The 45,718-nt window shown below is 67.0% G+C and carries 45 protein-coding genes and 1 pseudogene; 17 read left to right on the forward strand and 29 right to left on the reverse strand.

Annotation, left to right across the window (positions count from 1 at the left end):
- Positions 1–226: 226 nt before the first annotated feature.
- From A5707_RS04995 to A5707_RS05005, 3 genes are read right to left on the reverse strand one after another with little or no spacing between them, the layout of a single operon-like run.
- Positions 227–1,606, reverse strand: coding sequence for a glutamate decarboxylase (locus A5707_RS04995; RefSeq protein WP_065013415.1), 1,380 nt, complete (start codon positions 1,604–1,606; stop codon positions 227–229).
- A gap of 24 nt (positions 1,607–1,630) precedes the next feature.
- Positions 1,631–3,046 (reverse strand): bifunctional ADP-dependent NAD(P)H-hydrate dehydratase/NAD(P)H-hydrate epimerase, encoded by a 1,416-nt coding sequence (locus A5707_RS05000; protein WP_065013446.1) that lies wholly within the window; start codon positions 3,044–3,046, stop codon positions 1,631–1,633.
- 50 nt (positions 3,047–3,096) lie between these two features.
- Complete coding sequence (locus A5707_RS05005; RefSeq protein WP_065013416.1) at positions 3,097–3,945, reverse strand: DUF4436 domain-containing protein; 849 nt, start codon at positions 3,943–3,945, stop codon at positions 3,097–3,099.
- A 247-nt stretch (positions 3,946–4,192) separates the two neighbouring features.
- Here A5707_RS05005 and A5707_RS05010 point away from each other — a divergent pair, with 247 nt between their 5' ends.
- Together A5707_RS05010 and A5707_RS05015 are read left to right on the forward strand one after the other, a co-directional pair.
- Positions 4,193–6,142 (forward strand): flavin-containing monooxygenase, encoded by a 1,950-nt coding sequence (locus A5707_RS05010; protein ID WP_065013417.1) that lies wholly within the window; start codon positions 4,193–4,195, stop codon positions 6,140–6,142.
- A complete protein-coding gene (locus A5707_RS05015; protein ID WP_065013418.1) occupies positions 6,139–6,876 on the forward strand; it encodes an SDR family NAD(P)-dependent oxidoreductase in 738 nt (245 codons plus the stop codon). Before A5707_RS05010 ends, A5707_RS05015 begins: the two co-directional genes overlap by 4 nt.
- A gap of 80 nt (positions 6,877–6,956) precedes the next feature.
- Here A5707_RS05015 and glmS read toward each other — a convergent pair whose 3' ends face one another.
- Entirely contained in the window at positions 6,957–8,825 is a 1,869-nt protein-coding gene (gene glmS / locus A5707_RS05020; protein WP_065013419.1) for a glutamine--fructose-6-phosphate transaminase (isomerizing), read from the reverse strand.
- Between the two features lie 161 nt (positions 8,826–8,986).
- Between glmS and A5707_RS05025 the strand changes: the two genes are divergently transcribed.
- Positions 8,987–9,364, forward strand: coding sequence for a LytR/AlgR family response regulator transcription factor (locus A5707_RS05025; protein WP_232000631.1), 378 nt, complete (start codon positions 8,987–8,989; stop codon positions 9,362–9,364).
- A 9-nt stretch (positions 9,365–9,373) separates the two neighbouring features.
- Here the strand turns inward: A5707_RS05025 and A5707_RS05030 are convergent, their stop codons facing one another.
- The 3 genes from A5707_RS05030 to A5707_RS05040 all read right to left on the reverse strand — a co-directional run bounded on the left by A5707_RS05030 (position 9,374) and on the right by A5707_RS05040 (position 12,631).
- Positions 9,374–10,006, reverse strand: a complete 633-nt coding sequence (locus A5707_RS05030; protein WP_232000632.1) for a response regulator — start codon at positions 10,004–10,006, stop codon at positions 9,374–9,376.
- A 202-nt stretch (positions 10,007–10,208) separates the two neighbouring features.
- A complete protein-coding gene (locus tag A5707_RS05035; protein ID WP_065013421.1) occupies positions 10,209–10,922 on the reverse strand; it encodes a hypothetical protein in 714 nt (237 codons plus the stop codon).
- A 194-nt stretch (positions 10,923–11,116) separates the two neighbouring features.
- On the reverse strand, positions 11,117–12,631 hold the full coding sequence (locus tag A5707_RS05040; RefSeq protein WP_065013422.1) for a PAS domain S-box protein: 1,515 nt from the start codon (positions 12,629–12,631) through the stop codon (positions 11,117–11,119).
- A 153-nt stretch (positions 12,632–12,784) separates the two neighbouring features.
- Between A5707_RS05040 and A5707_RS05045 the strand changes: the two genes are divergently transcribed.
- Positions 12,785–13,627 carry a dienelactone hydrolase family protein gene (locus A5707_RS05045; protein ID WP_065013448.1) on the forward strand — a complete coding sequence of 281 codons (843 nt, stop codon included), beginning with the start codon at positions 12,785–12,787 and terminating at the stop codon, positions 13,625–13,627.
- A 42-nt stretch (positions 13,628–13,669) separates the two neighbouring features.
- The gene (locus A5707_RS05050; RefSeq protein ID WP_065013423.1) at positions 13,670–14,710 is read left to right on the forward strand and encodes an LLM class F420-dependent oxidoreductase; all 1,041 of its coding nucleotides are present in this window, start codon (positions 13,670–13,672) and stop codon (positions 14,708–14,710) included.
- Here A5707_RS05050 and A5707_RS05055 read toward each other — a convergent pair whose 3' ends face one another.
- From A5707_RS05055 to eccCa, 9 genes are all read right to left on the reverse strand, one after another.
- A complete protein-coding gene (locus tag A5707_RS05055) occupies positions 14,711–16,066 on the reverse strand; it encodes a hypothetical protein (RefSeq protein ID WP_065013424.1) in 1,356 nt (451 codons plus the stop codon).
- A 5-nt stretch (positions 16,067–16,071) separates the two neighbouring features.
- On the reverse strand, positions 16,072–16,368 hold the full coding sequence (locus A5707_RS05060) for a type VII secretion target (protein ID WP_065013425.1): 297 nt from the start codon (positions 16,366–16,368) through the stop codon (positions 16,072–16,074).
- A 37-nt stretch (positions 16,369–16,405) separates the two neighbouring features.
- Positions 16,406–17,743, reverse strand: a complete 1,338-nt coding sequence (glmM, locus tag A5707_RS05065) for a phosphoglucosamine mutase (protein WP_065013426.1) — start codon at positions 17,741–17,743, stop codon at positions 16,406–16,408.
- A gap of 99 nt (positions 17,744–17,842) precedes the next feature.
- Positions 17,843–18,319 (reverse strand): 30S ribosomal protein S9, encoded by a 477-nt coding sequence (rpsI, locus tag A5707_RS05070; protein WP_065013427.1) that lies wholly within the window; start codon positions 18,317–18,319, stop codon positions 17,843–17,845.
- A complete protein-coding gene (rplM, locus tag A5707_RS05075) occupies positions 18,316–18,759 on the reverse strand; it encodes a 50S ribosomal protein L13 (RefSeq protein WP_065013428.1) in 444 nt (147 codons plus the stop codon). Before rplM ends, rpsI begins: the two co-directional genes overlap by 4 nt.
- 221 nt (positions 18,760–18,980) lie before the next feature.
- Positions 18,981–19,283, reverse strand: a complete 303-nt coding sequence (locus A5707_RS05080) for a WXG100 family type VII secretion target (protein ID WP_156657574.1) — start codon at positions 19,281–19,283, stop codon at positions 18,981–18,983.
- Complete coding sequence (locus A5707_RS05085; RefSeq protein ID WP_197495256.1) at positions 19,280–19,579, reverse strand: WXG100 family type VII secretion target; 300 nt, start codon at positions 19,577–19,579, stop codon at positions 19,280–19,282. The genes A5707_RS05080 and A5707_RS05085 overlap by 4 nt, the downstream gene beginning before the upstream one ends.
- Before the next feature lie 53 nt (positions 19,580–19,632).
- Entirely contained in the window at positions 19,633–20,844 is a 1,212-nt protein-coding gene (locus A5707_RS05090) for a type VII secretion-associated protein (RefSeq protein ID WP_065013430.1), read from the reverse strand.
- On the reverse strand, positions 20,841–24,599 hold the full coding sequence (gene eccCa, locus A5707_RS05095; protein ID WP_065013450.1) for a type VII secretion protein EccCa: 3,759 nt from the start codon (positions 24,597–24,599) through the stop codon (positions 20,841–20,843). The genes A5707_RS05090 and eccCa overlap by 4 nt, the downstream gene beginning before the upstream one ends.
- A 203-nt stretch (positions 24,600–24,802) precedes the next feature.
- On the opposite strand from eccCa, the gene eccD reads away from it, so the two are divergent.
- On the forward strand, positions 24,803–26,182 hold the full coding sequence (gene eccD / locus A5707_RS05100) for a type VII secretion integral membrane protein EccD (RefSeq protein WP_197495252.1): 1,380 nt from the start codon (positions 24,803–24,805) through the stop codon (positions 26,180–26,182).
- Complete coding sequence (mycP, locus tag A5707_RS05105) at positions 26,134–27,549, forward strand: type VII secretion-associated serine protease mycosin (RefSeq protein ID WP_082969256.1); 1,416 nt, start codon at positions 26,134–26,136, stop codon at positions 27,547–27,549. The genes eccD and mycP overlap by 49 nt, the downstream gene beginning before the upstream one ends.
- On the opposite strand, the gene eccB is transcribed toward mycP, so the two are convergent.
- The gene (eccB, locus tag A5707_RS05110) at positions 27,502–28,893 is read right to left on the reverse strand and encodes a type VII secretion protein EccB (RefSeq protein ID WP_065013452.1); all 1,392 of its coding nucleotides are present in this window, start codon (positions 28,891–28,893) and stop codon (positions 27,502–27,504) included. The genes mycP and eccB overlap by 48 nt on opposite strands.
- Positions 28,894–29,011: 118 nt before the next feature.
- Between eccB and A5707_RS05115 the strand changes: the two genes are divergently transcribed.
- Both A5707_RS05115 and A5707_RS05120 read left to right on the forward strand, forming a co-directional pair.
- Positions 29,012–29,731, forward strand: a complete 720-nt coding sequence (locus tag A5707_RS05115; protein ID WP_065013454.1) for a cutinase family protein — start codon at positions 29,012–29,014, stop codon at positions 29,729–29,731.
- An 18-nt stretch (positions 29,732–29,749) separates the two neighbouring features.
- The gene (locus tag A5707_RS05120) at positions 29,750–30,415 is read left to right on the forward strand and encodes a cutinase family protein (protein WP_065013431.1); all 666 of its coding nucleotides are present in this window, start codon (positions 29,750–29,752) and stop codon (positions 30,413–30,415) included.
- 9 nt (positions 30,416–30,424) lie between these two features.
- On the opposite strand, the gene truA is transcribed toward A5707_RS05120, so the two are convergent.
- From truA to infA, 8 genes are all read right to left on the reverse strand, one after another.
- Positions 30,425–31,294 carry a tRNA pseudouridine(38-40) synthase TruA gene (gene truA / locus A5707_RS05125; RefSeq protein ID WP_065013432.1) on the reverse strand — a complete coding sequence of 290 codons (870 nt, stop codon included), beginning with the start codon at positions 31,292–31,294 and terminating at the stop codon, positions 30,425–30,427.
- A 7-nt stretch (positions 31,295–31,301) separates the two neighbouring features.
- Positions 31,302–31,886 (reverse strand): 50S ribosomal protein L17, encoded by a 585-nt coding sequence (gene rplQ, locus A5707_RS05130; RefSeq protein WP_065013433.1) that lies wholly within the window; start codon positions 31,884–31,886, stop codon positions 31,302–31,304.
- Between the two features lie 27 nt (positions 31,887–31,913).
- Positions 31,914–32,957 carry a DNA-directed RNA polymerase subunit alpha gene (locus tag A5707_RS05135; protein WP_065013434.1) on the reverse strand — a complete coding sequence of 348 codons (1,044 nt, stop codon included), beginning with the start codon at positions 32,955–32,957 and terminating at the stop codon, positions 31,914–31,916.
- Between the two features lie 126 nt (positions 32,958–33,083).
- Positions 33,084–33,689, reverse strand: coding sequence for a 30S ribosomal protein S4 (gene rpsD / locus A5707_RS05140; protein WP_065013435.1), 606 nt, complete (start codon positions 33,687–33,689; stop codon positions 33,084–33,086).
- Positions 33,690–33,704: 15 nt separating this feature from the next.
- The gene (gene rpsK / locus A5707_RS05145) at positions 33,705–34,121 is read right to left on the reverse strand and encodes a 30S ribosomal protein S11 (RefSeq protein WP_008260256.1); all 417 of its coding nucleotides are present in this window, start codon (positions 34,119–34,121) and stop codon (positions 33,705–33,707) included.
- Positions 34,122–34,127: 6 nt separating this feature from the next.
- A complete protein-coding gene (gene rpsM / locus A5707_RS05150) occupies positions 34,128–34,502 on the reverse strand; it encodes a 30S ribosomal protein S13 (RefSeq protein ID WP_065013436.1) in 375 nt (124 codons plus the stop codon).
- 181 nt (positions 34,503–34,683) lie between these two features.
- Entirely contained in the window at positions 34,684–34,797 is a 114-nt protein-coding gene (gene rpmJ / locus A5707_RS05155; protein ID WP_003879483.1) for a 50S ribosomal protein L36, read from the reverse strand.
- Positions 34,798–34,846: 49 nt separating this feature from the next.
- Entirely contained in the window at positions 34,847–35,068 is a 222-nt protein-coding gene (gene infA, locus A5707_RS05160; protein WP_003418601.1) for a translation initiation factor IF-1, read from the reverse strand.
- Between the two features lie 282 nt (positions 35,069–35,350).
- On the opposite strand from infA, the gene A5707_RS05165 reads away from it, so the two are divergent.
- Genes A5707_RS05165 through rfbC form a run of 4 tightly spaced genes read left to right on the forward strand, consistent with a single transcriptional unit; the run spans position 35,351 to position 38,750 of the window.
- Positions 35,351–36,199, forward strand: a complete 849-nt coding sequence (locus A5707_RS05165) for an LLM class F420-dependent oxidoreductase (protein WP_065013437.1) — start codon at positions 35,351–35,353, stop codon at positions 36,197–36,199.
- A 31-nt stretch (positions 36,200–36,230) separates the two neighbouring features.
- A complete protein-coding gene (locus A5707_RS05170) occupies positions 36,231–37,091 on the forward strand; it encodes an LLM class F420-dependent oxidoreductase (protein WP_065013438.1) in 861 nt (286 codons plus the stop codon).
- A gap of 56 nt (positions 37,092–37,147) precedes the next feature.
- Entirely contained in the window at positions 37,148–38,143 is a 996-nt protein-coding gene (rfbB, locus tag A5707_RS05175; RefSeq protein WP_065013439.1) for a dTDP-glucose 4,6-dehydratase, read from the forward strand.
- Position 38,144: 1 nt separating this feature from the next.
- A complete protein-coding gene (rfbC, locus tag A5707_RS05180) occupies positions 38,145–38,750 on the forward strand; it encodes a dTDP-4-dehydrorhamnose 3,5-epimerase (RefSeq protein WP_065013440.1) in 606 nt (201 codons plus the stop codon).
- Between the two features lie 206 nt (positions 38,751–38,956).
- Here rfbC and A5707_RS05185 read toward each other — a convergent pair whose 3' ends face one another.
- From A5707_RS05185 to A5707_RS24075, 3 genes are read right to left on the reverse strand one after another with little or no spacing between them, the layout of a single operon-like run.
- Positions 38,957–40,639 (reverse strand): sulfatase-like hydrolase/transferase, encoded by a 1,683-nt coding sequence (locus tag A5707_RS05185; protein WP_065013441.1) that lies wholly within the window; start codon positions 40,637–40,639, stop codon positions 38,957–38,959.
- A gap of 4 nt (positions 40,640–40,643) precedes the next feature.
- Positions 40,644–40,832, reverse strand: coding sequence for a hypothetical protein (locus A5707_RS24070; RefSeq protein ID WP_197495253.1), 189 nt, complete (start codon positions 40,830–40,832; stop codon positions 40,644–40,646).
- The gene (locus A5707_RS24075) at positions 40,832–41,245 is read right to left on the reverse strand and encodes a class I SAM-dependent methyltransferase (protein ID WP_197495254.1); all 414 of its coding nucleotides are present in this window, start codon (positions 41,243–41,245) and stop codon (positions 40,832–40,834) included. The genes A5707_RS24070 and A5707_RS24075 overlap by 1 nt, the downstream gene beginning before the upstream one ends.
- A gap of 108 nt (positions 41,246–41,353) precedes the next feature.
- Here A5707_RS24075 and A5707_RS05195 point away from each other — a divergent pair, with 108 nt between their 5' ends.
- The 3 genes from A5707_RS05195 to mmsB are packed head-to-tail and all read left to right on the forward strand — an operon-like array spanning position 41,354 to position 44,948.
- Entirely contained in the window at positions 41,354–42,886 is a 1,533-nt protein-coding gene (locus A5707_RS05195; protein WP_065013442.1) for a CoA-acylating methylmalonate-semialdehyde dehydrogenase, read from the forward strand.
- Positions 42,887–42,893: 7 nt separating this feature from the next.
- Complete coding sequence (locus A5707_RS05200) at positions 42,894–44,060, forward strand: acyl-CoA dehydrogenase family protein (protein ID WP_065013443.1); 1,167 nt, start codon at positions 42,894–42,896, stop codon at positions 44,058–44,060.
- A gap of 12 nt (positions 44,061–44,072) precedes the next feature.
- Positions 44,073–44,948 carry a 3-hydroxyisobutyrate dehydrogenase gene (gene mmsB / locus A5707_RS05205; protein WP_082969257.1) on the forward strand — a complete coding sequence of 292 codons (876 nt, stop codon included), beginning with the start codon at positions 44,073–44,075 and terminating at the stop codon, positions 44,946–44,948.
- On the opposite strand, the gene A5707_RS05210 is transcribed toward mmsB, so the two are convergent.
- Entirely contained in the window at positions 44,926–45,462 is a 537-nt protein-coding gene (locus tag A5707_RS05210; protein WP_065013445.1) for an HAD family hydrolase, read from the reverse strand. The genes mmsB and A5707_RS05210 overlap by 23 nt on opposite strands.
- A gap of 47 nt (positions 45,463–45,509) precedes the next feature.
- Between A5707_RS05210 and A5707_RS05215 the strand changes: the two are divergent.
- Positions 45,510–45,718, forward strand: a pseudogene (locus A5707_RS05215) (haloacid dehalogenase); the annotation flags it as partial.

Consider the following 45,718-nt stretch of genomic DNA (forward strand, 5'->3'; position numbering starts at 1 on the left):
GAACCTGGACAAGGTCAAGCCCGGCGGGCACTTCGACGAGCAGCACTTCGCCCACTGAGCTTGGCGATCGGCCGCTCCTCCGCGCCGAGTGTGCGGTTTCATACGCAACACGCCGGGAAGAGCGTATGAAACCGCACAATCGGGGTGTAGCGGCCTCCACGCCCGCTTCTGGGACAATAGCGGGGAGATGACTGCGATTTCCCAGACGAGCGGCCGATCGCCAAGCTCAGTGGGCGAAGTGCTGCTCGTCGAAGTGCCCGCCGGGCTTGACCTTGTCCAGGTTCTTCAGCGCGGTCGCCGTGTCGTCATGCAATGCCCGCGCCAGGTCGGCGGAGAGCCCTTCGCGCACCACGATGCGCAGCACCGAGACGTCGGTGGCGTTGTCGGGCATGGTGTAGGCCGGCACCTGCCAGCCGAAGGTGCGCAGTTCGTGGGAGACGTCGAACTCCGTGTAGCCGCGGTCGCCGCGCAGCCGGGCGGCCACCACCGGGATCGCCGACCCGTCGGAGATCAAGTCGAAATGCTCGCCCGCTTTGAGCTGCTGGCCCAGCCAGCGCGCCGTCTGCGACAGCGACTGCATCACCTGGGTATAGCCTTCCCGGCCCAGCCGCAGAAAGTTGTAGTACTGGCCCACGACCTGATTCCCCGGCCGGGAGAAATTCAGCGTGAAGGTCGGCATGTCGCCGCCCAGGTAGTTGACCCGGAAGACAAGGTCTTCGGGCAGGTGTTCGCGGCTGCGCCACACCACAAACCCGATGCCGGGATAGGTCAGGCCGTATTTGTGGCCGCTGACGTTGATCGACACCACCCGCGGCAGCCGGAAGTCCCACTTCAGGCCGGGATGTAGGAACGGCACCACGAAGCCGCCGCTGGCCGCGTCGACGTGTACCGGAACGTCGACTCCGCCGCCGCCGGCCAGCTTGTCCAGGGCCGCGCAGATCTCCGCGACCGGTTCGAGCTCACCGGTGTAGGTGGTGCCCAGGATGGCCACCACGCCGATGGTGTCCTCGTCGACGGCCTCCACCACTTGCTCGGGGGTGATGACGTAGCGGCCCTCTTCCATCGGCAGGTAGCGGGGTTCGACGTCGAAGTAGCGGCAGAACTTCTCCCAGACCACCTGCACGTTGGAGCCCATCACCAGGTTGGGGGTGCGGCCTTTCCAGTCCTTGCCGACCTTCGCCCGCCAGCGCCACTTCAGCGCCAGCCCGCCCAGCATCACCGCCTCAGACGAGCCGATCGTCGACACCCCGATGGCGCTGGACGGGTCGTCGTCGCGCAGCCCCTCGGCGTGGAACAAATCGGCGACCATGCACACGCAGCGCTGCTCGATGGCCGCGGTCGCCGGGTATTCGTCCTTGTCGATCATGTTCTTGTCGAACGTTTCGGCCATCAGCTTGCCGGCCTCGGGGTCCATCCAGGTGGTGACGAACGTGGCCAGGTTCAGTCGTGAGCTGCCGTCGAGCATCAACTCGTCGTGGATGAAGCGGTAGGCGGCTTCGGGATCCATCGATTCGTCGGGCATCCGCAACGCGGGCACCGGTGCGGTGAACAGCCGGCCGGTGTAGGCGGGGCTGACTGAATGCGCGGGGACTGAGGGGTGGGGCACGGCGAATCCTTTCGTTGGTGCGGGCTACAGGCCGGCCAGCGCGGTGCGGATGTGGCCGAGGATGCGCGACGCCGACGTGGGCGCGTCGCCGGGTCCGGGATCGCCGGCCGACAGCGCCGCCGCGCGGGCATGCACGAAGGCCGCCGCCGCGGCCGCCTCGCCCGTCGGCAGGCCGGCTGCCAGCAGCGCGCCGATCATGCCGGACAGCACATCACCGGATCCGGCGGTGGCCGCCCAGGATTGGCCGGCCGGACTCAGGTAGACCGGGCCGTCGGGTTCGGCGATGACGGTGACGTTGCCTTTGAGCAGCACGGTCGCGCCGAACGCGTCGGCGAGCTTGCGGGTGGCGCTGATGCGGTCCTCGCCCGGCGGGGCGCCGGCCAGTCGGGCGAATTCGCCGGCGTGCGGGGTGAGGACGGTCGGCGCGCGGCGGGCGCTGACCAGTTCGGGGTGCGCGGCCAGGATGGTCAGCGCATCGGCGTCGACGATCACCGGCAGGTCGGTGTCCAATGCGAACCACAGCGCGGCGGCGCCGGTGTCCTCGGTGCCCAGCCCCGGCCCGACCACCCAGGACTGCACCCGCCCGGCCGTCGCGGGAGTGGGCGAGGCGATGACTTCGGGCCAGTGCGCCAGCACCTCAGCGTGCGCGCGGCCCGCATAGCGGACCATGCCGGAGGTGGCGGCCACCGCCGCGCCGGTGCACAGCACGGCCGCGCCGGGATAGGTCGACGAACCCGCCAGGATGCCGGTCACGCCCTGGGTGTACTTGTCGTCGTCGGGTCCGGGCACCGGCCAGCGCGCCACCACGTCGGGAGTCTCGAAACCACGTACATCGGTGTCGGGGAGGCCCAGACCGATGTCGACCAGCCGAACGCGGCCGCAGTCGGCCAGCGCGTGCACGGGTTTGAGCCCACCGAAGGTGACGGTCAACGCGGCGTGTACTGCGGGGCCGGTGATGGCGCCGGTGGCCACGTCGATGCCGCTGGGGATGTCGACGGCAACCACCGGAATCGCACCGACGCCGGCGAAGAGTTCGGCGGCCGCCGGTCGCAGCGGCCCAGACCCGGAAATACCCACCACGCCGTCGATGACCAGGTCGGTGGTGCTGGCGATGGAGTCGACGATGCGCCCGCCCGACTTTCGGAACGCCGCGAGGGCCTGGCGGTGGGCCCGTTCGGGGTTGAGCAAGACGGCGTCGGCGGCTGCACCCCGGCGACGCAGAAACGTCGCCGCCCACAGCGCGTCGCCGCCGTTGTCGCCGGAGCCGACCACTGCGCACACCCGCCGCCCCGCCACTCCGCCGGTGCGGGCGGTCAACTCGCGGAGGATTTCGGTGGCCAGCCCGTAGGCCGCCCGGCGCATCAGCGCGCCGTCGGGCAGGGTTGCCAGTAGCGGCGCTTCGGCTTCGCGAATCGCGTCAACGGAGTAGTAGTGCCGCATCATCCCCAGGATTGCATGCCGCGCCGCGATGCGCCGCGCTCCCCGACGGCTCAGCCGCCAAAGTCGCCCGCGACGTGTGGCCTCAGATGGTGCCACCAGCAAGCGATGTAGAGCAGCATCGCGACCACCAACAACACGATGACCCAGAGCACGACGGTGACGTCGATCCAACTCCCGAACGGCGGCGACCCCGGCAGCGCGTTTCTCAGCGGCACCACCGCGAACAGCATCGCGGCGTACCACGTCGTCATGGGCGGCTGGAACGGGCGGCGGTTGCGCAACGTTTGAACCGCGACGAACAGCGCTTGGGCGGCAATCACCACCAGAACGGTGACAATGACGATGGCGAACGCTGCCGTACTTGTTGATCGCCGCAACTCCACCCGATGCGGGGCGAAAATCTCGCTCTGGGCAGCGGGGCCCGTATCGACTCGCCAGCCGGGCAGGCGATTGGTGAAGGTCACCATCGCGGGCTCCGGGACCTTCGCCGCGCCGCGAAACAATTCGACCGTGATCGGGCCGGAATGGTAGCTGTCGAAGGGCCAGTCTTCCGCCTGGCCGCTAAGCGTCAACGGAACGGGAAAAACACCGGGAAGTACGTCTTTTGACCATGTCCGCATGGTCGGTTGGGCCACTGATGTAACTGCGACGCTGAGCTCGTCGGCCAGTCGGTGGGTGTGCGGGTCGAGCAGTGCCGACCCCGGCGAAATGGTCAGGTTGGCAACCAGCACCGTGTTGTTCGATTGAATGTCTTCGACATTGAAGTTCGCGACGGTCACGTCGGCCGGGGGTGCGCCATCGGTCTGGCGGTGCCCCATGCCGCCGTTGGCGTAGAGCACGACCGACGCGACGTAAGCGCCGAGGACCGCCACGATGAGTCCCGCTATAGCGAATTTCACGAAGACCCAAACCCGGTGCCCGTTAAGCCGACTTCCGGCCACTCGACCGACTCGTTTTGCACAATGAGATCTCCTCGCCGACACAATGACTCGGATTTGAGCATGAAGCTAACGCCGACGAAACCAATTTCGGTGAATTAGTCCGCCACGGCGGGACAGCACTCTTGATCCGTCACAGCCGTCCGCGTAGGGTATCCAGCGATTACGCAACTATGCGTAGCGTAATAGGCGGACGAAAGGACTCGACTTGACGTGCAGCCGCTATGCCGGCCGGCCGTTCACCACGTCCACAGCCGAGATCGCGGCCGCGCTGGAGCAGGTGAGCATCCCGACGCTGCTGCTCTCGCTGGTGCACATCACCGGTGAGCCGCGCTTCATCCGCGAGTTCAAACCCGCCGGGATCTTTCTCAACGAGGTCCAGGGGTTCATGTCCGAGGACGACAAAGCCCGGGCCCGCGCGGCGGCGCTGCCGGTGATCGTCGACTACCGCGATCGCGGCTGCCCCGAGCCCGCGCCCCTGCCCCGCGACCTCGTCAAAGAGATGATGGACTGGGCGGCCTGCGAAATCGTGCCCGACGGCTACGTCGAGCTGCTGCTGGAGGAGATGGACCTCGACGGCATCGACCCGCGCCGCCCGGCGCCGCTGGATCCCGACCGCACGCAGGAGCTGCCCGTCGTGGTGATCGGCTGCGGCGAATCCGGCGTCCTGGCCGGAATCCGGCTGCGCCAGGCCAATATTCCGTTCACGATCGTGGAGAAGAATGCCGGCCCGGGTGGAACCTGGTGGGAGAACACCTATCCGGGCGCCCGTGTCGACGTCGCCAACCACTTCTACTGTTACAGCTTCGAACCCAGCAACGACTGGACGCACTTCTTTGCCGAACAACCCGAGTTGCAGGCGTATTTCACCAAGCTGATCGACAAGCACGGCCTGGGTGAGCAGATACGTTGGCAGACCGAGATCACCGCGGCCGCATGGAACGACGACCACGGGACGTGGACGCTGACCGCGCGGTCTCACGACGGCCAGATCACCACGTTGCGGGCCCGCGCCGTCATCACCGCGGTCGGACAGCTCAACCGGCCCCATGTCCCAGCCTTCGACGGGGCGGACACCTTCAGTGGGCCGTCGTTTCACTCGGCGGCCTGGGACCATTCCGTCGACCTGGCCAGTAAGCGGGTGGCGCTGATCGGCGCGGGCGCCAGCGGATTTCAGATCGCTCCGGCCATCATCGAGGACGTCGAGCATCTGACGGTCTTCCAACGCAGCGCACAGTGGATGTTTCCCAACCCGATGTATCACGAGTGCGTCGGCGACGGAGTGCGCTGGGCGATGGACCACCTGCCGTTCTACGGTCGCTGGTATCGCTTCCTGGTGTTGTGGCCCGGCGCCGACAAAGGACTCGACGCTGCACGCGTGGACCCTGATTACTCCGATCAGGAGTATGCGGTCAGCGAGATCAACGCGGCCGCGCGGTTGATGTTTACCGACTGGATCACCAATCAGATTGGGGCAGACCAAGATCTGTTGGCCAAGGTGCTGCCGGATTACCCGGCGACCGGCAAACGGACGCTGCAGGACAACGGCACCTGGCTGGCCACGCTGCGCCGCGACGACGTCGAGTTGGTACGCACCCCGATCCAGCGGATCACCCCCAGCGGCGTCGTCACCGACGACGGCGTCCACCACGAGGTCGATGTCATCGTCTACGCCACCGGCTTTCGGCACACCGACGTGCTGTGGCCGATGACGATCACCGGCCGCGACGGCGCCGACCTGCATACGCTGTGGGGTCAACGGCCCTACGCGTATCTGGGGATCACCGTTCCGGGCTTTCCCAACTTCTTTCTGCTCTACGGCCCGGGCGCACATCTGGCCCACGGCGGCAGCCTGATCTTCAACTCCGAACTGCAGATGCGTTACATCAACACGTGCCTGGAGGAATTGGCCAGGGGCGGCGTGCATTCCGTCGAACCGACCGCCGAGGCGGCCCTCGCATGGCATCAACGCACCCAGGCCGAGATCAAACAGATGGTGTGGTCACACCCCGCGGTCAAGCACTCTTACTTCAAGAACACCGACGGCGAGATCCACACCGTCAGCCCGTGGCGACTCAACGAGTACTGGACGGCGGTCCGCGAACCCGACTGGTCGCAGTTCGTCGTACGGAAAATCGGCGCGAAAGGAGCGCAGTGAGCGGAGTAATCGTCACCGGTGGCGCGTCGGGCATCGGGCGGGCCAGTGCAGAGGCGCTGATCGCCGACGGCCGGCGGGTCGCGCTGTGGGACATCGCCCCGGCGGTGCAGCAGGTCGCCGCGGAGTTGAGCATGCCGGGCTCCGTGGTCGACGTCAGTGACGACGCCGCGCTGCCCGACGCGGTCGCCGCCGCCGCCGAGGCGCTCGACGGCGTCGACGGCCTGGTGCACGCCGCTGGGCGGGTGCTCGCCGAGCCGGTCGGCGCCTACACCGGCGACTCCTGGGACGCCATCCTCGACGTGAATCTGCGCGCCCAGGCGATGCTGGTGCAGTTACTGCTGCCGCAACTGGAACAGTCGGCGCGCCAAGGCCGTTCGCCGGCGGTGGTGGGAATTTCGAGTATCGAAGGTTTGGCCGCCAACCCGTTCATCCCGGCCTACTGCGCCTCCAAGGCCGGCCTGCTGGGTTTGACCCGGTCGATGGCCGCCCAACTGGGGCCGGCCGGTATCCGGGTCAACGCGGTGTGCCCCGGCTTCATTCACACCCCGATGCTGCAGATCGCCCTCGACGTCGAGGAGGTCCGCGCCGGCTTTGTGCAAGCCGCACCGCTGGGCCGGATCGGCGAGCCCGCCGAGGTGGCGCAAGCTGTGGCGTTCTTGATGTCGCCGCGGGCGTCGTTCATCACCGGCACTCACGTCGTCGTCGACGGCGGCGTCACGGCCCGGCACCCGTGAGCACGATCGCACGCCAGTCAGAAGCTAGGGCTGTGATCGGGCCCGGATCACGACCGTGGCGTCCGTTTCGCGAAAAGCTGCTACTCGACGGTGACCGACTTGGCCAGGTTGCGCGGCTTGTCCACGTCATAACCCCGCGCGCGGGCCACTGACGCGGCGAACACCTGCAGCGGGATCGTCGACAGCAGCGGCTGGTAAAGCCTTGATACCGCGGGGATTTCGATCAAGTGATCGGCATAGGGGCGGACGGTGTCGTCGCCCTCCTCGGCGATCACGATGGTCACCGCGCCGCGGGTCTGGATCTCGCGGATGTTGGACAGCAGCTTGGCGTGCAGCGTCGACGAGTTCTTCGGTGACGGCATCACCACGATCACCGGCAGGTCGTCCTCGATCAGCGCGATCGGGCCGTGCTTGAGCTCGCCGGCGGCAAAGCCCTCGGCATGCATGTACGCCAATTCTTTGAGTTTCAGCGCGCCTTCCAGCGCCACCGGGTAGCCGACGTGGCGACCGAGGAACAACACGGTCGACGACTGGGCGAACCGGTAGGCCAAGTCGGCAACCGGCCTGATGCCGGTGAGCACGCGGGCCACGAGATCCGGCATCGCTTCCAGCTCCCGGTATTCGCGCTCGACCTCGTCGGAGTATTTGGTGCCGCGGGCCTGCGCCAGCGCCAGGCCGACGAGGTAGTTCGCCGCGATCTGCGCCAAAAACGTCTTGGTCGACGCCACGCCGATCTCCGGCCCGGCGCGGGTATAGAGCACCGCGTCACATTCCCGCGGAATCTGGCTGCCGTTGGTGTTGCAGATCGCCAGCACCTTGGCCTTCTGCTCCTTGGCGTGCCGGACCGCTTCGAGGGTGTCGGCGGTCTCGCCGGACTGCGAGATCGCCACCACCAGCGTGCTGCGGTCCAGCACCGGGTCGCGATAGCGGAACTCACTGGCCAACTCCACCTCGACGGGTAGCCGAGTCCAGTGCTCGATCGCGTATTTGGCCAGCAGCCCGGAGTGGTAGGCGGTCCCGCAGGCGACCACGAACACCTTGTCGACCTCGCGAAGCTCCTGGTCGGAGAGCCGCTGCTCGTCGAGCACGATCCGGCCGTCGACGAAGTGCCCGAGCAGCGTGTCGGCCACCGCGGTCGGCTGCTCGGCGATCTCCTTGAGCATGAAGTACTCGTAGCCGCCCTTCTCGGCGGCGTCCAGATCCCAGTCGATATGGAAGGGACGGGCGTTGGCGGCGTCGTCGTTGCCGTCGAAATCGGTGATCCGGTAGCCATCGGCGGTGATCACCACCGCCTGGTCCTGGCCCAGCTCGACCGCGTCGCGGGTATGCGGGATGAACGCGGCCACGTCGGAGCCCAGAAACATCTCGCCGTCGCCGATGCCGACCACCAGCGGCGTGGAGCGACGGGCGGCGACGATGGTGCCGGGTTCGTCGGCGTTGGCGAACACCAGGGTGAAGTGCCCTTCCAGTCGGCGCACGACCGCCAGCACCGACGCAGTGAAATCACCGGCAGTCGGCCCGTGTCGGTACGCCTGCGCCACCAGGTGCACGGCCACCTCGCTGTCGGTGTCGCTGGCGAACTCCACACCGGCGGCCTCCAACTCGTGGCGCAAGGTGGCGAAGTTCTCGATGATGCCGTTGTGGACGACGGCGATCTTGCCGGCCGCGTCACTGTGTGGGTGTGCATTGCGGTCGGTGGGGCGGCCGTGGGTGGCCCAGCGGGTATGTCCCAGACCGGTGGTGCCGCTCAGCGCTGCGGAATCGGTATCGCGCAGCGACTCCTCGAGGTTGGCCAGCCGGCCGGCTCGCCGCCGGACGGTGAGTTCGCCGGCCCCGTCGATCAGCGCGATGCCGGCCGAGTCGTAGCCGCGGTACTCCATCCGGCGCAGCGCTTCGACGACGACCTCGCAGGCAGACTGCTGCCCGACGTAGCCGACGATTCCGCACATAGCCCATCAGGGTAGTGCAGTAGGGGCCACCACCGTCGAATTCAGCAGGTCAGGGGGTGCTCCTGCTCCGGATGCGGCACAACGCGTACCGCTCGCGGGGCGCAAATAGTTTCCAGCTAGCAGGTATGCGCCCGGCCGTCCCGCCCGCGACACTGGACGGTGTGGCAACGGGTGGGGTATTGCGCTGCGTGATCGTGGACAACAACCGCGACTTCCTTAATGCTGCGGCTCGACTGCTCGAGCGGCAGAACATCGACGTCGTGGGGGTGGCGCACTCGTCGTCGGCCGGGGTGCAATGCGTCCAAGACCTGCGCCCCGACGTCACCCTGGTCGATATCGAGCTGGACGGGGAAAGCGGATTCGACCTGGCTGAACAACTGCATCGGGGCGCCGACGCTGCCCCACGAGTGATTTTGATCTCTACCCATGCCGAGGAGGACTTTGCGGAGTTGATCTCGACGAGCCCGGCGGTGGCTTTCTTGCCGAAGTCCGTCGTGTCGGGTGCCGCGATCCGCGAAATTCTGGACAACGCCAGCTAATCGAGGGGTTTATCTGGCTTCCAGGAACGTGATCACCGCGCGTACCCGGCGGTGGTCGTCGTCTGTTTCGGTCAGATCCAGTTTGGTCAGGATGCTGCGGACGTGCTTTTCGACGGTGCCCTCAGCCACCCACAGCCGCCGCGCGATGCCCGCATTGGAGCGGCCTTCGGCCATCAACTCCAGCACCTCGAGTTCGCGCGGCGACAGCACCGACAGCGGGTCGTCGCGGCGCCGGCCCGATACCAGTTCCTGCACCAGCGCCGGGTCGACCACCGAGGCGCCGTTGGCGATCCGGCGCAGGGTGTCCACGAAATCGGCGACGTCGGTGACCCGGCTTTTGAGCAGATAGCCGATCCCGCCGCCGCCGGCCAACAACTCCATTGCATGCTCGACGTCGACATGAGCAGACAGCACCATGATCCCGGTGTCGGGCAGCTCTTCGCGGATCGTTCGGGCGGCGTCCAACCCCTCGGTGGTATGAGTCGGCGGCATCCGGATATCGACGACGACCACATCGGGGGCGTGGCTGCGCGCTTGCGCGAGCAGTTCGGCGGCGTCGCCCGCCTGACCCACCACCGTGAACCCCGACCGGTCCAGCAAGCTGGTCAGGCCTTCGCGCAGCAGTGTTTCGTCGTCGGCCACTACCGCACGCAGCGGCGACGGCGTCTCGGTAGTAGTCGTGTCGGCGCTCAGCGGGTGCCCTTCGGAAAACGGTGACCGTTGCGTTCGGACACATCTTGCACCAAAGCGAGACGTCGGCGAGGGCGGGCTGCCGGAATCCGTCTGCCGCTAGACCAATGGCGGCGACCCGCCGTGCCCGGACACGCCGCGCTTGCGATCGCCGCTACGCCGACAGCCGCACGCGGTAGCGGACGTCGCCGGCCAGCCCGGCCAGCGCGCGCCAGGACCGGATCGCGCAGCGGGCGAGGTCGACGGCGTGGCTGCAATCCGTGCTACCGACGACCACCGAGTGGGCGCGCAACGCATTGCCGGTCACGGCGTCCAAGGTCTTCAGGTGCTCGGCGTCGATAGGTGCCGTCGATTGGTAGGCCGCCCGCAGGGCATAGAGTTCGGCCGCGTTGAGCATCCGCTTGGTCGCGCGGGACGCCGCATAGGCGGCGCGATGCGCCGCGCCCCAGGCGGCCACCGGTGGTGTGTCACCGGATGCGACTTGGCGGTGCAACTTGGCGATGTCCGAAATCGCTTGGGCAGCATCGTCTTCCGCGTAGCGAATGACTCCCCAGACGGGGTTGTCCAGCAGTTCGGCGACCCACGCGTGGATCACGGTGTCGGCCACTTCGGCGGTCCCCACCGTCTGCCAGCCGAGGTCGAGCGCAACGGCACCGTCTTCGCGGGACAGGAAACCACCGGGGCCGGCGAGCAGGTCGTTGCACCACTGGACGAAAGCAGCCAGCGGCCGGGCCGAGCAGTCCGGAAAGTCGGTGATCTCGGTGTCGCCGTTGATGTAGGAGATCGCGTTCATCGCGCACCCTTTGCCTGAACCGGCCGGATACGATCCGGCGACCAAGCGCAGTTGGATGAGATCGTCGTGGTTCATTTCGGTTGAGTCCCTTCGTGATGCCGACGTGGTGACTCCGTCAAGACTCAGGCTTGGGCCGGGAAAAGTCGTCTAGGCTGGCAACCATTACTGCCTGCGGCGACCTGCAATATCGGCCTACCTGCTAGCAGGAATACCGCACCGCCCGTGGCGGCGATCGTCGTCAATCCGCCTGAGCTGTATCCGCTGTAGCGTTATGCGCCGTCGACGGGAATCGTGACGTCCAGCGACGTCCCGCTGCCCGGCCGGGATTCGACCTTGAACTGTCCGCTGACCGCCTCGACGCGGTCTTTCAGCCCAATCAGCCCTGATCCGCTGGCGGCATCGGCGCCGCCGACGCCGTCGTCGCCAATCGACACATACAAATTCGCGTCGTCGACGTGCGCGGCGATCGTGACTTCACTCGCTTGAGCGTGCTTGTCGGCGTTGGTCAGCGCTTCGGCCACCACGTAATAGGCGGCAACCTCGGCAGGCTCCGGCAACCGGCGGTCGATGTCCAGGTCGAGAGTGACCGGAACGGCGGATCGCCGTGCCAGGTTGCGCAGCGCGGCGGCGAGTCCCCCTTTGGCGAGGATGCCCGGATGGATGCCGCGGGAGAGCTGCTGCAGGTCGGTGAAGACTTCGTTCAAACCGGCGACCGCCTCGGACAGCTCGTTTCTGACCTCGGTCAGATCGGCCGGCACCAATTCCTCTGCCATCCGCAGCCGCAGGCCCAGCGAGACCAGCCGTTGTTGGGCACCGTCGTGCAGGTCGCGTTCGATGCGGCGCCGCGCATCGTCGGCGGCGGCGACGATCCGGGCCCGGGACGCCACCAGCTCGGCGCGGGTGGTGGCCGCGGCGATTGCGGTGGCGATCAGCTCGGCGAATTCGGCGATGCGCTGCTCACTGTTGACCGGCAGCGACTCCGGCCCGGACGAACCGACCAACGCCAGGCCCCACACCCGTTCGTCGACGATGATCGGTGCGCCCACCCGGGAATGCATGCCCAATTCCCGCATGCGCGCGACGAGCGGCCCGGCGGCGTTGTCGAGACTTTCCATGCGGTAGGCGCGGCCGGTGCGGAACACCTCTCCGGCCACGTTTTGGCCCTCCAAAGGCAGCCGCTCCCCGATGGCAAGGCCATGCGCCCCGGCTTCGGCATAGCAGGCGACGACAACGATCGCGGTGCCGTCGTCCTCGTAACGGAGCACCTCGGCGTAGGGCACCTCCAGGCATCGGCCCATCTCCTCGGCCACCGCGCCGAACACCTCTTGCGGGCTGACCCCGCTCGCCACGAGTGTCGCCACCCGCCGCAACGCGGCTTGCTGCGTTGCCAGATGACGCAACTGCTCCTGTTCGCGGCGCCGCTCGGTGACGTCGCGGCCCAGGCAACAAATCAGCCCGTGTTGGGGTACCACGCTCCATTCGAACCAGCGTCGGCTGCCGTCGGGACAGACCACCCGGCTTTCGAAGCCCATCGGCACGCCGGCGCGGAAAAGCTCTTTGATGGCCGCGTCGACGTCCTCTTGGTCCTCGGGCGCGGCAAAATCGGTCGCCTTCACCGCGGTGCCGGGCGCGTACCCGAAGATTCGGCTGAAGGCCGGGTTGACCCGGATCAACCGGTGCCGGTCGGCAATCACCAACAGGTCCGTGGACAGATCGAAAAACCGTTCCAGCTCCCGATGGCTGTCGCGCAGTGCGTCGTCGACGCTGTGGTCGGTTGCCGCCATCTTGGGAGTATCGCTCCGCGGCGGCGGCCTGCGCCCGGGAATCATGACGCTGATAGTCAGACTTGCGCACCGCGTCTAATTGCCTGGCTCCTCCTCATCGCGCTACGCGCTCTGCAGCGTCGCCAGGCTGCCGTGGTGCGCTACCGTCAACGCGTGGCCAGCATGAGGAAGCTTTTCGCCGCTTTGACCCGGCGTGGACCGCACCGTGTGTTGCGCGGCGACCTGGCTTTCGCCGGTCTGCCCGGCGTGGTCTACACGCCGGAGGCCGGATTGAACCTGCCCGCGATCGCCTTCGGCCACGACTGGCTTGCCGGCGTCGAGCGCTACTCGAAACTGCTGGAGCACCTGGCATCCTGGGGCATCGTCGCAGCCGCCCCCGACACCGAACGCGGACTGGCCCCCTCGGTGCTGAACCTGGCGTTCGACCTGGGTACCGCCCTCGACATCGCGGCAGGCGTCCGCCTGGGGCCGGGCAAGATCAGCGTGCATCCGACCAAACTGGGCCTGGTCGGTCACGGCTTCGGCGGGTCGGCCGCGGTGTTCGCGGCGGCCGGGATGCCGACCAAGCCCAAAGCCGTTGCGGCGATCTTCCCGTCGGTCACCGCACCACCTGCCGAGCAACCCGCCGCGACGCTGCAAGGCCCCGGTGTAGTCTTCAGCGCTCCCGGGGACGCGAAAACGTTGCGCTCCAACGCACTTGCGATTGCGCAGGCGTGGGATGCCGCGACACTGCGGATTGTCGGCAAGGCCCAGCCCGGCGGGCTGGCCGAAGGACGTCGGCTGTCGGCGGTGGTCGGACTGCCCGGCGCGCACCGCAAAACACAGCAGGCAGTCCGTGGGCTGCTGACCGGGTACCTACGCTATGAGCTCGCAGGCGACAAGACCTATCGCGACTTCGCCGACCCCGAAGTGCAGTTGCCCAGGACCGTGCCGGCGGAGGAGGCGTTGACGCCGGTGAGCCCCGAAGAAAAGTTCGTCGCGCTGCTCAAGCACTGAGCGCCTCACCGCGGCGCCCGGCCGGCGTGGTATGTGTCGTAAATGCGAATCGGCGTCATGCTCGACTATTCCGGCGGCTTTCACGAAGCCGCCGACCGTGTCGTAGCACTCGAGACGGCCGGTATCGACGTCGCCGTGGTGGCCGAGGCATATTCGTACGACGCGGTCAGCCAGTTGGGGTATCTGGCTGCCAAGACCTCGGCCGTCGAATTGGCGTCGGGGGTGTTTCCGATCTATACCCGCACCCCGTCGCTGCTGGCGATGACCGCCGCGGGCCTGGACTTCGTCTCCGATGGCCGGTTCCGGCTGGGCATCGGCACCTCAGGGCCGCAAGTCGTCGAGGGCTTTCACGGGGTGGCCTTCGACGCCCCGCTGGGCCGCACCCGAGAGGTGGTCGACATCTGCCGCCAGGTGTGGCGACGCGACCGGGTCACCTACCACGGCAAGCACTATCAGGTTCCGCTGCCGCCCGAACGGGGAACCGGTCTGGGCAAGGCCCTGCATATCATCAATCACCCGGTGCGCGAACGGATTCCGATCTCGATCGCGGCGTTGGGACCTAAAAACGTCGAGTTGACCGCCGAGATCGCCGAAGGCTGGCAGCCGGTGTTCTTCTACCCGGAGAAGGCGCAGTCGGTGTGGGGCGAGGCGCTGGACGCCGGTCGGGCCAAACGTGATCCGTCGCTGGGACCGCTGGACGTGATGGTGGGCACGTCGCTGGCCATAGGCGACGACGTCGAGGACCGGCTGGCGTGGGTCAAGCCGCAGCTTGGTCTGTACATCGGGGGCATGGGCGCCAAGGGGCGCAATTTCTACCACAACCTGGCAACCCGGTATGGCTTCGGTGAGGTGGCCAACCGGATCCAGGAGTTGTATCTGTCCGGCCGCAAGACCGAGGCCATCGCTGCGGTGCCCGACGAATTGGTGCGCCAGATTTCGCTGATCGGGCCGCGCGGGTTCGTCGCCGAGCGGGTGGCGGCGTTTGCCGAGGCGGGGGTGACGACGCTGTTGGCCACGCCGGTGACTACGGACCGGTTCGAAGCGGTGCGGTATGTGGAGGACCTGAAGGCGGTGCTGCCCTAGCTATTGCCCTGCCTGGGGCAGTTCGTCGGCGGCGATCTGGCACGGGGTGGGATCGGCGGGCGCAGGCCCCTCCGGCGGCGGGGCCGGTGGTGTCGGCGCGACGGGCGCTGGCGCAATTGTCGGCGGTGGCGCGCTGTCGTGCTGCGCAACCGGTTGGCCGCCGACTTGCTCTGTCGTTTCTGGGTTTTCACTAGACGTGTCGGCAGCGGCGCCGTCTTCGACGGTGTCGGCCGGTGGCGGTTCATGCTCGCGGTCGGGCCGCTCATCGGCCGCTTCGTCGACTGGATCGTCGCCGTCCAGCTCATCGTCGAACGGCGCGTCATCGGGCACCGACGGATCGCCGAGGCCGTCGGTCAGCGAGCCCACCAGACCAGCAATACCGTCGATGATCTGGCCGACTACTCCGCCGATACTGCCGCCAAGGCCGCCGAGCCCACCCAAAGTACCTGCACCGGTGGGCATTCCGGCGCCATCTCCCAATGCAGCCTCAGGCAGCGGCTCATCGGCCGGCAACGCGTCGAGTATGTCCGTCGGAAGCGGGGACGCTGGAGCCGGCGGGGGCAACGGGGTCGATACAGCCGCAGGCGTGGTGGCGACCGGCGGCGGCGCTTCCGGTATTGGCCCGACTCCGCCGATCGGACCCGGCACCTCCTCGAGCTGCGGTCGCGGGCCGAGGTCGCTCGGGAGCTCGAACCGCACCTCCGGTCCCGCCGCTAACGCGTCGAGAACGGCGTCATACGCGGCCGCCACCGACTCGGTGGCCGAGCGCATGGCAGTAAGCCACTCGACGCGAATATCGTTGTCCACGTACGGGATTACCTGCTCGCGAATGACATTCTCGGCGGCCGACCGGTCCCCCGCACCGGTCGCGACGGTGTGCGCGGCGGCCAGCCAGGCGGTCTGCTGCGTGCGGTCGTCGACGGCGATGGCCGTCGCGACTTTGCCGTCGATCAGCTGCCACACGTTGTCGCGCAGCGCCCCGCACTCCTGCGACGCCGTGCGCACCGCGGCGACCACCGCGGCGGCGGTTTCGCAGTGCCGATGCAGGAACTGCGTCGCCGAGTCGGCTCCGGGCCCGCGCCATGCCGCGTCGAGCTCGCCGACCTGGGCCCGTTGTAGTGCCAGCGCTTCGTCGGCCGCATTAAGTGCGGCCCACAGTGCGGCGCAATCATTGTCGAGCGTCCGAAGCTGCATGCCAGCTTCGGCCTCGTACCAGTCGCGGATTTGCGAGTCGCGCGCGGTCAGGTCGGGATGTTGGTAACCCACTGCGCGGCAGGCGTTTACATAGGTTTGGGTGTGCTCGACGGCCGGTGCGCCCTCGGCCAGTCGCGCCGCCACATCCAACCGTTCGGCCATCTGCGCTACCCGATCCGTGCCGCGCCGCGCCGGTCGGCGTCGGCGTACCGCTCGGCGCCGACTCGCAGCGCCGCAGCGATTTCCGCCGATGCCCTGGCCCACTGCGACAGCGCAGCGGTCAGCCGGTACACCGCGGTGTGGAGGGCATCACCGCTGGCGATATGTGCCCGCCCGGCGGTGGCGCCGTCGAAACCCAGCCGCGACAACCGGTCACGTGCTGCGCCGTCGATGAGGTCCGCGGTGGTATCAAACCGGTTGGCGACCGCGCGCACGGCGCTGACGTCGACGAAGGTGTGGCGCATACCCGTTAGGACGCGCGGCGCCGGGTCCGGGTTCCCTTCAGCTCTGAGCGCGCACCGAATCGGCAACGGCGGCGGCGATCCGGCGCGCGGTGTCCTCGTCGTCAGCTTCCACCATGACACGAATCAGTTGCTCGGTGCCCGAGGGGCGCAACAGGATTCGCCCGGTGTCACCGAGCTCGGCCTCGGCTTGTTGGACCGCGGTCTGCACGGCGGGCGCTGCAGCGGCGGTGGCCTTGTCGGCAACCTCGACGTTGATCAGCACCTGTGGCAAGGTGCGCATCGCCGCTGCCAGCTCGGCCAGCGGTGACCCAGTTTGCGCCATCCGCGACATCAGCCGCAGCCCGGTCAGGATGCCGTCGCCGGTGGTGGCCAGCGCCGGGAGCACGATGTGGCCGGATTGCTCGCCGCCGAGCCGGTAGTCGCCGGCCCGCAACTCTTCCAGCACGTAACGGTCGCCCACCCCGGTGGTGCGCACGGTGATTCCGGCTGCGCGCATCGCCAGGTGCAGACCGAGGTTGCTCATCACCGTGGCCACCAGTGTGCTGCTGGCCAGCTCGCCGGCTTCGTGCATCGCCAACGCCAGCACCACCATGATGTGGTCGCCATCGATGACCTGGCCGGCGGCATCCACCGCCAGGCACCGGTCAGCATCGCCGTCGTGGGCCAGGCCCAGGTCGGCGCCATGGGCGAGCACCGCCGACCGCAGCACATCCAGGTGGGTGGACCCGCAGCCGTCGTTGATGTTGAGCCCGTCGGGTTCGGCGTTGATCGCGATAACCCGGGCGCCGGCCGCGCGGTAGGCGCGCGGCGCCGCCACCGACGCCGCCCCGTGTGCGCAGTCGACGACGACGGTCAGCCCGTCGAGCCGGGCGGTGTTGGCCTTGCTCAGCTGGCGCAAATAACGGTCCAGCGCGTCTTCGGCGTCGACGACGCGGCCGATCTCCGCGCCGACCACACGCAGCCCCGGTCCGGCGGCCACCGCCTCCTCGATCCGATCCTCGGTGGCGTCGTCGAGTTTGTGCCCACCCGGCCCGAAGATCTTGATCCCGTTGTCAGGCATCGGGTTGTGCGACGCCGAGATCATCACACCGAAATCGGCGTCGTAGGCGCCGGTCAGGCAGGCCACCGCCGGTGTCGGCAGCACGCCGACCCGCAGCGCGTCGACGCCCTCGCTGGTCAGACCGGCAATCACCGCGGCTTCCAGCATCTCGCCGCTGGCCCGCGGGTCGCGGCCCACGACGGCAAGCCGCCGCCGCTGCCCGCCCGGTCCGGCCAGTTGCCGCGCCGCGCCGGCGCTCAGTGCCAACGCGAGCTCGGCGGTCAACTCACGGTTGGCGACCCCGCGGACACCATCCGTGCCGAACAGACGACCCATAGCCATCCTTTATCCGCCGCGAGCGTGCGTGTCCCCGGCCCGACACGCCAACAACGGGCCGTTTTTGCGCACGCTCGCGGCCCAGAAAGTGATCGCCGATCAGCGCTTGCTGTACTGCGGCGCCTTGCGGGCCTTCTTCAGCCCGTACTTCTTGCGCTCGGTGGCCCGGGGGTCGCGGGTGAGGAAGCCGGCCTTCTTCAGCGCGGGCCGGTCCTCGGGCGTAACCAGGATCAAAGCCCGGGCGATCGCCAACCGCAGCGCGCCGGCCTGCCCGGACGGGCCGCCACCGTCGAGGTGGGCATAGATGTCGAAGCTTTCCAGCCGGTCGACGGTGACCAGCGGAGCCTTGATCAGCTGCTGATGGACCTTGTTGGGGAAGTAAGCCTCCAGGCTGCGGCCATCGAGGTCGAACTTGCCGGTGCCGGGCACCAGTCGCACCCGCACCACAGCTTCCTTGCGGCGGCCGACGGTCTGGATCGGGCGCTCGATCACGAACGAATCCGAGGTCGGGGCCGAGGCGTCCGCGGTCTCGGCAGCCGGGGCTTCGGTTGTTTCGGTCTCTACCGCTTCAGTCATTGCGTCACCTGCTTGATCTCGAACGGAACCGGCTGCTGGGCGGTGTGCGGGTGCTCCGGGCCGGCGTAGACGCGCAGCTTGCGCTTGATCTGACGGCCGAGCTTGTTCTTGGGGAGCATCCCGACGATCGCCTTCTCCACGACCCGGTCGGGGTGGCGTTGCATCAGCTCGCCGATGGTGCGCTTGCGCAGACCGCCGGGATAACCCGAGTGGCGGTAGGCCAGCTTGTTCTGCAGTTTGTCGCCGCTGATGGCGACCTTGTCGGCGTTGACGATGATCACGAAGTCACCACCGTCGACATTGGGGGTGAACGTCGGCTTGTGCTTGCCGCGCAGCAGAGTCGCTGCCGCGACGGCAAGGCGGCCGAGCACCACGTCCGTGGCGTCGATGACGTACCACGCCCGCGTGGTGTCACCCGCCTTAGGCGCGTATGTAGGCACAGCGCTTAACCTCTCTCGGGTTGGATCCCGGTGTTCCGGGTGCCGGTCAGGCGTCGACGGTAGGGGAGGTTCTCGGCGACCGACATTGACCCGAGCCCCGGCGTACCGTACGCCAACGGTGCAGCTTACCGGCGAGCATCCGCGCAGGTCAAAACGCCGGTCCATGACTGCGGGGTCCCGACGTCTCTCCCTCGCCGGGACCCCAGCAGAGCCTCAAGGCGCTATCGCGCCCAAACGCCGGCCGCCCGGCGATCGGCACCGGCGACGTCGTCGGCGCCGTCACGCACCGCATTTCCCAAATCGACCAGGATTTCGTTGAGCGCAGTGGCCGCCTGATGCCATTTGAGTTGCTCAACCCGATAGGCCGCAGCGGCCTCGCGAGTCCACAGTTCCTGCAACGGCGCAACCTGAGACCGCAATTCCTCGAGGGCGGCATTGAAACGGGCGGAGACGGCATGGATTTCCTGCCGGACCGAGCACTCGATTTCGCCGAAGTCATACGACAGCACTGGGTCCATGGTCAGAGCTTCCCGCCGGCGGCAGCGATGTGGTGCGCATGCTGGTCGGCCGCTTCGCGCAGTGCGGCCTCGTTATAGCGGATGCTCTCCGCGATGCCACCCAACGCGTGATGCAGTTTGATCGACTCGGCATTCCAGCGATCCACCACTTCTCTGAACCGGCTGGCCGCAGCTCCGCCCCACACCGACGGCGGCACGCTGTTCATGCGGGAGATGAACGTGTGCAGCATCGCCCGGATCTCCTCGTTGCGGGCATCGGTGGTCGTCGCAACGGAACGCATCAAATCGAAGTCGGTGCGCAGGGTGTTGGTCACACAGTTAGGACTCCGGCGAGCCGCGTCGGGTTCCGCCGAGTTCAGCTCAGCGCGCGGGCCGACCCGACCGCCAGCTCACACGCGTCGCGCACCGCCTCCTCGTCGGCCGGCCGGCTTTGGCATCCGATGCTGATCCGCACGTTCCTATCCAGCAGGACCGTCCAGCGGATGTCGTGTCCGACGCGCACCTCGCGGTAGGTCACCGCAGCCCGGCCGGCGGTGGACCCCGACGGGTTGAAGTCGACGAAGACGCCCGGCGGCTCGGCATCGATCCCGCGCTTCAGGATTTCGGCAGCGTCACCCAGCGTCTCGGCGGCGACGGGAGATTGAGTGATGTGCAACGCCACGTTCGGATCCGACGGGGAGGTGATCTGCACCCGCGCCGATCCAGGCCCAGCCAGGATCCGCTGCGTCGTCCAGGCCGCCGGCACCTCCACCGCCACCCGGCCTTCCACCAGAAACGTCGTCGCCATCGCGACGGGCGACGACGTTTCGCGACGGTCGACTGCGAAGAAGCCGAGCGTCGTCGCGATCACGAGGACGACCAGCATGACCCATCGGTGCCGACGTCGGCCGCCATCTGCCGGGCCGGGCGGCGTCGCCGCGGTTGCCTGGTTGGCGACGACGGCCTCGGCGAGTCGCTGAAACTCGGCATCGTCGACGTGAAAGACCGTCATCCCGCTGCGCTGGCGGGCTCGGTCGGCGATCATCCTCGCGAGCACACCCGCTCCGCCCACCGCGTCCGGTGCGTCGATCACCAGCGTCGCAACATCATTCGCGGTCATCCCCGCGATGAGGCGCGCAACGGCGTCGGCCACCCGCTGCGGCTCTCCGCGGCGAGGTTGTGCCCGCATCACCGGTCCGGTGATGACCACCATGTGTTCCGCGATCTCCACAATCACCGGGGCAGGCGATGAACCCGCCGGCGACTTCCGCGCCAGCAACCACGACCGCGGTCGCAACACGACGTCGTCGGCCACCGTGTGGGCGGCGGCGCTGACCACCGCGATCCGTGCCGGCGACCACCACGACGGATGAACGACGACCACGCCCTGCCGCCCTGCGCAGCCCAGTGACTGCAGCGCCGTACGCCACAATGACTCCACCGACGTCGGACAGTCCCCGACCAGAGCCACCGGGTCATCGATGCCGTCCAGCGCACCCCTCGCGATCTCGTCGTCAGCGTCATCCTTTGGGCCGCAACACAAGTGCCGGATAGCTGTCGGACCCGCCGCGACGATGTGCGTGCTCACGGCGGCGGGCTCCAGGCCACCTGCACCAGATCTCTGCCGGCGCGGGTGATCAGGGTGCCGCGTCCGGGCGGCAATAGCATCGGCCGAAGTGAGCCGATCAGCGGGCCCTCATCGGGCTGTGCGCTCATCATCAGCGTGGTGCAACCGAAGTCACGTAGCCCGACCAACAACGGATCGAACATGGCCCGCGCAGCCCCGCCGCTGCGCCGGGCCACTACCACGCGCAGACCCACATCCCCGGCGTGCGGTAAATATTCGAGGATCGGTGTCAACGGATTGCCGGCGTCGGTAGCGACCAGCTCGTAATCGTCGACGACGACATAGGTGTTCGGTCCGGACCACCAGGACCTGGCGCGCAGCTGCGCCTGGGTAACGTGCGGCGGGGGCAGTCGGCTCTGCAACAGGCCGAGCAGTTCCGGCAGCAGCGCGTCAAGCGCCGCTCGCGACATCGCGTAGCCACCAAGGTGTTCGGACTCGATCACACCGAGCAGCGTGCGGCGGAAGTCGACGATGAACAGCTGTGCGTGGGCGGCGGTCGCGGTCCGCGCGATTTCGCGGCACAGGGTACGCAATGTGGCCGTCTTCCCGCAGCCACCGTCACCCAGGATCAGCAGATGCGGGTACCGATCGAAATCGATTACTGCCGGGAGCAATCGCCGTTCTTCGAGACCAAGCAGGATGGCTGCTTGCAGTTCATCGCCAGCCGACGAGACGACATCGTGGCGGTCGACGCACGCGGGCAATAGCGGTATCGGCGGTGCGAATTCTCCGGGGTAGCGACGCCGCACCAGCTCCGCCGCCTGCACGCTCGCCTCCGCCAGCCCGTCGGCGGAGGTGACGCCATCTAGGCGGGGTAGCGCGATCACCATATGCAGGCCGTCACGGGACAGCCCCCGCCCGGGCTTACCCTCAGGCACCTGCTGAGCGCGTCGACGGTCCAGTTCGGAATCGGTCGGATCACTGAGCCGCAACTCGATGCGAGTGCCGATCTGATCCCGCAATGCCGGCCGCAGCTCCGCCCATCGCGACGCAGCCACCACCACGTGCACACCGAACGAAAGCCCCTGAGCCGCAAGGGTGCTGATCGACAGCTCGAGCGTTTCGAAATCGTGGCGCAGCGCTGTCCAGCCGTCGATGACCAGAAACACGTCGCCGAATCGATCACACACCGGGTCACGCCGAGCTTTGAGCCTGCGATACTGCGAGATCGACTCGATCCCGTGGCCGCGAAACAAGGCCTCCCGGGACCGGACGAGTGACTCCATTTCGACGACCATGCGAGCCCCAAGCTCGGGTTCCGCCCGGCCGGCCACAGATCCTACGTGCGGCAGCGACCGCACCGACGTCAGCGCACCACCGCCGAAATCCAGACAATAGAACTGCACCATACTCGGGTCGTGAGTGGCGGCTAGTGCGGTGATCAAGGTGCGCAGCACGGTCGACTTCCCGGATTGTGGTGATCCGATCACGGCGACATTGCCTGCAGCACCTGATAACTCGACGGTCAGCGGAGTACGGCGCTGCTCGAATGGCCGATCGACGATGCCGATCGGAACGAACAGGTCGCGCGCGGCCACGTCGTGGAGCAGGGCGTCCAGTGCCGGAGCCTCGCCTAACGGTGGCAGCCACACCTCATGCGCCGGTGGTCCATGCCCGGACACTCGATCCGCCAACGTCTGCAATACCGTGCGCTCGTCGGTGACGACGTTTGCAGCGCGACAGACTGTGATCGGTCCCGTCGGCGCGGCGGTGAACCGTCGAACGGCGCGCCGCGTGGCGTGCGGGGCGGTGAAGGCGGGCGCAGCGGGCTGAAATTTGCGTGGGCAGGGCCCGGAGACGTATGCGCTCTGGAAACGGGTCAGCTCACCCGGGGCCGTGCGCAGATAACCTGCCCCCGGTGTACCCGCCAGGTCATAGGCGTCCGAAGTTCCCAGTACGATTCGTGATTCGTTGGCCGACAGCGTCTTCAGGCAAATCCGGTAGGACAGGTGTGAGTCCAGTCCGCGTAGTCTGCCTTCGTCAAGCCGCTGGCTTGCCAGCAACAAATGCATGCCCAACGAGCGGCCGAGTCGACCGATCGACACAAAGACGTCGGCGAAGTCCGGCTGTTGGCTCAGCAGCTCGGAGAACTCGTCGACGACGATGAACAGCGCGGGCAGCGGCGGCAACTCCGCGTTGGCCCGCCGTGCACGCCTGTATGCGTCGATACTCTCCACATTGCCTGCGGTCCTGAGTAATTCCTGGCGGCGGGTCACCTCCCCGGTCAGGGCGTCGCGCATGCGCGCAACCAGTGGCGCGTCATCCGACAAGTTGGTAATCACCGCCGCGACGTGCGGTGCTGATTGCAGATCGAGAAACGTCGCGCCGCCTTTGAAGTCGACGAGGACCATGTTCAGCACCTCGGGTGAGTGCCGGGCGATCATGCCCAGCGCAATGCATCGCAGAAGCTCCGACTTTCCGGATCCGGTGGCCCCAACGCAAAGGCCGTGTGGTCCCATTCCGTTGTGCGCGGCCTCTTTGATGTCGAGATCCACGGTCGCACCGGTGTCGGCCGTACCGATCGGGATGGACAGCCGATGGGCAGGAGGCTGACTGTCCCAGAACGGTTGCGGCGAAAAACCGGCCACATCGTCGATGCCCAGCAGGTCCTGCCATCGTGCAGAGCCGGCTGGCGAGCACTCGGCCGAGTGGTCGGCGTGATAGGCGGCCAGCCTGCGGGCACACACCGTCGCAGCGGCCAGATCCATTCGGTCCGGACAGCCGAGCATTCCGCCGTCGAGGCACAGGGTGTTGTCGGCCACCTCCAACTGGGCAGCCGGCGCACCGTAGCCGGTGCGGACCTCCAGCACCGCACCGTCGACGACCACCACCAACTGGGGAGCCAAGGTGTCCTGCGATAGCAGGCCGTCAAGTGACTTCTCGACGGCGGCCACCGTCGGATACACCATGCGCACGGGACCGCTGTCATCCCGGGCATGGGGATGATGGTTGTGCGGCAACCACTTCAACCAGTCCCAATGCGGACGGTTGCCGTCACCGATTGCCCCGGCGATCAGTAGCCGGGCCGGACTGTGCAGCACGGCCAACTGGCAGATCATGGCACGAACGAGTCCGCGTGCGGATGCCTGGTCCCCGGCGATGGTGACGGTGGCGTGGCTCTGTAGTGCGATCGCGACGGGCACGTCGGCGACCGTGGAATGGGTGCGCAGAAACCGGAGCAGCGCCGTCATGGTGACCGGATCCGATGTGTGCGCGGGTTCGAGTTGTGGCGGCGACAGGCCGGTAGCAAGCTGCTGCGTGCCGGTGCCGATCCGCACTTCGCAATAGTCGGCGTCGGTCGGCCGCCGTTCCCACATCCGGGCGCTGCCCACCAGCGCCCAGAGCGAGTCGGGATGAGGATGTCGCCAGTCGAGCGATGCGCGTTGTGCCGCAGCGGTCTTGGTGACTGTGCGGCGCAGGTCGCCGAGATAGTCCAGGTAGTCTGCGCGGTCGCAGTCGATGTCCATGCGCGTTCGGTCTCGGCCAGTGATCGCGGTGACGACCGCTGAAATCACCATCATCAGCGGAAATGCCATAAACATGGGATTGCGCGCCGCGCCCGACCGGGTAAAGAAGAACATCGCCATCAGTGCCGCCGTCGCACCGGCCATCACGACCGGTAGCAGTCGGATCATCGGTTTGGACTGCCCGGCCGGAGGCACCAGTGGTGGCGCGGCAACGGTGATGTCGCCGGTTTCAACGTCTGGAGCCGGCAGGCGTGGCCCCGGCACGAACCCTTCGGTCGCAGAACTGCTCTCGCGCTGCTCCACCTCGGCCCTTCCCTACCGAATTGCGATGGGCAACCGTAGGCAATCCCGCGGCCGCCGACAAGTCAGCTGTGGATCAGTGCACACGTACCCTCGCGCGGCTGACTAGCGTGCCGCACTCAAGGCCCGCATTCGTTCAAAGGGAGGTCGGGGTGGCTCATTCACAACCGCGGCGGGTGTCGATACACGCCGACGACGTCAGTGTCGACCTGGTGCTGCCCGGCGGTGTGGCGCTCACGACGTTGATCCCCTCGATCGTGGACATCTTGGGCGACAGACATGTTCGTTACCGCGAACCACCGGCAGTCCGATACCAACTCGCTCTCCCGGGTCAGGCCGCCCTGGATGCATCGAAATCCTTGGCGCAGCATGGGATCCGAGATGGCGCCGTGCTGAGTTTGTTCAGCTCGCCGACCGCGTTGGCGCCGCCCTGCTTTAATGACGACGCCGCTGAGGCGGTGTCGGCCACACTGCTCGAGCATGCCCGCCCGTGGACCACGCGGGCGTCGCAGCTCGCGGGTGCGCTGGCAGCGATCTGGCTGGCCGGTCTCGGCGCGCTGATGCTGATCCGAACGATGCTCGTTGCCGCCGATGCCCGCCATGTCGGCGCCGCGACCGCCGTTGCTGCCGGCGCCGGTTGCGGCGCGCTGCTGGCAGCCGTGATGGCCCATCGCGGATTCGACGACGCCGTGGCGGGACTGGCGCTAAGCTTATTGGCCACCGGCTTCGCCGCAGTCGCCGGCGCGCTGGCGGTCCCCGGCGAAGTCAGCGCCGCGAAAGCGTTGCTCGCCGCCGCGGCTGCGGCCGTCACCGCCGTCGTCGCCATACATGGAAGCGGCTGCGGGACCACCACCTTGACGGCCGTCGCCTGCGCAGCGAGCGTTGGCGCCCTCGCCGCGTTGCTGCGCGTGGCCGCCGCCGCGCCGCTACAAGCCGTCTGTGCGGCGTCCGCAGTGATATCGCTGGCTTTACTCCAGGGCGCTCCGCGTTTGTCGGTCATGTTGGCCGGGTTGTCACCGCGGCTGGCCGCTGAGCCCGCCGACGAGCCGCTGCCTGAGCTGGAAGACCTGCGCGCCAAAGTGTTTCGAGCTGATACCTGGCTGACCAGCCTGGTCGGCGCATTCGCGGTCTCATCGGCGTTCGGAGCTGCCGACGCCGCAGTAACCACACAACCGCGCATGTTGGGGGTGGCGTTTGCGGCGCTGACCGGTGTGGCGCTGCTGGCCCGGGCACGTTCCCAACGCGGCATACCGCGAGTCGCGGTACTCGTCGTGACCGGATCAGCGGCGCTCAGCGTCGCATTCGTCGTCGCGGCAACCGCTAATGCGCGACACGTCGTGTGGATTGCTGCGTCGGCGCCAACGCTCGCAGCCATCGCGCTAACCCTGGGTTTTATCGTCCCCGCGATCACCTTCTCTCCGGTCGCGCAGCGATTCCTTGCGCTGCTGGAGTGTCTGGTGCTGGCAGCCATTGCACCGCTGGCATGTTGGATCTGCGGCTTCTACACCCTTGCTCGTGGTCTCACCCCGTGAATACTGCGACGAGCGCGTTGCGCGCCGCTGCTGCCGTGGTGCTGCTCGCGCTTTCCTCGTGCGCTACGCCGGTCGCGAGAGCGATAACGCCGCCGCCGATCGACAACAGCCGGCTGCCCGAACCGGCGCCGCCGGCGCCGCCGCGCTCCACCGTGCAGCGTGAGATGTGCGCCGTGCCGTCGATGGATGCCCCCGCGGGCGAAGCGGTCGGCCAGCTCGCCGGCCTTGGTATACCGCAGGCCTGGCAACTCAGCCGCGGCTCGGGTCAACGGGTCGCGGTCATCGACACCGGTGTTTCGCCGCACCCACGGCTGCCCGAAACGGCGCCCGGCGGTGACTATGTCTTCACCGGCGACGGTCTGCAGGATTGCGACGGGCACGGCACTGCTGTCGCCGGGATCATCGCTGCCGCATCCGATCCCGAACACCCCGATGACTTCAGCGGCGTCGCTCCCGAGGTCGCGCTGATCAGTATTCGGCAGTCCAGCAGTAAGTTCGGGGCGGTTGGCGATCCGTCGAACACCGGGTCCGGTGACGTCGACACCATGGCGAAAGCCGTCCGGACTGCAGCCGACCTCGGCGCGTCGGTCATCAACATCTCGTCGGTCGCGTGCGTGCCGGCCTCATCGGCACTCGACGACCGCGCGCTGGGCGCCGCTCTGGCGTACGCAGTCGACGTTAAGAACGCGGTCGTGGTCGCCGCGGCCGGCAACACTGGTGGCCCCGGACAGTGCCCGGCACCACGATCCGAATCCACCTGGGAGACCGCGTCGGTCGTGGTTAGCCCGGCATGGTACGACGACTATGTCCTGACGGTGGGTTCAGTCAACGCGCACGGTGAACCGTCGTCGTTTACGCTCGCCGGGCCGTGGGTGGACGTAGCCGCGCCCGGAGAGTCGGTGACCTCACTCAGCCCATCGGGCACCGGAATAATGAATTCGCTTGCCAATCACGACGATCCGACGCCGCTGTCAGGCACCAGCTACGCGGCGCCGGTGGTCAGCGGGCTGGCCGCGCTAATCCGCTCCCGGTTCCCCACACTCACGGCCAGGCAAGTCATGCAACGTATCGAAAGCACCGCGCACCATCCGCCAGGCGGATGGAATCCGTTGACAGGCAACGGGCTCATCGATATCGGCGCCGCCGTCAGCACCGATGCGCCGGCGTACCCCGATCCCCGGCCGCGCGAGGTGGCGATCCCATCGCCGGCCCCGCCTCCGGCGCCGGATCGCCACTCCCGAGACACCGCGTACGCCGGAACAGCCGTCTGTCTTGCGGTATTGGCGGCGGCACTGAGCATCGGCGCGCTGTCGGCCCGGCTACGGCGTGCCCGGGGAACGGCCGCCGACGGTGTCTCGGGCGACTGACGCGCTTTTTCTACTCAGCTCCGGACCCGACGGCAGCGTGGCCAACACCGGCCACGGCGCCGGGATCAGCGTCTGCGGTAGGCCAAGGTTACGTTCGGCATCGGCGTCGTGCACGGCGAACCGCACCCCGGTATCGGTCACCAAATATCGGGTGCCGGATTCGGCGTTGTCGCCGGACAGCGCCGTGGACCGGACATAGGCACTGCGACCGGGCGGAAGGTGCACGGCGTCGACCGCGGGTCCGGCCCCGTCCGCCTGCGACAAAACCACCGGCGTCTCGCCCGGCGGAACGGGCAGGCCGCCGGTGCCAAATGAGATCTCGACGCCACCCGACGCCGCGATGGCCCACCTCACACACAGCGTCGTATCGGCGGCGACCGGCGTCGACGCAAAGGGAAAGGTGGCCACCGGCAACTCGTTCACGGTCGCAATGCCGCGGAGGAGGTCGGGCGCCACCGAGATGATGGTGCGCGCGCCGTGCGCATCGGTGAGCCGTAGCAGATCCGCGGCAACCTGCCCGATGCGCTGAATCCCGCTGCTGAGCACGACATACAACTCGTCACCGCCGGCACGCGCTATGCGCAGCACACTGCCGACCGCGAATCCCGCTACCGGACCGGATTGGCCGCCGCGAGGAATCGGCGGCACGGCGATCGCCGGCGCCTCTGGAATGACATTCAGCAATGTGTGCGAAACAGACTGCGGCACAATGCCCTCCAACCGGAGAGCGCGCACGACGGCGGGGTCGGCGAGGTCGACAACCGCTCGACGCCCGGCGTACAGCAGATAGGTCGAGGCACCCGCGTCCGGCGTGACCAACACGGTCTGTGTCGCCGAAAGGCGATGTGCGGCCGTCTGCGCGGAGCCGACGATGATTGTGGTGCCGTCGTGGTCATCGCACACAGTCCATGATGTTTGGTCGGTCGGTAGCGGCGGGGCCAGGAATTGCGGAGCACCGGGAATTCCCATGACCGGGCCGCGTTTGGTGTGACTCAACACCGACTCCGATACCGGCTGCGGGTTGCCGGCGGTTGCCGTGACCAACCGCGCCGAGGCCAGGTTCAGCACCGGATGCACGATGTCGCCAACCCGGACATAGAGCGCTCCGGACTGTTGGCCCATCAGAATCGGCCCGTCGCCCAGCGAGGCCTGCGGGCGCAGCACGGCAAGCCCCGCGCAGACGGCAATCATTACGACGGCCAGCACAGCCCCGGTCGCCAAGGCCTGCGCCGGTGTACGGACCGCGTTGGCGGCGATGTCTCTGCCCACTAGGGCGCGTTCGAGGCGACGCAGCAGAAATCGGTACCCGCTGACGTGCAATCGGGTGGTTGCTCGTGACGCCATGTCGGCGTCACGATAGGCCGCCGAGCAGCGTTGCCGCGTCCGTCGATCCACAGCCGACGTTCGCCGAAATGAGGATTTGGCAGGCTACCGGTAATATCTTCACGTGCGCTACCACCAGATGAGTCAGCTGCCGTCCCGGTACCGGCGCTGCGCGAGCCTGAGCGCTGCGGTACTGGCTGCCGCCGCAACGGTGGTCGCGCCAAGCGTGTTCCCGGCCGGGGTCCCGTCGGCCGCAGCCGCCGACTGCCCCGATGCCGAGGTGATCTTCGCCCGTGGCACCGGCGAGCCGCGCGGCCTGGGACGCGTGGGTGATGCCCTGGTCGGCTCGCTGCGCCAGCAGACCGGGCTGAACATCGACACCTACGGCGTCAACTATCCGGCCGGCAAACTCCAGCTGGGCGGGGGCGACGGCGCAAACGACACCATTTCGCGGGTCAAGAAGGTTGTGCAAGAGTGCCCCGACACCAAGATTGTGCTGGGCGGCTACTCGCAGGGCGCATCGGTGATCGACATCGTCGCCGGAGTGCCGGTAGGCGGGGTTTCCTGGGGCAGCCCGTTGCCGCCTCAATACGTCGACAACATCGCGGCGGTGGCCACCTTCGGCAACATCGTCGGCCGGTCTGGCACCCCGCTGTCCAGCCAGAGCGCGCTGCTCGGATCGAAGACCATCGACCTGTGCAACCCCGGCGACCCGATCTGCCACGCCGGTCCCGGTAACGAGTGGAGCGACCACACCGACGGCTATGTGCCCACCTACACCACCCAGGCCGCGACGTTCATCGCTGCCAAGCTGCTGGTCGGGGAGCCACACATGCAATACGGCGTGCACATCAATTAGAACGGCTAATATCGTGCCGTGAGCATTCTCTCGGTGGATCCACGGCCCCTCGTCGTTGCGGTGTTGCTCGCGGCGGCCGCGCTGGTAAGTGCACCGCCGCCGGCGGCCACCGCGGCATCCTGCTCGGACGCCCAACTGGTGTTCGCTCGTGGCCGGCTGGAGCCGCCCGGCGCCGGCCAGATCGGTACCGCATTGCTCAGCGCGCTGCGGTCGAGGGTCCCGGACAAGAACATCGGCTTGTATGCCGTCAACTACGCCGCCAACACCGATGTTCAACGGGGCGCCAACGATATGAGCGGGCACGTTCAGTACATGGCCGACAACTGCCCCGACACGCGGCTCGTGCTCGGCGGCTACTCGCTGGGTGCTGCGGTCACCGATGTGGTGCTGGCCGTTCCGACCGCCATTTTCGGGTTCAGCAATCCGCTTCCAGCGGGCACCGACGAACACGTCGCCGCGGTGGCGCTATTCGGCAACGGAAGCCAATGGGTCGGGCCGATCACGAACTTCAACCCGATCTACAACGACCGAACCATCGAGCTGTGTCACGGCGCCGATCCGATCTGTAATCCGGCCGACCCCAATACCTGGCGGACCAACTGGCCTGAACACATGGCGCCCGCCTACATCAAGGCGGGCATGGTCAATCAGGCCGCCGATTTCGTCGCGGACCGGTTGCGCTAACCGGAAACTTCAGTCACGCGACCGGAGATCGCGAGTCACCAGCGAGCGCGCCGCCAATTGGTCGTCCGGCGGGTAATCCACGCCGACCAACGTCAACCCGCGCGCCGGCGCGGCCGCGAAGTCGCTGGACCGGTGCGTAGCGGTGAGCAGATCACGGCACCACGCGGCGCCGCGCCGGTGTTCGCCGACGGCCAGCAGCGCCCCAACCAACGAGCGCACCATCGACCAGCAGAACGCGTCGGCGGTGACGTGCGCGGTGACCAGTTCGCCCTCGCGTGACCAGTCCAGCCGCTGCAGATCCCGAATAGTGGTGGCGCCGTCACGGTGACGACAGAACGCGGCAAAGTCGTGCAATCCCAACAACTCCCGCGACGCCGCGGCCATCGCCTCCACATCCAAAACCCGCGGCCACCCCGTCACGTAACGGGCCTGGTGCGGCTCCGCCCCGTAGGGCGCGGTCGACAGCCGATAAATGTAATGGCGGCGTAGCGCAGAAAAGCGGGCATCGAAAGCCGCCGGCGCCCGGATGATTCGGCGGATACGAACGTCGGCGGGTACCAGCCGGCCGAGTCGCCGCAGCAGCGGCAAAAACTCCGGTTCAGCCGGCCGCGGCGAGCGTGGATAGGCGTTGGGTAGCGCATCGACGGGGACATCGGCATGGGCCACCTGGCCGGTGGCGTGCACGCCGGTGTCGGTGCGTCCGGCCGCACGCAGCCGCACCGGCGTGCGGAACACCGTCGACAACGCCTCGTTGAGAACACCTGCGACGGTGCGCTGACCCTCCTGCACCGCCCAGCCCGCGAATTCCGTTCCGTCGTAGGCGATATCGAGCCGAAGACGAACGTGCCCGCCACCGGCGTCGATGGCGGGCCCGTCCACGGGACTGTCAGGACTCGTCGGAGTCAGCCTTGGCTTCCTCGTCGTCGTCCGCCGCAGCGTCGGTGGCTTCCTCGGCGGCACCGCTGTCAGTGGCTTCGGCTTCCGCCACCTCCTCGGCTTCCGGCCCGACCGTCGCCTCCGGCTCGACAGCGGCCTGCGGCGCGGCCGCGGCAGCCGCGGGCGCTGCCTTGGAACCGGCTGCCCGACGGGCCCGGTTGGCCTCCGAGGTCACCGTCTTCTCCTGCACCAGCTCAATCACCGCCATCGGAGCGTTATCGCCTTTGCGCGCCTCGACTTTGATGATGCGGGTGTACCCACCGTTGCGGTCGGCGAAGTGCGGTCCGATCTCGGCGAACAAGGTGTGCACCACGTCCTTGTCGCGGATCTTCTTGAGCACCTCGCGCCGATTGTGCAGCGTGCCCTTCTTGGCGTGGGTGATCAGCTTCTCGGCGTAGGGCCGCAGTGCCCGCGCCTTGGGCTCGGTGGTCTTGATCCGGCCATGCTCGAACAGCGCCGTGGCGAGGTTGGCCAGTATCGCCTTCTGATGCGACGACGACCCGCCGAGACGAGGCCCCTTGGTGGGCTTAGGCATTGCTGACTCCTTGTTTGGTACCGACTGCTACAGCTGTTCGGTTTCGGCGTAGTCCTGGTCGTCGTAGTTGGCGTCGCTGGACCAGGTTCCGGTGGCGACGTCGTAGCCGGCGACCTCCGAGGGGTCGAAGCTGGCCGGACTGTCCTTGAGCGACAGGCCCAGCTGGTGCAGCTTGACCTTGACCTCGTCGATGGACTTCTGACCGAAGTTGCGAATGTCGAGCAGATCCGACTCGGTACGCGACACCAACTCGCCGACGGTGTGCACACCTTCACGCTTGAGGCAGTTGTAGGACCGCACGGTCAAGTCCAGGTCGTCGATCGGCAGCGCGAACGACGCGATGTGGTCGGCCTCGGCGGGCGACGGCCCGATCTCGATGCCCTCGGCCTCGACGTTGAGTTCGCGCGCCAGACCGAACAATTCCACCAGGGTCTTACCGGCCGACGCCAACGCGTCGCGCGGGGTGATCGAATTCTTGGTCTCGACGTCCAGGATCAGCTTGTCGAAGTCGGTGCGCTGCTCGACACGGGTCGCATCCACTTTGTAGGTGACCTTGAGCACCGGCGAGTAGATGGAATCGACGGGGATACGGCCGATTTCAGCGCCCGACGCCTTGTTCTGCACCGCCGGCACGTAGCCGCGGCCGCGCTCGACGACGAGCTCCACTTCGAGTTTGCCCTTGTCGTTCAGCGTCGCGATGTGCATATCCGGGTTGTGCACGGTGACGCCGGCCGGCGGCACGATGTCGCCGGCGGTGACCTCGCCCGGACCCTGCTTGCGCAGATACATCGTCACCGGCTCGTCTTCCTCCGAGGACACCACCAGGCTCTTGAGGTTCAAGATGATGTCGGTGACGTCTTCCTTGACACCGGGCACGGTGGTGAACTCGTGCAGCACGCCGTCGATGCGGATGCTGGTGACCGCCGCGCCGGGAATCGACGACAGCAGCGTGCGGCGCAGCGAGTTGCCCAGCGTGTAGCCGAAACCCGGCTCCAGCGGCTCGATGACGAACTGCGAACGGTTGTCGCTGACGGTCTCTTCGGACAGGGTCGGTCGCTGTGAGATCAGCATGTGTTTTCTTCTCCTTCTCGGCACCCGCTATTTGATGCCGCTTTGTTTCTCCCGCGCCGACCCGCTTCGCCCGGCTTCGCCGTGCTTGCAATCGCCGCAGGTGTCCTGCACCGGCCGGTGCAGGTACTACTTCGAGTAGAACTCGACGATCAGCTGCTCCGTGAGCGGAACGTCGATCTGCGCCCGCTCGGGCAGTTGGTGGACCAGGATGCGTTGCCGCTCCCCGACCACCTGAAGCCAGCTGGGGATCGGACGGTCGCCGGCGGTTTCCCGCGCGATCTGGAACGGCAACGTGTTCAGCGACTTGTCTTTCACGTCGATGATGTCGTACTGCGACACCCGGTAGCTGGGCACGTTCACCTTCACGCCGTTGACGGTGAAGTGGCCGTGGCTGACCAGTTGGCGAGCCATTCGACGGGTCCGGGCCAGCCCGGCGCGGTAAACCACGTTGTCGAGCCGGCTTTCCAGGATGCGCAGCAGCTCATCGCCGGTCTTGCCACCGCGGCGAACCGCTTCCTCGTAGTAGCGGCGGAACTGCTTCTCCATCACGCCGTAGGTGAAGCGGGCCTTCTGCTTCTCCTGCAGCTGCAGCCGGAATTCGCTTTCCTTGATCCGCGCGCGGCCGTGCTGGCCGGGCGGGTAGGGACGCTTCTCGAATGCCTGGTCACCACCGACCAGGTCGACGCCCAAGCGGCGCGACTTGCGGGTGGCGGGTCCGGTGTAACGAGCCATGGGTTGTTTCTCCTCCTAGACCCGGCGGCGCTTGGGCGGACGGACACCGTTGTGCGGCTGCGGGGTGACGTCGGAGATCGCACCGACCTCCAGACCCGCCGCCTGCAATGACCGGATGGCGGTCTCGCGACCCGAACCGGGGCCCTTCACGAACACGTCGACCTTCTTCACGCCATGCTCCTGGGCTTTGCGCGCGGCGTTCTCGGCGGCCAGCTGCGCAGCGAACGGCGTCGACTTACGCGACCCCTTGAAGCCGACGTGACCCGACGATGCCCAGGCGATCACGTTGCCCTGCGGGTCGGTGATCGTCACGATCGTGTTGTTGAAGGTGCTCTTGATGTGGGCGGCGCCGTGCGGGACGTTCTTCTTCTCCCGGCGACGGGTCTTCTGCCCCTTCTTCGGGGCGGACGCTGCCTTCTTGGCTGGTGGCATGGCTGATTACCTGGCCTTCTTCTTGCCGGCGATAGTGCGCTTGGGCCCCTTGCGGGTGCGCGCATTGGTCTTGGTCCGCTGGCCACGCACCGGCAGACCGCGGCGGTGACGCAGGCCCTGGTAGCAGCCGATCTCGATCTTGCGGCGAATGTCTGCCTGCACCTCGCGGCGCAAATCTCCCTCAACCCGCAGATTGCCTTCGATGTAGTCACGCAGGTGGGCCAACTGATCGTCAGTCAGGTCCTTGCTGCGCAGATCCTTGTCGATGCCGGTGGCGGCCAGGATCTCGTTCGATCGGGTACGGCCGATGCCGTAGATGTAGGTCAGCGCGACCTCCATGCGCTTATCGCGCGGCAGGTCGACGCCCACAAGTCGAGCCATGGGGCATGCCCTCTTTCGTCTTCGTGACGGAGGTTCTGATCCCAGTCCGTTCCCGGCTGACTGCTCCGGGGCCCGGCCTCCGTTCCGGGCGTGGATGAGCGGCCTATCCGCTCATTGGTGCTGGGAGGTCTGCATTCAGTTGTTAGGGCGCCGCGCTTGCGACTCAGGCTTATATGTCCGGCTAGCCTTGGCGCTGCTTGTGGCGCGGATCGGAGCAGATCACCATGACCCGCCCGTGCCGGCGGATCACCCTGCACTTGTCGCAGATCGGCTTGACGCTCGGGTTCACCTTCACGGCTGTTTCGATCCTGTTCTGTCTTCTCGCTGGTAGCGGTCGGGCTTTATCACTTGTATCGGTACACGATGCGGCCCCGCGACAGGTCGTAGGGAGACAACTCCACTACCACCCGGTCCTCGGGCAGGATGCGGATGTAGTGCTGCCGCATCTTGCCGCTGATGTGGGCGAGCACCTTGTGGCCGTTTTCCAGCTCAATGCGAAACATCGCATTGGGCAGCGGCTCGACCACGCGGCCCTCGACCTCGATGGCACCGTCCTTCTTGGCCATAACCTTCCAGAGATCCTCGTCCTTGTTTTCATCCGGGTGTGCACCCGAATCGGCGCAGCATTCGCTCGACTTGAAACGTGAGCCGGTGTCAGGAAAATTCCGGAAATTCCTAGGACTGGGCACGCAAAAAAGCCGGCGCGGATGACGCACCGTTGCTCCACGATACTCGCTCATTCGCCCTGGCCAAAATCGCTGTGGGAGGAATCCTGCCGTCCTCCGTGGGCCGGGCGGGGCCGCGCTGTCAGCAGGAATAGCGACCTCGGACCGCAGGTTGGAGCCACCATGACTGATGCAGCAAGCAAGCCCAACCTCGGTCGTTTCGGATCCTTCGGTCGCGGCGTCACCCCACAGCAAGCCAGGGAGATCGAGGCGCTGGGCTACGGCGCCGTCTGGGTCGGCGGCTCACCGCCGGCCGAGTTGGAGTGGGTGGAACCCATCCTCGAACAGACCACCACGCTGCAGGTGGCCACCGGCATCGTCAATATCTGGTCGGCGCCGGCCAAGCCGGTGGCCGAGTCGTTTCACCGCATCGACCAGGCCTACCCGGGCCGCTTTCTGCTGGGTATCGGCGTCGGCCACCCCGAAGCGATCAGCGAATACCGCAAGCCCTACGACGCGCTGGTGGAATACCTGGACCGCCTCGACGACTATGGGGTGCCGGCCGAGCGTCGGGTGGTGGCCGCGCTGGGCCCGCGAGTCTTGAAGCTCTCCGCACAGCGCAGCGCCGGTGCGCACCCGTACCTGACCACCCCGGAACACACCGCGCAGGCCCGCGAGCTGCTGGGCCCGTCGGCGCTGCTGGCACCCGAGCACAAAGTGGTGCTGACCACGGATGCCGATAGCGCACGAGCCGTCGGCCGCAAGGCGCTGGACATCTACCTCAACCTGGCCAACTACTTGAACAATTGGAAACGGCTCGGGTTCACCGACGACGACATCACCCGCCCGGGCAGCGACCGCCTGCTCGATGCCTTGGTCGCCTACGGCACCACGGAGGCGATCGCGGCGCGGATCAACGAGCACGTCACCGCCGGCGCTGACCACGTCGCTATCCAAGTGCTGACTCGACCTGACAAGCTGGTACCGGCGCTGACCGAACTGGCGGGCGCGCTAGAACTGAACCCCACCTGAGCGCGGCGAAAGACCCACGATAAGGACGCAGATGACCGAGGCCGTTTCCCTCAAACCCGACCTGGGCCGCTACGGCGTGTGGTTGGGCACCCGCAACATCTCCCCCGACCTGGCCCGCGACATCGAAGCGCTGGGCTATGGCGCGGCGTGGATCGGTGGATCACCGGACGCCGATTTGTCCTGGGTGGAGCCCGCGCTCGCGCAGACCACCTCGCTGCAACTGGCCACCGGGATCGTCAACATCTGGTCATCGCCGGCAGCGGCCGTCGCCGAGTCCTACCAGCGCATCGAAAAGGCTTACCCGGGACGGTTTTTGCTCGGCATCGGGGTGGGACACCCGGAACACAGTCAGCAGTACGAAAAGCCCTACGACGCGCTGGTGAGCTATCTCGACGAACTCGACGCCGCAACGGTGCCCACCAGTCGGCGGGTGCTCGCAGCGCTGGGCCCGAAAGTGCTCGGCCTGGCGGCGCAGCGAAGCGCCGGCGCTCACCCGTATCTGACCACGCCCGAGCACACCGCGCAGGCCCGCGAGCTGGTGGGCAATACGGTGTTTTTGGCGCCCGAACACAAGGTGGTGTGGACCGCTGACGCCGAGGAAGCCCGCCGGGTCGGCCGCAAGAGCGTCGGCTTCTACCTCGGGCTGAGCAACTACGTGAACAACTGGCACCGGCTCGGATTCACCGAGAAAGACGTCCGCGAGCCCGGCAGCGACAAACTGATCGATGCTGTGGTCGCCCACGGCTCCCCGGACGCCATCGCCGCGCGGCTCGACGAGCATCTGCAGGCCGGTGCCGACCACGTGGCGATCCAGATACTGACGCGGCCCGAGCAGCTGCTCGAAGCGCTGACCGGACTTGCCGCAGCGCTTGGCTTGACTGCCCGCGCCTAGGCAGCGGGCCTCACCGGCTGCGCACCACGGCGTGGTTGCTCGGTTAGGGTTGCGGCATGCGGCTACTGGTGACCGGTGGTGCCGGCTTCATCGGCGCCAATTTCGTGCACGCCGCGGTACGGGAAAACCCCGACGACGTGGTCACCGTGCTCGACGCGCTCACCTACGCCGGTAGCCGAGAATCGCTGGCCCCCGTCGAGAACGACATCCGGCTGGTGGAAGGTGACATCACCGACACCGAACTGGTTTCCCAGTTGGTAGCCGACTCCGATGCAGTCGTGCATTTCGCCGCCGAAACCCACGTGGACAACGCGCTGGCCGATCCAGAGCCGTTCCTGCACACCAACGTGATCGGCACGTACACCATTCTCGAAGCGGTCCGACGCCATGGGGTGCGCTTGCACCACGTCTCGACTGACGAGGTCTACGGCGATCTCCCACTTGACGACCCGCGACGGTTCACCGAATCCACGCCCTACAACCCGTCGAGCCCCTACTCGTCGACCAAGGCCGCTGCCGACATGCTGGTGCGCGCCTGGGTGCGCTCTTACGGTGTGCGCGCGACGATCTCGAACTGCTCCAACAATTACGGACCGTATCAACACGTGGAGAAATTCATTCCCCGCCAAATCACCAATCTGCTGACCGGGCGACGTCCCAAGCTGTACGGCCGCGGAGCCAACGTTCGCGACTGGATCCACGTCGACGACCACAACGCCGCGGTGCGGCGGATCCTCGAAGCCGGGCAGTCGGGGCGGACGTATCTGATCGGCGCGGAGGGCGAACGTGACAACCTGTCGGTGCTGCGGACGATATTGCAGATGATGGGCCGCGACCCTGACGACTTCGATCACGTGACAGACCGCGTAGGCCACGATCTGCGCTACGCCATCGATCCCTCTCAGTTGCATGACGAATTGTGCTGGGCGCCAAAGCATACCGACTTCGAGGACGGTCTGCGCGCCACCATCGACTGGTATCGCGCCAACGAGTCCTGGTGGGGTCCGTTGAAGGACGCCGTCGAGGCCCGCTACGACGAGCGCGGTCAATGACGTGAAGGTTCGTGAACTCGACATCCCGGGTGCTTGGGAAATTACGCCGCAGCTACACGCCGACTCCCGGGGAGCCTTCTTCGAGTGGCTTACCGACCGGGATTTCACGTCGTTCGCCGGCCACCACTTCGACCTGCAGCAGGCCAACTGCTCCGTCTCGTCAGCGGGTGTGCTGCGCGGCCTGCATTTCGCTCAGCTGCCCCCGAGCCAGGCCAAGTATGTGACGTGCGTGTCCGGGTCGGTGTTCGACGTCGTCGTCGACATCCGGGTGGGCTCACCGACTTTCGGGCGTTGGGATTCGGTGCTGCTCGATGACCAGGATCGCAAAACGATCTACATCTCGGAAGGCCTTGCGCACGGATTTCTTGCCTTGCAAGACAACTCGACAGTGATGTATTTGTGCTCGGCGGAGTACAACCCGCAGCGTGAACACACCATCTGCGCCACCGATCCGGCGCTGGGAATCGACTGGCCCGGCGGCAGCGAACTGCTGCTGTCCGAGCGTGACGCCGCGGCTCCCAGCCTCGAGGAAGTCAGCGCCGCCGGACTGCTGCCCACCTGGGAGGCGACCCGCGCCTTCGTCGAGGGACTACAGGACAAGCCCTAGCGCCCATTTAATCGTCGGCGTGGCGGGTGTAGTCCCAACGCTCGAGTCGCGCTTGCAACTTCAGCAGAGCCATCCCCGCGAACGGCGCGCCCAGCGAAATGTAGACCATCAGCATCGGACTCATCGCAAAGCCTCCTATTGATTACACGTTGGAGGTCGGCGAGAAGTTCATCGCAGCAGGACGTTGTCGGAGGTGAAGGGCGGTGTCAGCCTCCGCGCCGGGAGACCAGTTCACGCATGTTGGCCAGGCCTTGTTCCTGCGCATCGTTGAGGAAGGCCGGTAGCGGAGCCTGCACTTCGGGCAACACCTCGTGGTCGATGAGAGCTTGCAACGCAGACTGCTTGGCGTTGCGGCCGGCCTGGTTGTCGATCTCCTGGCGACCCAACGGCGTTGAGTAGTCGTAGAGTTCACGCTCGATCTGCCGAGACGTGTCGATTTCCATGCCACCGGGCTTCCAGTACGAGTACATGCTCAGCTTGGCGTCCTGGGTTCGCACGGCCACAATGTGGTTCGGCGCGGAGGTGGGAATGTCGGTGGGCAGCTCGCCCGCCCCGAATACCGCACGGATATCTGGGGATTTCAACAAGGTGGTCATCTCCTCGACCGACATGTCATCAGTGACATGCGCAATCCACGGGCGGCCCTTCGCGGCTGCGCTTCTGGCGATCGCGGCCAAATCCGCACGCCCCGCCAGGTAGGAGTAGCGGGGTTCGGCGCGCCAGCCGTCGCCGCCATGCCCGATGGTCAGCAGCAGCGCGGTCAAGTCGACGCTGGAGGTGAGCTGCGTGCGGGTGTCGCCGGGTCTGGGTGTGAGGTGCCCCTGCGGGTCGCGAAGGTACAGCGGTACCCGGATCGCCTCGTCGTAAGCCGCGGCGCCCTTGCCGCGCAGGCCATGCGAGCCGCCGTACTCGCCGTGATCGGAGGTGAAGACGACGACGGTGTTGCGGTCGATTTCGCGGTGTGAGGCCAGTTTGTCCAGCACGCGCCCGATCTGGGCATCGACTTGCTGTTGCAGCCACAGGTACATGTCCAGGCAGCGGGCCCACTGGCGGGCGGCGTCCGGTCCCGAATACGACAACGTCCCCGTCATCAGCGGCGACATGAAGTTGAGGTAGTCGATCTGCAGTTGTGGCTTACTCCGGCGACGTAAGTCTTCGGGTGTTTCGAAGTTCACCGGCACGGCGTCGAACCAATGCGGGACATCTTCGGGCAGTGGGTTTTTCGGCCACCAGCAGATGTCGTGCGGGTTGACCAGAGAGACCGTCGTACACCATGGGCCGTTGCCGGCGTTGTCGTCGAACCATTGGCAGAACTGGTCGACGATGCCGGGGTCTTTCTGCAGTCCCTGGTTGGGCGAGCCGTTCGGCGAGGGAAAGGTGCCGCCGGAAAAGCCGTGCTCCTCGAGCCCTTCCGGCGTCGAATCACCCGAATGCCCCAGATGCCACTTGCCCGACCACCACGTCGCATAGCCCTGCTGGCGCAGCACGGTGCCCCAGGTCGGGAACCGCGGAGCCAGCGTCGACTCACTCGGCCCCTCTCCGGTGAACAAGCATCCGGTTTGGTGCGAATACAGGCCGGTGGTCATCACACCGCGCGACGGCGTGCACATGTTCGACGCGGTGTAATGCGACTCGAAAGAAACGCTGCTGCTCTGTAATCGGCCGATGTGGGGCAGCAGGGCGTTGAGTTGCCGGCGCTGCGGAAACCACTGCGGCGTCCGCATCTGGTCGACGACGATCACCAGGATGTTGGGTTTGTTACCGCCGGCCATCGTCGATTCGCTCGGCCCTGGTTTGCGCAGCAATTCGTATCCGCCGAGTCCCAACGCGGCAGCTCCCGCCGCCGCCCCAGCACCAGCCAGCACCGTCCGCCGATTGATCGCAGCCATGCACCTATTCAAGCAGTGCAAGCCAGATCGTATGGCGTCCACAGGTCGGGTCCTCCACGGTATGAGCGACGACCCGAAACCCATGCGTGCCGAGTAGGTCGCGATATTCGGCGCTGTCGAGGCTGGCGTGATACAGCGGCTCGCCCGCATAGGCGCCGATCCGCTCGCCACCCGATGACCCGCTGGTGAACATCAGCGCGGCCCCCGGGGCTGCATGCCGCTCGAAGAGCGAAAACATCCGGTGCTGATCGGCCGGCGGCAGGTGAAGAAGCTGTCCCAGGCAAGTATTCCGTTGAACGTGCACTCCAGAGCTAACATCCGCATGTCGGCGACGTGCCAATGCTGTTCGGGGAAGCGATTTCTGCACAGCGCGATCATGCTGGGAGACGAGTCCACCCCCGTCACCCGGCAGCCCTGCTCGATCAGGTATCGAGCCGGCACGCCGGATCCGCATCCGATGTCCAGCACTGCGGCATGGGGCGGGAGCAGCGCCAGGAAACGATCCAGCCACCGTGCTTCGGGTACACACTCGCCACGATCCCGCGACCAGGCGCCCGCATGACGCTCATACAACTCGATGACTCGATCGGCGGCATCAGAGGTCACAGAGCCGAATCTACTGAGGTCGGTGTTCGTCCCGGCTTGCCACGCAACCCGGATCATTACTAGGATGTCCTAGTATCCACTCGTTCTTCTCCTTAGCCGAGGGCTGCCATGACCGCACAGATTTCGCATTTCATCGATGGCCAACGCTGCACCGGGCAGTCCGGTCGTACCGCGGAGGTATTCGACCCCAACACCGGCCACGTGCAGTCGCTGGTGCCGATGGGGGGCAAAGCCGACGTCGATGCGGCGGTGGCGTCGGCGGCCCAGGCGCAGCGCGACTGGGCGGCCTGGAACCCGCAACGGCGCGCCCGGGTCATGATGCGCTTCATCGAGTTGGTGAACCAGAATGTCGACGAGCTGGCCGAGCTGCTGTCGCTGGAGCACGGCAAGACACTGGCTGATTCCCGCGGAGACATTCAGCGGGGTATCGAGGTGATCGAGTTTTCCGTCGGCATCCCGCATCTGCTCAAGGGTGAATACAGTGAGGGCGCCGGGCCGGGCATCGACGTGTACTCGTTGCGCCAGCCGTTGGGCGTGGTGGCCGGCATCACCCCGTTCAACTTCCCGGCGATGATCCCGCTATGGAAAGCGGGACCGGCGCTGGCGTGTGGGAATGCCTTTATTCTCAAGCCATCTGAGCGCGATCCCTCGGTGCCGGTACGCCTGGCCGAGTTGTTCGTCGAGGCCGGACTGCCGCCCGGGGTGTTCCAGGTGGTCCACGGCGACAAGGAAGCCGTCGACGCCATCTTGACCCACCCCGACATCACCGCAGTCGGATTTGTCGGCAGCTCGGACATCGCCCAGTACATCTATGCGACGGCAACGGGCACCGGCAAGCGGGCCCAATGTTTCGGCGGGGCGAAAAACCACATGATCGTGATGCCCGACGCCGACTTGGATCAGGCCGTCGACGCGCTGATCGGCGCCGGTTACGGCAGCGCCGGTGAACGGTGCATGGCGATCAGCGTCGCGGTGCCAGTCGGCGAACAGACCGCCGACCGGTTGCGCGCCAGGCTGGTTGAGCGCATCAACAACCTGCGCGTTGGACACAGTCTGGACCCCAAGGCCGACTACGGGCCGCTGGTCACCGGCGCCGCTCTCAACCGGGTGCGCGACTACATCGGCCAAGGCGTGGCCGCCGGCGCCGACCTCGTCGTCGACGGGCGCGAGCGCGCCAGCGACGATCTTGTTTTTGGCCTGGCTGACGGGACTGCCAACCTCGAGGGCGGGTTCTTCATCGGCCCCACGCTGTTCGATCACGTCACTGCGGACATGTCGATCTACACCGACGAGATCTTCGGGCCGGTGTTGTGCATCGTGCGCGCCCACGACTATGAGGAAGCCTTGCGCCTGCCCACCGAACACGAATACGGCAACGGGGTAGCGATTTTCACGCGCGACGGCGACACCGCCCGCGACTTCACCTCACGGGTGCAGGTCGGCATGGTCGGCGTCAACGTGCCGATCCCGGTTCCGGTGGCCTACCACACTTTCGGCGGCTGGAAACGCTCCGGCTTCGGCGACCTCAACCAACACGGGCCGGCGTCGATCCAGTTCTACACCAAGGTCAAGACCGTCACCTCACGCTGGCCGTCGGGCATCAAAGACGGTGCCGAATTCGTCATCCCCACAATGAAGTAGCTGCAGAATGCCATTCTTTGAACTCAACGACGACGAGCGGGTGATCACCGAAACCGCAGCCGCGTTCGCCGACAAGCGCCTGGCTCCCTACGCCCTGGAATGGGATGCAAGCCACTACTTCCCAGTCGGCGAATTGCGTGAGGCGGCACAGCTGGGCATGGCTGCGATCTACTGTCGCGACGACGTGGGCGGCAGCGCGCTGCGCCGGCTCGACGGCGTGCGGATCTTCGAGCAGCTGGCGATCGCCGACCCGACGACGGCTGCGTTCTTGTCCATTCACAACATGTGCGCCTGGATGATCGACACCTTCGGCACTGCCGAACAACGCAAAACCTGGGTGCCGCGGTTGGCGGTGATGGACGTCGTCGCCAGCTACTGCCTGACCGAACCCAATGCCGGCTCGGACGCCAGCGCGTTGCGCACCCGTGCCGTCAAGCAGGGCGGCGACTACGTGCTTGACGGTGTCAAGCAGTTCATCTCGGGGGCGGGCGCCTCCGACGTGTACGTGGTGATGGCACGCACGGGCGGCGACGGGCCGCGCGGCATTTCGGCTTTCATCGTCGAGAAGGGCACTGCCGGGTTGAGTTTCGGCGCCCACGAGGAAAAGATGGGCTGGAACGCGCAGCCGACGGCACAGGTAGTGCTAGACGGAGTGCGGGTACCCGCCGACGCCATGCTGGGCGGCGCCGAGGGAGAAGGCGCCGGTTTCGGCATCGCGATGAACGGGCTCAACGGCGGCCGGATCAACATCGCCGCCTGTTCACTCGGCGGGGCGCAGGCCGCCTTCGACAAGGCGGCCGCCTACCTTGCCCATCGCGAGGCGTTCGGCAACGCCTTGCTCGACGAGCCGACGATCCGGTTTACCTTGGCCGACATGGCGACCGCGTTGGAATCCTCGCGAATGTTGTTGTGGCGTGCGGCTACTGCGCTGGACGACGATGCCGAGGACAAGGTCGAGTTGTGCGCGATGGCCAAACGGTATGTCACCGACGCGTGTTTCGACGTGGCCGACAAGGCGCTGCAGTTGCATGGCGGCTACGGCTACCTGCGCGAGTATGGTCTGGAAAAGATCGTCCGGGATCTGCGGGTGCACCGCATCCTGGAGGGCACTAACGAGATCATGCGGGTGGTCATCGGCCGGGCAGAAGCCGCACGGGTGCGCGCCGGCGCGTAGAAAGGCGGGAAGTTGTCGACGATCGCGTTTCTGGGGCTGGGCCACATGGGCGGACCGATGTCGGCGAATCTCGTTGCCGCCGGCCATACCGTGCGGGGTTTCGACCCGGTGAGCGCGGCGTGTACTACCGCTGCCGGCAGGGGCGTCGCGGTGTTCGACAGCGCCGCAGCCGCGGTGGCCGAGGCTGATGTCGTCATCACGATGCTGCCCCACGGCGATGCGGTCAAACGCTGCTACGCCGACGTCCTGCCGGCCGCTCAGCCGGGCGCCTTGTTCATCGACAGCTCCACGATCTCCGTCGACGACGCGCGCGAGGTGCACGCGCTGGCCGGCTCGCACGGTTTCGCTCAGCTCGACGCGCCGGTCTCCGGCGGCGAGGCCGGCGCCGTCGCCGGCACGCTGGCCTTCATGGTCGGCGGCGACGAAGACGCCCTGCAACAGGCGCATCCGATCTTGGAACCCATGGCGCGCAAAATCATTCACTGCGGCGCGGCCGGCGCCGGTCAAGCCGCCAAGGTCTGCAACAACATGGTGTTGGCCGTACAGCAGATCGCGGTCGGGGAGGCGTTCGTGCTGGCGGAGAAGCTCGGGCTGTCGGCGCAGTCGCTGTTCGACGTGATCACCGGCGCGACCGGTAACTGCTGGGCCGTGCATACCAACTGTCCGGTACCCGGCCCGGTGCCGACCTCACCGGCCAACCACGACTTCAAACCCGGGTTCGCGACTGCGTTGATGAACAAGGATCTGGGTCTGGCGATGGATGCGGTGGCCTCGACCGGTTCAGCCGCCCCGCTGGGCAGCCACGCGGCGGAAATTTATCGCGACTTCGCCGCCAGACACGGCGCTGAGGACTTCAGCGCGGTGATCAACCAGCTTCGCGGCAGCTGAACCGGGCCACCACCCGCTGCGCCTGCACCTCCCGGCACCCGCTGGCCAGCAGCCCGTCGTAGCCGGCCTCACCGGTGAAGATTGCCGGCAAACCGATCGCCGCGGCCGTCCGCGCGCCGGCCTCGGACCCGGCTATCACCAGCGCCTCGCCGGCCACAATGCCCAGCTCCCACAGCGCCAGCCGGTAGAGCTCGGCGTCACCGGCGGGGCCGGTCAAGTCGTCGGCGCTGATCACCGTCTCGGTCATGCCATCCCCGATCAGTTCCCGCGCCCGGTTCTGCACCCAGTCGCGTGACCCGGCGCCGACCACCGCGACCCAGATGCCAGTGACGAACAGGCTCAGCACCAGGTCGACCAGTCCGGAACGCGGCTCACCGTCGGAGTCGGCCAGAGCATCGGTATCGAAGATCACCGCTTGCAGGGGGTACACCTCGGCATCGCGTTGCACCACCTGGTCCCACCAGAACGGACGGCCGGGACTGGTCCATCGAGCGAGCTCAGTTGTGATCGGCATAACAGCAGGGTGCCCGAAAGCGGGCGCGGGAACTGATCGGGGATGGCATGACCGAGACGGTGATCAGCGCCGACGACTTGACCGGCCCCGCCGGTGACGCCGAGCTCTACCGGCTGGCGCTGTGGGAGCTGGGCATTGTGGCCGGCGAGGCGCTGGTGATAGCCGGGTCCGAGGCCGGCGCGCGGACGGCCGCGGCGATCGGTTTGCCGGCAATCTTCACCGGTGAGGCCGGCTACGACGGGCTGCTGGCGTGCCG

Origin of the sequence: Mycobacterium kyorinense, assembly GCF_001672775.1 — a bacterium.
In the GTDB taxonomy this organism is placed as follows: domain Bacteria; phylum Actinomycetota; class Actinomycetes; order Mycobacteriales; family Mycobacteriaceae; genus Mycobacterium; species Mycobacterium kyorinense_A.

Bases quoted from the DNA above. Each gene is read 5' to 3' on its own strand.
- infA (WP_003418601.1), bottom strand. From the start codon at position 35,068: ATGGCCAAGAAGGACGGTGCCATCGAGGTCGAGGGCCGCGTGGTCGAG.
- A5707_RS05060 (WP_065013425.1), bottom strand. From the start codon at position 16,368: ATGCGCCACACCTTCGTCGACGTCAGCGCCGTGCGCGCGGTCGCCAAC.
- A5707_RS05135 (WP_065013434.1), bottom strand. From the start codon at position 32,957: ATGCTGATCTCACAGCGACCGACCCTGTCCGAAGAGACCGTCAGCGAC.
- rpsM (WP_065013436.1), bottom strand. From the start codon at position 34,502: ATGGCTCGACTTGTGGGCGTCGACCTGCCGCGCGATAAGCGCATGGAG.
- A5707_RS05200 (WP_065013443.1), top strand. From the start codon at position 42,894: ATGCCATTCTTTGAACTCAACGACGACGAGCGGGTGATCACCGAAACC.
- A5707_RS05170 (WP_065013438.1), top strand. From the start codon at position 36,231: ATGACCGAGGCCGTTTCCCTCAAACCCGACCTGGGCCGCTACGGCGTG.
- eccB (WP_065013452.1), bottom strand. From the start codon at position 28,893: ATGGCGTCACGAGCAACCACCCGATTGCACGTCAGCGGGTACCGATTT.
- A5707_RS05165 (WP_065013437.1), top strand. From the start codon at position 35,351: ATGACTGATGCAGCAAGCAAGCCCAACCTCGGTCGTTTCGGATCCTTC.
- A5707_RS05000 (WP_065013446.1), bottom strand. From the start codon at position 3,046: ATGCGGCACTACTACTCCGTTGACGCGATTCGCGAAGCCGAAGCGCCG.
- rpsK (WP_008260256.1), bottom strand. From the start codon at position 34,121: ATGCCACCAGCCAAGAAGGCAGCGTCCGCCCCGAAGAAGGGGCAGAAG.
- rpsD (WP_065013435.1), bottom strand. From the start codon at position 33,689: ATGGCTCGTTACACCGGACCCGCCACCCGCAAGTCGCGCCGCTTGGGC.
- rplQ (WP_065013433.1), bottom strand. From the start codon at position 31,886: ATGCCTAAGCCCACCAAGGGGCCTCGTCTCGGCGGGTCGTCGTCGCAT.
- glmS (WP_065013419.1), bottom strand. From the start codon at position 8,825: ATGTGCGGAATCGTCGGCTACGTCGGGCAGCAGTCTGCCTGCGAGGTC.
- A5707_RS05040 (WP_065013422.1), bottom strand. From the start codon at position 12,631: ATGGCGGCAACCGACCACAGCGTCGACGACGCACTGCGCGACAGCCAT.
- A5707_RS05195 (WP_065013442.1), top strand. From the start codon at position 41,354: ATGACCGCACAGATTTCGCATTTCATCGATGGCCAACGCTGCACCGGG.
- A5707_RS05185 (WP_065013441.1), bottom strand. From the start codon at position 40,639: ATGGCTGCGATCAATCGGCGGACGGTGCTGGCTGGTGCTGGGGCGGCG.
- A5707_RS05050 (WP_065013423.1), top strand. From the start codon at position 13,670: ATGCGAATCGGCGTCATGCTCGACTATTCCGGCGGCTTTCACGAAGCC.
- mycP (WP_082969256.1), top strand. From the start codon at position 26,134: ATGTTGGATCTGCGGCTTCTACACCCTTGCTCGTGGTCTCACCCCGTG.
- A5707_RS05035 (WP_065013421.1), bottom strand. From the start codon at position 10,922: ATGAACCACGACGATCTCATCCAACTGCGCTTGGTCGCCGGATCGTAT.
- rpsI (WP_065013427.1), bottom strand. From the start codon at position 18,319: ATGACTGAAGCGGTAGAGACCGAAACAACCGAAGCCCCGGCTGCCGAG.
- glmM (WP_065013426.1), bottom strand. From the start codon at position 17,743: ATGGGTCGTCTGTTCGGCACGGATGGTGTCCGCGGGGTCGCCAACCGT.
- rfbB (WP_065013439.1), top strand. From the start codon at position 37,148: ATGCGGCTACTGGTGACCGGTGGTGCCGGCTTCATCGGCGCCAATTTC.
- A5707_RS05055 (WP_065013424.1), bottom strand. From the start codon at position 16,066: ATGGCCGAACGGTTGGATGTGGCGGCGCGACTGGCCGAGGGCGCACCG.
- A5707_RS05115 (WP_065013454.1), top strand. From the start codon at position 29,012: ATGAGTCAGCTGCCGTCCCGGTACCGGCGCTGCGCGAGCCTGAGCGCT.
- A5707_RS24070 (WP_197495253.1), bottom strand. From the start codon at position 40,832: ATGTTCACCAGCGGGTCATCGGGTGGCGAGCGGATCGGCGCCTATGCG.
- A5707_RS05210 (WP_065013445.1), bottom strand. From the start codon at position 45,462: ATGCCGATCACAACTGAGCTCGCTCGATGGACCAGTCCCGGCCGTCCG.